The sequence below is a fragment of the Pseudomonas sp. TH49 genome (genome assembly GCF_016650625.1).
Lineage (GTDB): Bacteria > Pseudomonadota > Gammaproteobacteria > Pseudomonadales > Pseudomonadaceae > Aquipseudomonas > Aquipseudomonas fluorescens_H.
Genome location: NZ_JAEKFL010000001.1, coordinates 3,665,001 through 3,722,671 on the forward strand (window position 1 = coordinate 3,665,001; position 57,671 = coordinate 3,722,671).

The following is a 57,671-nucleotide window of genomic DNA, read 5'->3' on the forward strand; positions in this document are numbered from 1 at the left end:
GGTTTCCTGCGCAACGTTAATCGACGCAGGGTTAGTCGGTCCCTAAGGCGAGGCTGAAAAGCGTAGTCGATGGAAAACAGGTTAATATTCCTGTACTTCTGGTTATTGCGATGGAGGGACGGAGAAGGCTAGGCCAGCTTGGCGTTGGTTGTCCAAGTTTAAGGTGGTAGGCTGAGATCTTAGGTAAATCCGGGATCTTAAGGCCGAGAGCTGATGACGAGTTACCCTTTGGGTGACGAAGTGGTTGATGCCATGCTTCCAAGAAAAGCTTCTAAGCTTCAGGTAACCAGGAACCGTACCCCAAACCGACACAGGTGGTTGGGTAGAGAATACCAAGGCGCTTGAGAGAACTCGGGTGAAGGAACTAGGCAAAATGGCACCGTAACTTCGGGAGAAGGTGCGCCGGTGAGGGTGAAGGACTTGCTCCGTAAGCTCATGCCGGTCGAAGATACCAGGCCGCTGCGACTGTTTATTAAAAACACAGCACTCTGCAAACACGAAAGTGGACGTATAGGGTGTGACGCCTGCCCGGTGCCGGAAGGTTAATTGATGGGGTTAGCTAACGCGAAGCTCTTGATCGAAGCCCCGGTAAACGGCGGCCGTAACTATAACGGTCCTAAGGTAGCGAAATTCCTTGTCGGGTAAGTTCCGACCTGCACGAATGGCGTAACGATGGCGGCGCTGTCTCCACCCGAGACTCAGTGAAATTGAAATCGCTGTGAAGATGCAGTGTATCCGCGGCTAGACGGAAAGACCCCGTGAACCTTTACTATAGCTTTGCACTGGACTTTGAATTTGCTTGTGTAGGATAGGTGGGAGGCTTTGAAGCGTGGACGCCAGTTCGCGTGGAGCCATCCTTGAAATACCACCCTGGCAACTTTGAGGTTCTAACTCAGGTCCGTTATCCGGATCGAGGACAGTGTATGGTGGGTAGTTTGACTGGGGCGGTCTCCTCCTAAAGAGTAACGGAGGAGTACGAAGGTGCGCTCAGACCGGTCGGAAATCGGTCGTAGAGTATAAAGGCAAAAGCGCGCTTGACTGCGAGACAGACACGTCGAGCAGGTACGAAAGTAGGTCTTAGTGATCCGGTGGTTCTGTATGGAAGGGCCATCGCTCAACGGATAAAAGGTACTCCGGGGATAACAGGCTGATACCGCCCAAGAGTTCATATCGACGGCGGTGTTTGGCACCTCGATGTCGGCTCATCACATCCTGGGGCTGAAGCCGGTCCCAAGGGTATGGCTGTTCGCCATTTAAAGTGGTACGCGAGCTGGGTTTAGAACGTCGTGAGACAGTTCGGTCCCTATCTGCCGTGGACGTTTGAGATTTGAGAGGGGCTGCTCCTAGTACGAGAGGACCGGAGTGGACGAACCTCTGGTGTTCCGGTTGTCACGCCAGTGGCATTGCCGGGTAGCTATGTTCGGGAAAGATAACCGCTGAAAGCATCTAAGCGGGAAACTTGCCTCAAGATGAGATCTCACTGGAACCTTGAGTTCCCTGAAGGGCCGTCGAAGACTACGACGTTGATAGGTTGGGTGTGTAAGCGCTGTGAGGCGTTGAGCTAACCAATACTAATTGCCCGTGAGGCTTGACCATATAACACCCAAGCAATTTGACTACTCGAAAGAGCATCAGATTGCGGTGTGTGAAGACGCAATGAACCGAAAGTTCGCTATGCTCACAAGACACCTGTATCACATACCCGATTTGCTGAAGCGAGGCCAACAGGTCACGAGTCAGTACCCGAATTTCTTGACGACCATAGAGCGTTGGAACCACCTGATCCCATCCCGAACTCAGAAGTGAAACGATGCATCGCCGATGGTAGTGTGGGGTTTCCCCATGTGAGAGTAGGTCATCGTCAAGATTAAATTCCGAAACCCCAATTGCGAAAGCAGTTGGGGTTTTGTTTTGCCCGCAGGAAAGTGGTTTGATCGTCAGAATCACACGATACGCGTGCTCCAGCCGTCGCTAGGACTGCCGTTGGGCAAAATCCTTCTGAAGTGACCACTCGGTTTTTGGTATGGTGCAGCTCGTTTTTTAACGGACTGATGTCATGCCCATGGATCGGCACTCAAATTATGTCAAAGAGTCGCTGTAGAAATGCCTGAACCCATCCCCATCAAGGATCACGAGAAAGAGAAGCGGTTGGTCAATAAACGGTTGATCGCCTGCGCTCTATTCGTCTTTGCTATCAGCTGCGCGCTGGTGGTGCGCCTGTACATCCTGCAAGTGGTTGAGTACGACTACCACTCGACCATCTCCGAAAACAACCGCGTGCACATTTTGCCGATCCCGCCGACACGAGGCTTGATCTACGACCGCAATGGCGTGCTGCTCGCTGATAACCGACCCAGTTACAACCTGGTGATCACCCGCGAACGCGCCACTGATGTCAATCAGGAACTGGACGAGGTGATCAATCTCCTGCATCTGCCCGCTGAAGATCGCACGGTTTTCGATAAGGCAATGAAGCAGTCCCGTCATCCATTTACCCCGGTGACACTGTTCTACGAACTGACGGAAGAACAGATCGCCGTGTTGGCAGTCAACGAGTTCCGTTTGCCGGGCCTCGATGTCGAGCCGCAGTTCGTGCGGCATTACCCGCTGGGGCCGCACTTCGCGCATTCGATCGGCTACGTTGGCCGGATCAACGAGAAAGAGTCCAAAACCCTCGACTCGGTGGAGTATCGCGGCACCCAATCCATCGGCAAAACCGGCATCGAACGCTTCTACGAAGCACAGCTGCACGGCCACGTAGGCTATGAAGAAGTTGAGACCAACGCCCAGGGCCGAGTGTTGCGGGTGCTCAAGCACACCGATCCGGTCCCTGGCAAAAACATCGTGCTCAGTCTCGACGTCAAGCTGCAGGAAGCTGCCGAAGCGGCACTGGGGGATCGTCGTGGTTCGGTGGTGGCGCTTGATCCGTCCACCGGTGAGGTACTGGCCATGGTCAGCAACCCGAGTTTCGACCCGAATCTGTTCGTCACCGGCATCAGCTCCAAGGAGTATTCGGCGCTACGCGACTCTATCGACCGACCGCTGTTCAACCGCGTGCTGCGCGGCCTGTATGCGCCGGGCTCGACCATCAAGCCGGAAGTGGCGATTGCCGGTCTCGATGCCGGCGTCGTGACCCCGCAGACCCGCGTTTTCGACCCGGGTTACTACCAACTCCCCGACTTTGATCACAAGTACCGCAACTGGAACCACAGCGGCGATGGCTGGGTGGACATGGACGCGGCGATCATGCGTTCCAACGACACCTACTTCTACGATCTGGCGCACAAGCTCGGCATCGATCGCCTGCACGATTACATGGCGATGTTTGGCCTTGGCGAAAAAGTCTCGCTGGATATGTTTGAAGAGTCGCCCGGTTTGATGCCGTCTCAGGCCTGGAAACGCGCAACACGCCGCCAGGCCTGGTTCCCGGGGGAAACGGTAATTCTCGGCATCGGTCAGGGCTACATGCAGGTCACGCCGCTGCAACTGGCTCAGGCCACCGCACTGATCGCCAACAAAGGCGTATGGAACCGACCGCACCTGGCGAAGACAGTCGATGGTGTGGCGCCGGTTGACGAGCATCCGATGCCCAACATCCTGCTGAAGAACCCGCGTGACTGGGATCAGGTCAACCACGGCATGCAGATGGTGATGCACGATGCCCGGGGGATCGCTCGTGCTGCAGCGGTGGGTGCGCAGTACCGTATTGCGGGCAAGAGTGGTACCGCGCAAGTGGTGGCGATCAAGCAGGGCGAGCGCTACAACCGTGAGAAAACCCTCGAACGCCATCGCGACAACGCCTTGTTCGTCGGCTTCGCTCCGGCGGAGCACCCGAAGATCGCCATCTCGGTAATGATCGAAAACGGCGAGGCTGGTGGTCGCGTCGCCGGTCCGGTGGTGCGGCAGATCATGGACGCCTGGCTATTGGATCAGGACGGCCACCTCAAGCCGCAATACGCTGCGCCTGCCAAGCCGCCGGGTGATCCGCACGTTTAACCTGAGACGTCTCCCGGCACAGGCTCGCGCACGCTGAGCAAAGCCGGGAGACGCCCACGGAAACGTACTACTTGCAGCGGTAACCCTCGGGCATCGTCACGGTGTAGTTGCGCTGCACGCGATCCTCGAAACTCAGGTTCTGCAGGCCTTGTTCCACCAGAAAGGTTTCGACCTTGGCGGCCTGGCAGTCGTCGTTATAGGACGAAGCCCGAAGCAGGTAGACGGTACGCTTGCTCACTTCATCCCGGGCGGTGGCAACGAATGTGCTGAGAGTGGTGTAACCGATTCGCTCCGAGGTACCCACCGGACCATATGTAGTGTTTGGGGTACTGGTGCAGGCCAGCCGATCGTCTTTCTTCTTGATGTTTTTGCACACCGTCGAAGTGCTGGTTACGACCTGCCCGTAATCGGTGGCGGTGTAACGGTAGGACACTTGCCGGCTGCCGATATCGAGGGTGATGGTCATTTTCACCGGAGCATGGTTTCTGGGCAGATCAGCGTCGGTATAAACCTCCTGGAATCCCCGATCCTTCAACGCATTCACCATATTGCGAAGATAGTAGCGAGCATTCAATGCATTTTCAGCAGTGGCGCTTGCCGAGGTCACAAGTACTGTTGCCTTGCGGTCGAACTGATAGTCCGGATCAGGTATCGCGTTGAGCGCTACGTCCAATTGTGTGGCGCAGCCGCTGAGTGACGCTGTCAGCAATAACAGCGCGCATGACAAATAACGGGACATGAAATAGCCGCCTTGAAACTAAGGATTGAATGAGAGTTAAACGATTGCGACTGGCGATAAACAACTCGCCGTCAGGGGAAAGTCCTAGTCTTTCTGATATTCCAGCAGATCGCCCGGTTGGCAATCGAGCGCCGCGCAGAGCTTGTCGAGGGTTGCCATTTTCACGCCTTTGACTTTGCCGTTTTTCAGCAATGACAGATTGGCCTCGGTGATCCCGAGCAGGGCGGCCAGCTCTTTCGAGCGAATTTTTTGCGTGGCCATAACAACATCAAGGCGGACGATAATGGTCATTATATTGTTCTATATGTATTGACTTTGCTCATCGCTGAGCACTTTTGCATCGCGCATGATAATTGAAAACGAACACAGCAATACGCCTTTGATAATTTCGTAGGCAGAAGAGGAGGACAGGCCGATAGAGAACTGAAAAATGCGATCCCCCGGCGGCAGATCTATCGACAAGGCAAGACCTTGCAGGGTCTCTACCAGCGGATAGGCGGCCGGAGAAACGATGCACAGTACCCCCACTCGCCACAGGACCCCGATATTGCGGTCGGTCCAGGTTTCGCCGCGCGACAAGCGCAGGAAAAATAACCCTGTCAGCCATAACGTGTACGCCGACAGGACAACGGGCAGGAAGTCCAGGACAACGATCAGCGCAGTGGCGAATGACGACAGCCAGGTGTCGGGATCGAGCAGTGCGCCTTCGACAAACGGGTCAAGCAATTGTGGTGAGCCTTCAGCGAACGCATAGAGCAGGCTTGCCAGCATTTCATCCTTTTTGAAGATCCAGATCGTAGTGTTGCCGCCGACCTCCGTTACACCCAGAACCCAGACAAGTATCGCTGCCAGCAGCCCGATCCAATGCATGCGCTGCAGCGCCAGTCCGTTGTTGTGAGTACTCATGAAAATTCCTGGTTGTTTCAGTTGGGTAGCGAATTTTCGATGAATAATTATCTAATTACAATAATTTATTTTGATTTATTTCTGCGGCTGCCTTTTCTGCGGTCAGCATCGCATTGCTGCTCGAAACGTTGATAAGAAGACGATCCGCCAGCCGCATACACCCAATCGCCCCGTGGTGCTTGCCATCGTCCTGACGAAAAGGTCAGGCCCCCGGCACCGGGCAACTCATGTCGCCTTCTTCACACTTCAAATACTGCTTCAACGCCTCGACCCGCACTTTGGTGACCCCCGTCAGGCAATTGCTGTAAATCAGCGGATAAACACTGCCGCCCGCGACTCCGGATGCCGAAAACTTGCACTCGGCATCGCGAAACCCGATCCACGCCCGCTGCGCACTCACCAACAGCTTTTTGGCGTCGGCGTTGTCTTTCAAACGGGCGGTGATTTGCTGATAAACCGCATTCAGTTCCTTGTCGGCAGCCTTGAATTCCTGCCCGGCACACTGGTTCATGGTGGCCTGATCGTTCGCGTTGGCACAGTCGACGGCGGCATGGGCGAGGGGCGTGAACAGAAAGGGCGTCAGGGCCAGCAGCAGGCGTGGGGACATGGGGGATCTCACTGTGTCAGATGGAAGTACCGAGCAGTTTAGCGGCTCTGGGGCTTCTATTCAGGTACGCGTAGCCGGGATGCTTCGAGCAGGCGATCTGCGGTGGCCGCAATCTCCTCGCCGTCATGGAGCATTTCCAGCCAGTGGGTGGGAATCGCCCGAACGCCGTAGTAAGCGCCGGCCACCTGACCAACGATAGCGGCAGTGGTGTCGGCGTCATCGCCAAGATTGGCGGCTTGCAGAATCGCCGATGAAAAACTGTCGGTGCGGTGAAAACACCACAGCGCCGCTTCCAGTGACTCGACACTGTAGCCGCTGCCACGGATTTCGCTCGCCGACTTCGCGAGGTAATCGCCTCGAGCGATGGCTGCGACTTTCGGTTGAGCGAAGGTTGAGTCCGGCAGTTTGCGCAACTCTGTTTTGGAGGCGCCAAGCAGGGCTTTGCTGATCAGTTCGGCAAACAACTGACAGCATTCGATGGCTTCGGGGGCTGCATGGGTTGTCCGCGAACTGTCGGTGGCGAACTGGCGGATCTGCCGGGCATCAGGAAAGTAAAACAGCACCACCGGCACCAGGCGCATCAGTGAACCGTTGCCGGCGGTAAACGGGTCGGTAGATCCCGCAAAGGGCTGACCGGTTTGCTGATACTGCGACAGCGCCTGGCTGACCGTCATGCCGATATCGAAACAATCACCGGTGGAGCTGAGATAGCCCCATTTCCACCAGTTCAGATAGCGCCCCATCTGGTCAGCCGCATCGAAGGTGTTTTTGCTCAGCAGACTTTCCGCCAGGCACAGCGCCATCGAAGTGTCATCCGTCCATTGCCCTGGCTTCAAGTGAAAGGGGCCGCCACCGACCATGTCCGTCAGTGGCTGGAATGAGCCCCGCGGCTTGAATTCCACCGTGGTCCCGACAGCATCGCCACAGGCAAGGCCGAGCAGAGCGCCGCGATAACGTTCGGAGAGGGATGGCTGCATGGTTCGTCCTTGTTTGTTTCCATTTCGCAGGAAAAGGTAACAGGTTCATCGGCGGAGAGCGCTCGATTCAACCAGCGGAAATGCCGCCGAATGTTTCCCCATGCTGCACAGTTGCACTGCTTTGATACAACTTCAGGTTGGACATGTGGTCATACAAGCCTACTGTTCAGAACAGGAGGTGACTTATGAAACCGGTACCCAATAGTTTCGAACGCAAAATCAAGCTGAAGGCGCCGCGTTCCTATGTCTGGCGCGCACTGGTCGATGCCGAGGCGTTTGGCCAGTGGTTTGGCGTGGCGCTGGAGGGCAGGCGGTTCATTGCCGGGGAATGGACGCAAGGGCAGGTCACCTATCCGGGTTATGAACATGTGTTGTGGAACGTGCTGGTCGAGCGGGTCGAGCCGCAGCAGCTGTTTTCATTTCGCTGGCACCCCTACGCGGTCAACCCGAGCATCGACTATTCCCAGGAACCGACGACGCTGGTCAAGTTCGACCTGCAGGATTACGAGGACGGTACCTTGCTCAAGGTGTCTGAGTCCGGTTTTGCGCATATTCCCGACGTGCGCCAAAAGGAGGCGTACTACATGGACAGCCGCGGCTGGGAGGAACAACTGAACCGACTTGAACAGTTTCTCGCCGAAAGCGCCAAGACTCGCGAGCGTGACGGTGACTGACTGCGCAATCTTCGCACCCTGGTTGCAATGCTGGGCGCTGGTACCGGACGGTGAACCGATCATTACCCCGGGCAGCCGCCTGTTACCGGTACGTTTCGGCGACACGCCGGCGATGCTCAAGGTTGCGCTGGATACAGACGAGCAATTCGGCAATCAGCTGATGACCTGGTGGGGCGGTGACGGCGCCGCGCGAGTGCTGGCCCATCACGAGGAAGGTTTGTTGCTGGAACGGGCCATGGGCCGGCGTTCGCTGATGCACATGGCGCTCAACGGTGAAGACGACGAGGCCACGCGGATCATGTGCGCGATACTGGCGCGCTTGCATGCGCCGCGTTCAACGCCGCCACCGCCGCTGGTAGAGCTGACGCCGTGGTTCGCCTCGCTGCGGGAGGCCGCCGCCGAACAGGGCGGGACCTATGCCCTGAGCCTGCAAACGGCTGAAGCCTTGCTCGCTGACCCGCAGGACGTAGTGGTGCTGCACGGTGATATGCACCACGACAACGTTCTCGATTTCGGTGCACACGGCTGGCTGGCGATTGATCCCAAACGGGTCCGTGGCGAGCGTGGTTATGACTACGCGAACCTGATCTGCAATCCGGATCTGCCGACGGCTGGCGAGCCGCAGCGTTTGCGCCGTCAGCTCGAAGTGATTGTCGAGGCTTCCGGGCTTGATCGCCGACGCTTGCTGCAGTGGGTGCTGGCGTTCGCCGGGTTGTCCGCGGCGTGGTTTCTCGAAGACGACGCGCAGCAGCAGGCCGCCGGGCAGCTAGAGATCGCGCGAATCGCGGCTTGCCTGCTGGATGCCTGAAGGGGGTAAGGGTTTTCGGAAGTGCCTGTATAGCGAATGTCTTACACGCGTTGGTAGCTTTTGCGACTATTGCCGATTGGATCCACGGCGTAATCTACACCCATCAACTGAGACACAGGGAGTGTTTCAGGATCACGGATGATCGACCATTAGCAAGGATCGCTGCCGACAGGGAGTCGATAATGGTCTTGGGAAAAACCCGCTTCGGCGGGTTTTTTTTCGCCTGGAGAAAAGTGCTGAAGGCTTGTGTCGGGCACCTGTAGCGAGGGGATTTATCCCCGATGGGTAGCGAAGCGACCCCAAAAAAGGGCCTGCTGCGCAGTCCATCAGGGATGAATCCCCTCACCACAGGAGTCAAGCAATCAAGAGGCAATCAGCTGCCGCAGCACGTAGTGCAGGATGCCGCCCGATTTGAAGTACTCCACCTCATTCAATGTATCGATGCGGCACAGTACTTCGATTTTCTCCTGCCGCCCGTCTTCACGGGTGATCACCAACGTAAGGTTCATGCGGGGCGTCAGCTCGACGCCGGTCAGGCCCTGAATATCCAGGGTTTCCTTGCCGGTGAGGTTAAGGCTCTTGCGGTTCTGATCGAGCTTGAACTGCAGCGGCAACACGCCCATGCCCACCAGGTTGGAACGGTGGATGCGCTCGAAGCTTTCAGCGATAACCGCTTTGACTCCCAGCAGGTTGGTGCCTTTTGCTGCCCAGTCACGGCTGGAGCCAGTGCCGTACTCCTGACCGGCGATCACCACCAGCGGCGTGCCCGAGGCCTGATACAGCATGGCCGCATCGTAAATCGGCATTTTCTCGCCGCTCGGGATGTAGATCGTGTTGCCACCTTCTTCGCCGCCAAGCATCTCGTTACGAATGCGGATGTTGGCGAACGTGCCGCGCATCATCACTTCGTGGTTGCCGCGCCGTGAGCCGTAGGAGTTGAAGTCCCGCGGTTCCACGCCTTTCTCGCGCAGATAGCGCCCGGCCGGGCTATCAGCCTTGATGTTGCCGGCAGGTGAGATGTGGTCGGTGGTCACCGAATCGCCCAGCAGCGCCAGAACCCGAGCGCCTTTGACATCCGTGATCACCGGCAACGGGCCGGAAATGTCGTCGAAAAACGGTGGATGCTGGATGTAGGTCGAATCGTCCTGCCACACATAGGTGGCGGCTTGCGGCACCTCGATCGCCTGCCATTGCTCGTCGCCGGCAAACACTTCGGCGTATTCCTTGTGGAACATCGCGGTGTTGACCTGACTGACCGCGTCGGCGATTTCCTTGCTGCTCGGCCAGAGATCCCGCAGGTACACCGGATTGCCTTGTTGGTCGTTACCCAGCGGCTCGCTGCTGATGTCGGTGCGTACGCTGCCGGCCAGGGCGTAGGCGACCACCAGCGGTGGCGAGGCCAGCCAATTGGTCTTGACCAGCGGATGCACCCGGCCTTCGAAGTTGCGGTTGCCGGACAGCACCGACGCCACGGTGAGGTCGGCTTTCTGAATGGCTTTTTCGATCGGCTCCGGCAACGGCCCGGAGTTGCCGATACAGGTGGTGCAGCCATAACCGACCAGCGAGAACCCGAGTTGATCAAGGTATTGCGTCAGCCCCGCAGCCTTGTAGTAGTCGGTGACCACTTTCGAGCCGGGTGCCAGCGAACTCTTCACCCACGGCTTGCGGGTCAGGCCTTTCTCCACGGCTTTTTTCGCCAGCAGACCGGCCGCCATCATCACGCTCGGGTTCGAGGTGTTGGTGCACGAGGTGATCGCGGCGATCACCACTGCGCCGTTTTTCAAGCGGTAGGTGTGGCCTTCGTATTCGTACTCGGTTTCGCCGACCAGATCGGCGTTACCCACGGCCACGCCACCACCACCCTCGCTTTCCAGGCGACCTTCTTCCTTGCTGGTGGGCTTGAATTGCAGGTCCATGAAATCACTGAAGGCCTGCGCCACATTCGGCAGGGAGACCCGGTCCTGTGGGCGTTTCGGCCCGGCGAGGCTGGCTTCGACGCTGCCCATGTCCAGCGCCAGGCTGTCGGTGAACACCGGTTCCTGGCCGGGCAGGCGCCACAGGCCCTGAGCCTTGGTGTAGGCCTCGACCAGTTTCACCACTTCGGTCGGGCGACCGGACAGGCGCAGGTATTCCAGAGTGACGTCATCGACCGGGAAGAAGCCGCAGGTCGCGCCGTATTCCGGGGCCATGTTGGCGATAGTCGCGCGGTCGGCCAGTGGCAGATCGGCGAGGCCATCACCGTAGAATTCGACGAATTTGCCGACCACACCTTTCTTGCGCAGCATCTGCGTGACGGTCAGCACCAGATCGGTGGCGGTGATGCCTTCCTTGAGCTTGCCGGTGAGTTTGAAACCGATCACTTCCGGAATCAGCATCGACACCGGTTGGCCGAGCATCGCGGCTTCCGCCTCGATCCCGCCAACGCCCCAGCCGAGTACGCCGAGGCCATTGATCATGGTGGTGTGGGAGTCGGTGCCGACCAGGGTGTCGGGGAACGCGTAGGTGCGGCCGTCCTCATCCTTGGTCCACACCGTGCGCCCGAGGTATTCGAGGTTGACCTGGTGGCAGATCCCGGTGCCCGGCGGCACCACGCTGAAGTTGTCGAAGGCACTCTGGCCCCAACGCAGAAAGGCGTAGCGTTCGCCGTTACGCTGCATCTCGATGTCGACGTTCTGTTCGAAGGCGCTCGGGGTGGCGAATTTGTCGACCATCACCGAGTGGTCGATCACCAGATCCACCGGCGACAACGGGTTGATCCGCTGCGGGTCGCCGCCGGCCTTGGCCATCGCCGCGCGCATGGCGGCGAGGTCGACCACGGCGGGTACGCCGGTAAAGTCTTGCATCAATACCCGGGCCGGGCGGTACTGGATTTCCCGGTCGGAGCGTCGCTCCTTGAGCCACGCGGCAATGGCCTTGAGGTCGGCACCGGTGACAGTTTTTTCATCTTCCCAGCGCAGCAGGTTTTCCAGCAGGACTTTCAGCGACATCGGCAACTGGTCGATATTGCCCAGGCTTTTCGCGGCATCCGGCAGGCTGAAATAGTGGTAGGTTTTTTCGTCTACTTTCAGGGTTTTAAGGGTTTTCAGGCTATCGAGGGACGGCATTACGATCACTCCTTTGAGTCCGCACGGCTACGGACTGAGGGGACGGGCAGAGCTATCAACGTAGCCCTGTTTTCAGTAGCTGGCTAATAACTGGACTCTATTGACGGAACCAAGGTTCCGACATCGGCTATCATGCGCCGGTTTTCGTGACAGGCTTTGCTTCACCGCAAGGCTTGAGCAGCGCGCAGGGGCCGAATGTCCGCCCTCTGCCCAGGAGTAAGAATGAACACCCTATTCATGCATTGCCGGCCAGGCTTCGAAGGCGAAGTCTGTTCGGAGATTTCCGACCTCGCCGCCCACCTCAACGTGGCCGGTTACGCCAAGGCCAAACCGGCCACCGCTTACGCCGAGTTTGTCTGCACCGAAGAAGACGGTGCCGAGCGTCTGATGCGCGGCCAACGTTTCGCCGAGCTGATTTTCCCGCGGCAATGGGCGCGTGGCGTCTTCATCGACCTGCCGGAAACCGACCGCATCAGTGTGATCCTCGAGCACATGGCGGACTTCCCGGTCTGCGGCAGCCTGTGGCTGGAAGTGGTCGACACCAACGACGGTAAAGAGCTGTCGAACTTCTGCAAGAAATTCGAAGGCCCGCTGCGCAAGGCACTGACCGGCGCCGGCAAATTGGTGGACGACGCGAACAAACCGCGCCTGCTGCTGACCTTCAAGAGTGGTCGCGAAGTGTTTCTCGGCATGGCCGATGCCGGCAACTCGGCGATGTGGCCGATGGGCATTCCGCGCCTGAAGTTTCCGCGCGAGGCACCAAGCCGTTCGACGTTGAAGCTGGAAGAGGCCTGGCACCACTTCATCCCGCGTGATCAGTGGGACGAGCGCCTGCACAGCGACATGACCGGCGTCGACCTCGGCGCCGCTCCGGGTGGCTGGACCTGGCAACTGGTCAACCGCGGCATGCTGGTCACCGCGATCGACAACGGCCCGATGGCCGAGAGCCTGATGGACACCGGGCTGGTACAGCACTTGATGGCCGACGGCTTCACCTTCAAGCCCAAGCAACCGGTGGACTGGATGGTCTGCGACATCGTCGAGAAGCCGGCGCGTAACGCGGCGATGCTCGAAGAGTGGATCGGCGAGGGGCATTGCCGCGAAGCGGTGGTCAACCTCAAGTTGCCGATGAAACAGCGCTATGCCGAAGTGAAGCGCCTGCTCGAGCGCATCGCCGATGGCTTCAAGGCGCGCGGGATCAAGGTCGATATTGGCTGCAAGCAGCTGTATCACGACCGTGAAGAGGTCACGTGCCACCTGCGCCGGCATGACGTGAAGAAAAACAAATCCCGCTAAGTCACCAATAAACCCTGTGGGAATGATCTCTGCGGTGAGGGGATTTATCCCCGATGGGATGTAGCGCATTCCCAGTCTTTGGGGCCGCTTCGCGTCCCATCGGGGATAAATCCCCTCGCTACAGATGACTGAGCACCCGGCATGCGCGACAATGCCGGCCAGTTTCAGGAGTGAATCATGAGTGAAATGATCGACACGCCGGTCGACGGCACCCTCGACGCCACCGGTCTCAATTGCCCGGAACCGGTGATGATGCTGCACCAGCACATCCGTGACCTGGTGCCTGGCGGCCTGCTCAAGGTGATCGCCACCGATCCCTCGACCCGTCGCGACATTCCCAAGTTCTGCGTGTTCCTCGACCACGAACTGGTGGGCCAGCACGAAGAGGCTGGTACTTATCTGTACTGGATCCGCAAGAAACAAGCCTGATCCTCAGGCAAACGCAAAACCCAATGTGGGAGCGGGCTTGCTCGCGAAAGCGGTGTGTCAGTCACTGTAAATGTCGACTGAAACACTGCTTTCGCGAGCAAGCCCGCTCCCACTTTTTTGTACTGTGTTATTGGTTTAACCCGCGCTGCGACTCATCCGGATACGCTTGCGCGCACTGCGCGTCAGGCGAATCGACAGCATGAACGCCGCGCAGCTCAGACCAACGATCAAACCCTGCCACAAGCCGCTCGGGCCACGCGGCTCGCCGAGCCAGTCGGTCAGGCCGAGGGCGTAACCCACCGGCAGGCCGATGCCCCAGTAGGCGAACAGCGTCAGGATCATCGTCACCCGGGTGTCCTGATAACCGCGCAGGGCGCCGGCAGCCGTCACCTGGATTGCGTCGGAAAACTGGAACAGCGCCGAATACACAATCAGCATCGCCGCGATATGAATCACCGTCGGGTCGGCGGTGTAGATCGCCGCAATCGGCTCGCGCAGCAACAGCATCATGCTCGCCGACAGACAGGCGTAGGCCAACGCAGTGCCCATGCCGACGCCGGCGGCGAAGCGTGCCTCACGCGGTTCTTCACGGCCCAGTGCCTGGCCGACACGCACGGTGACCGCCATGCCCAGCGAATACGGAATCATGAACACCAGCGAGCTGACGTTCAGCGCAATCTGGTGCCCGGCCACCACCGTCGCGCCGAGGCTGCCGATCAGCAGGGCGATCACGGCGAAGATGCTCGACTCGGCAAACACCGCGATGCCAATCGGCAGACCGATCGCCAGCAGACGCTTGATCACCGCCCATTGTGGCCAGTCGAAACGGCTGAAGATCTCGCTCGAACGATAAGCTGGCGCCCAGCGCTCGTAACCGGCCAGACCCAGCGCCATGACCCACATCACGATCGCCGTGGCCCAGCCGCAGCCGACGCCGCCCATGGCCGGTACGCCGAAGTGGCCATAGATGAAGATGTAGTTCAGCGGAATGTTCAGCGCCAGACCGCACAGGCCCAGCACCATCGCCGGACGGGTGCGGCCGATGCCGTCACTGGTGCAGCGCAGCACATGATAGAACGCCACCGCCGGCAGGCCGCTGGCAATGCCGTGCAGGTATTGCATGCACGGGCCGATCAGCTCGGGATCGACTTTCATCAGGTGCAGCACCGGTTCGGCGGCGACCAGCATGCAAGTCGCGATCAACCCCACCACCAGCGCCAGCCACAACGCCTGACGGACGATCGGGCCGATTTCACTGTGGGTGCCGGCGCCGAAACGCTGGGCGACTTTCGGTGTGGTGGCCAGCAGGGTGCCGGTCATCAACAGAAAAACCGGGACCCAGATCGAGTTGCCCAGCGCCACCGCCGCCAGATCACGTGGCCCGACGCGGCCGGCCATCACGGCATCGACGAAGCCCATGGCGGTGGTCGCCAGTTGCGCGATGATGATCGGCAACGCCAGGGCGAGCAGGTTCCTGAACTCCAGGCGAATTCGCGCGGGGCGGGTGAGTGAGGCAGCGAGAGGTTGATCAGTAACAGAATTCACAGGCAAAGCGTCCACAGGTGTTGATGCGCAAGGCGCCGCATTCTACGCCGCTGACGTGACAGTCAGGAAAAATCCTCTGTTGCGGATTTGTAATCATCAAGGCCATCCACTGTGGCGAGGCAGCTTGCTCCCGCCGGGAAGCGAAGCGCCCTCGCCACCGTGCAGTCTGCGCTGGCTCAACGGTGGATCAGCACCTAAACTGCCGATCCCCCCAAGGAGCCCGCCATGCTGATTGTTGCCGACGAAAATATCCCGCTGCTCGATGCCTTTTTTGCCGGTTTCGGCGAGATCCGCCGGGTCCCGGGCCGCTCCATCGACCGTGCGACGGTCGAGCAGGCCGACGTGCTGCTGGTGCGCTCGGTGACCAACGTCAATCGCGCGCTGCTCGAAGGCAGCAAGGTGCGTTTCGTCGGCACGTGCACTATCGGCACCGATCATCTGGATCTCGATTATTTCAACGAGGCCGGCATCACCTGGTCCAGCGCACCCGGTTGCAATGCGCGGGGCGTGGTCGATTACGTACTCGGCAGCCTCATGACTTTGGCGGAAATTGAAGGCGTCGATCTGCCACAACGTACTTACGGCGTCATCGGTGCCGGTGAAGTCGGCGGCCGGTTGATCAAGGTCCTCAAGGGCCTGGGCTGGAATGTCAAAGTCTGCGACCCGCCGCGTCAGGCGGCCGAGGGCGGCGATTACGTCAGCCTCGAGAAGATCATCGAGCAGTGCGACGTGATCAGCCTGCACACGCCGCTGACCCGTACCGGCGAAGGCGCGACCTGGCACCTGTTTGATGAGCAGCGTTTGCAACAGCTCAAATCCGGTACCTGGCTGATCAACGCCGCCCGTGGTCCGGTGGTGGATAATGCCGCGCTGCGCAAAGTGCTGCTGGCGCGCGAAGACCTGCAAGCAGTGCTCGACGTTTGGGAAGCCGAGCCTGAAGTCGATGTGGCCCTCGCCGAACTCTGCGTGCTGGCCACGCCGCACATTGCCGGCTACAGCCTTGATGGCAAGCAGCGCGGTACGGCGCAGATCTATCAGGCTTATTGCGAGTTTATCGGTCAGCCGCCGAGCATCCAGCTCAGTGACCTGTTGCCGGCACCGTGGCTGTCAGAAGTGACCCTGCACGCCGACAGCGATCCGGCCTGGGCGCTGGCGATGTTGTGCCGCGGGGTGTACGACCCACGTCGCGATGACGCGGATTTTCGCCGTAGTCTTGTAGGCAATGTCGGTGAGCAGCGTGCGGCGTTCGATGTGTTGCGCAAGCAGTATCCGGTGCGACGCGAGATTGAAGGGCTGAAGGTGCGGGTCAACGGGAATTCGCCGCAGTTGCAAAAGATTGTGGCGGCGCTGGGGGCGGTGGCTGTCTGAAGATCCTGTAGGAGCTGCCGGAGGCTGCGATCTTTTGATCTTGCCTTTGAAAAACAAAGTCAAAAGATCGCAGCCTTCGGCAGCTCCTACACAGAACAGCAGAGAACGGCAGGCAGAAAAAACCCGGCCAAACAGGGGCCGGGTCAGGAAGACGGTGGCTATATCACTTTTGTTCGGCAGGCTTGACCAATCGTTTCTCCAGTTCGCGGCATGCTTGCTGGATCATGTCTTCAGTGATCGGTACTTCACGCCCGTCCTTATCAATAATCGAGCAACCCAGAGGTTGGCCGGGCTTGGTGCGGATCACTTGAATCTTGTCATCGCTGCGGTGTTGCAAGGACATGGCCTGTCTCCTCATCAGGTTGTGCACGTAGATTAAAACCGCCACGTGACCAGGCTGTGACAACACCTTTGGGTCTGTCAAAAGCGGCATCTCCACTCCAACAGAAATGACCGCTCGTCTCAACCGGGACATTAGACCAATAGCAACTATGGCCTAGTCTTTGGGGGCATATTTAACCTGACTCATTGTGATTTACAGAGTTCCGCCCCATAGAAGGTTTAGGCTAGCCCTTTCACCAACACGGATGTGTACCTGAATGATCTCGAAGCTTTCTTCCCGGCACCGTCGCGCGCTGAGTCTGACCAGCCGATTTCTGGCGCCTTATCGTTGGCAAGTCTGCGCTGCGCTGCTGGCGTTGATCGTCACCGCGGCCGTCACTTTGTCGATGGGGCAGGGGATCAAATTGCTGGTCGATCGGGGCTTCATGACCCAGTCGCCGCACCAGTTGAATCAGAGCATTGGGATCTTCATGCTGATGGTACTGGGCCTGGCGATCGGCACGTTTGCGCGGTTTTACTGGGTATCGTGGATCGGCGAGCGCTGTGTGGCGGATATCCGGCGCGAGGTGTTCAACCATCTGGTGTATCTGCATCCCGGTTTTTACGAGAACAACCGCAGTTCGGAGATTCAGTCACGGCTGACTGCCGACACCACATTGCTGCAATCGGTGATCGGCTCGTCACTGTCGATGTTTCTGCGCAACCTGTTGATGGTGATCGGCGGGGTGGTCCTGCTGTTCGTCACCAACCCGAAACTCACCAGCATCGTGGTGATTGCCTTGCCGTTCGTAGTCGCCCCGATCCTGATTTTCGGTCGGCGCGTGCGCAATCTGTCGCGGCTGAGCCAGGACCGGGTCGCCGACATCGGCAGCTATGTCTCCGAGACCCTCGGCCAGATCAAGACCGTGCAGGCCTACAACCATCAGGTGCAGGACGAGCGGCGTTTCGCCACGACGGTCGAGGACGCATTCGACACGGCGCGCAAACGGATTTTTCAGCGTTCCTGGATGATCACTGTGGTGATCGTGCTGGTGCTGGGCGCGGTGGCGGTGATGTTGTGGTTCGGTGGCATGGACGTGATTGCCGGGCGCATTACCGGTGGCGAACTGGCGGCTTTCGTCTTCTACAGCCTGATCGTCGGCAGTGCGATCGGCACGTTGAGCGAGGTGATCGGTGAGCTGCAACGTGCGGCGGGTGCCGCCGAGCGGATCGCTGAATTGCTCAGTTCAAAAAACATCATCCAGCCACCGACCATCGGGCTGGTGACGTTGCCAGAACGGATCAAGGGCGAACTGCAATTGCAGAATGTGCACTTTTCCTACCCGTCGCGTCCGGACAGCTACGCCGTCAACGGCTTGAGCCTGACCATCAGGGCCGGCGAGACCCTGGCCCTTGTCGGGCCATCCGGTGCAGGCAAGTCCACGGTGTATGACTTGCTGTTGCGCTTCTACGACCCGATTGAGGGCCGGATCCTGATCGACGGCGTACCGCTGACCAGTCTCGACCCGCTGGACCTGCGCCGCAATTTCGCCCTGGTCTCGCAATCGCCCGCGCTGTTTTTCGGCAGCGTCGAAGAGAATATTCGTTACGGCAATGCTGGCGCGACACTGGAGCAGGTCAAGGAAGCGGCAAGAATTGCCCATGCCCATGACTTCATCGAGAAGATGCCCAACGGCTATCAGACCCATCTGGGGGACGCCGGCCTCGGCCTTTCCGGCGGCCAGCGTCAACGCCTGGCGATTGCCCGCGCGCTGCTGGTGGATGCGCCGATTCTGCTGCTGGACGAAGCTACCAGCGCCCTCGATGCGCAAAGCGAACATCTGATTCAGGAAGCCTTGCCCAGCCTGATGCAAAACCGCACCACGCTGGTGATCGCACATCGACTGGCCACGGTGAAAAACGCCGACCGGATCGCCGTTATGGATCAGGGCCAGTTGGTAGCGATCGGTACCCACCAGGAGCTGATCGTGAGCAATCCGCTGTATGCGCGGTTGGCGGCGCTGCAGTTCAATGATGGGCACGCCGTGGCGGTTTAGAACTGGCGCAGGCCTTTGCTGACGACAAAAAAATGCCCGCATCGATTGATGCGGGCATTTTTCATTTCAGGTAATCAGCACCGGTCATTGGTCGTCGAAATACCGCTCATGCCAATCCACCAGCGGCTGCGGTGAATTGAGTTTCTGGCCGTAGATCACCGAGTACGACAGCACGTTCTGCACGTACTGGCGGGTTTCGTCGAACGGGATGCTTTCCACCCAGACGTCGAAGCTCAGGTGATCGGCGCCGCGCAGCCACTGACGCACGCGGCCGGGGCCGGCGTTGTAGGCGGCGGAGGCGAGCACGCGGTTGCCGTTGAACTGGCTGTGCACCTGACTCAGGTAAGCGGCGCCGAGCTGGATGTTTTTATCAGGATCAAGCACTTGCTGTGGCGAGGCCAGCGGGATGCTGAACTTGCGTGCGGTTTCCTTGGCGGTGCCGGGCATCAACTGCATCAGACCGCTGGCGCCGACGCCGGAGCGGGCATCGTCCATGAAGGCGCTTTCCTGGCGGGTGATGGCGAACACCCAGCTCGAATGCAACCCGCGAACCTTGGCTTCACGCACCAGCGTGTCGCGGTGGGCCATCGGGAAGCGGATGTCCAGGTCGTCCCAGTACTGCGCCTGGCTGATGGTGCGGATCGCCGGGAAGTACCATTTCAGGTCGTAGGCCAGTTTGGCCTGGGCGACCATTTCGTCACGATTGAAATGGCGGCTTACGTGATACCACTCGCGACGCCCGTCGACGATCTGCCCACGGGCATGGAATTCCAGAGCACGGCGTATGCCCGGTGTATTGCGCACCTTGTTGATGGTGGCCTGGCTGAGCACAAGCGGCTTGTTCATTAGCGAATAAGGCGATTGCGAACGGTCGGCGGCGAGGAAACCGTAGAAATCGCGTTCCTTGGCCAGATTCTTGTACAGGGTCTGCGCTTCCGGGTTCTGCGGTTGCGCCAGTTCCAGGCTGCGTGCCTGCCAGTAGCGCCAGCGGTTGGTGGTCGCCAGATCCTGTGGCAGGCGACGGGTCAATTGATAGGCATCGTCCCAGCGTGCCAGGCGCAACAGTAGACGCAGGCGCCATTCGGAAACGGTGTTGTCACGCAGCTCGGGATCGTATTGAGTCATCACGTCCAGCCCGCGGCTGTCGAAACGCCGGGCCAGGGTCAGGCCGATTTCCCGGGCAATCGCGACCTTCTCGTCACGGGAGAAATGCATGCTGCTGGCGTAACCGTCGAGCAGGGCCATGGCCCTGTCCGGATCCTGACGGGCGAGGCGACGCAGGCCGAGGCTGACAATGTCGGACATCGGCTCGTCGTTCGGGGTGAAGCGCGAAGGCTGATTGAGCAGTTCAGGTTTTTGCGCCACATCGACCAGCAGACGGCCGCGCGGCGCGAGGGTGGTCAGGCCGTTGACCAGGCTGTTCGCCAATGGATAGTTGCGCGCCTGAGCGGCGAGTTTGGTGCGCTCCCAGCGTTTCTGTTCGGTCAACTGGCCATCGGCAGCCCAGATCCCGAACAGCCCGTCACAGGCGGCCGGTTGCGATTTACCAGTCAGCCACAGTTTGTCGGCGTTGGCGTAACCCTCGGCCTTGTGGCCGCTGCTGATCTGGTACTGCGCGTTGAGGCAGTCCAGTTCGGTGAAATTGAGTTTCGGGTCGTAATACTTGACGAAAGTCGCCCAATCGCCACGGTCGGCGAGCCAGCGCAACCAGCGCAATTTCATCCAGTTGGCCTGTGGCAGGTCACCGTGTTCGGCGAGGAACTTCTCGATTTCCTCGTTACTGGCGGTCTTCAGGCGCGCGGTCAGTTCGTCGTAGGCCAGGTACGGTTCCAGCGGATAATCGGCCAGGGCCTGGCTGTAGCGGAAGTATGGGCCGGTATCGCCCTTGGCCAGTGCGCGCTTGGCTTCATCGTAATACTGGCGTTGGGTGGACAGATCCACCGCCTGGGCGGATTGAGCGGCAGCGGCGGTGAGTAGCAAACAGGACAAGACACTGAAAAGGCGACTGCGCATGAGACATCCGGGCAGAGAAATCATGACAAGTGCCGACCTCGATCAGCACTGAATTGTCTGTAGCTTAGCCTTTTGCCAGCGAGCGGCGAAAGCTTTGCGGGTCTCGCAGCACAAGTTCGCAACAAATGTTGTGCAGAGTGCTTCAGCAGACAAATTGCCGGCCTGCTGAGGGCCTAACTCAGGTAGAATGCGCGCCCGGTTTTTGGAGAAGCTCATGACCCTGCTCAAATTCAGCGATGTGTCCCTTGCATTCGGCGCGATGCCGTTGTTGGACAAGGTGTCCTGGCAGATCGCCCGTGGTGAGCGGGTGTGCATCATCGGCCGCAACGGCACTGGCAAGTCCAGCATGATGAAACTGGTCAAGGGCGACCAGAAGCCCGATGACGGCTCGGTGTGGCGTGCCCCCGGTCTGAAAATCGGCGAATTGCCGCAAGAATTGCCGGTGGCCGACGAGCGGACCGTATTCGACGTGGTTGCCGAAGGCCTCGACGGCGTTGGCGCCTTGCTCGCCGAATACCATCACCTGAGCCAGAACATCGTCACCGACGCCGATCTGGACAAGCTGATGCACGTTCAGCACGACCTTGAAGCCCGTGACGGCTGGCGCTTGCAGACCCTGGTCGACAGCACCCTGAGCCGCCTGCAACTGCCGGCCGACAAGACCCTCGCCGAGTTGTCCGGCGGCTGGCGCCGTCGCGTGCTGCTGGCGCAGGCGCTGGTCTCGGAACCGGATCTGCTGCTGCTCGACGAACCGACCAACCACCTGGACATCGGTGCGATTGCCTGGCTTGAAGAAGCGCTGAAGGATTTCCAGGGCGCCGTGCTGTTCATCACGCACGACCGTTCTTTCCTGCAGAACCTCGCCACGCGCATCCTCGAACTGGATCGCGGCGGCCTGATCGACTGGAACGGCGACTACGCCAGCTTCCTCGTGCACAAAGAAGCTGCGCTGGCCGCGGAAGAAACTGCCAACGCGCTGTTCGACAAGCGTCTGGCTCAGGAAGAAGTGTGGATCCGTCAGGGCATCAAGGCCCGTCGTACCCGTAACGAAGGTCGCGTTCGCGCGCTGAAAGCCCTGCGTGTTGAGCGCAGCGAGCGTCGCGAGCGTACCGGCAAGGCGAACATCCAGCTGGAAACCGCCGACAAGTCCGGCAAGCAAGTGATGGTGTTGGAAAATGTCAGCTTCCATCACCCGGACGGTCCGTACCTGATCAAGGACTTCTCGATGGTCCTGCAACGCGGCGACCGGATCGGCCTGCTCGGTGCCAACGGTACCGGCAAGACCACCTTGCTCAAACTGATGCTCAACGGTCTGCAACCGACCAGCGGCAAAGTGGAAGAGGGTACGCGCATCGACGTGGCCTACTTCGACCAGTTGCGCCATCAGCTGGATCTGGAAAAGACCGTGATCGACAACGTCGCCGAAGGTCGCGACTTCATCGATATCGACGGCCAGAGCCGCCACGTCCTGAGCTACCTCGGCGACTTCCTGTTCAGTCCGCAGCGTGCCCGCACGCCGGTCAAGGCGCTGTCCGGTGGCGAGCGTGCGCGCTTGCTGCTGGCCAAACTGTTCAGCAAACCGGCGAACCTGCTGGTACTCGACGAACCGACCAACGACCTCGACGTGGAAACCCTCGAACTGCTCGAAGAAGTGCTGCTGACCTTCAACGGCACTGTGCTGATGGTCAGTCACGACCGGGCATTCCTCGACAACGTGGTCACCAGCACCCTGGTCTTCGAAGGTGAAGGCAAGGTGCGTGAATACGTCGGTGGCTATCAGGACTGGATCCGTCAGGGCGGTTCGCCGCGCCTGCTGGGCGTGACCGAGAGCAAGTCGGGCAAGGCTGACCTCAACTCGGCGGTGGTCACCGCTGAGCCTGCACCGGTGGCCGTACCTGCTGCGGCACCGGCGGCCAAGAAAAAGCTGAGCTACAAGCTGCAGCGCGAGCTGGAAGCATTGCCGGGCGACATCGATGCCAAGGAGCAGCAGATCGCGGCCGTCGAAGCCGAAATGGCCGAAGCCGGCTTCTATCAGCGTCCGCCGGCAGAAACGGCCAAGGTGATTGCTTCGCTGGAGCAGTTGCAGGCTGAGCTGGATGCACTGGTGGAGCGTTGGGCCGAGCTGGATGCCTGATTGATCCGGCCATGAAAAAGCCCGGCGTTCAGTGATGAGCGCCGGGCTTTTCATATACGGGTGGAGACCTAATGTGGGAGCGAGCCTGCTCGCGAATGCGGTGTGTCAGGCGGCATTAATGCTGAATGTTCCGACGCCTTCGCGAGCAGGCTCGCTCCCACACTGATCAGTGTTTCAGCGTTTGACCAGATGCACTGCGAGCACATCGCAGGGCGCGCCGTGCAGCACGTCGTTGGCGGTGGAGCCGAGCAGCAGCGCCAGACCATGGCGGCCATGGCTGCCGACCACGATCAGGTCGCACAGTTGCTCCTTGGCGAAGTGATGGATTTCCTGGCGTGGCTGGCCGTAGGTCAGGTGGCAATTGGCGCCTTCCAGCTCGGGGTATTTGTGCTTGAGCGTATCAAGGCGTTGCTTGGCCTGATCGAACTGCTGCTGTTGCAGTTGTGACAGATCCATCGGCACATCGCCGCCGAATGCCATCGCCATTGGTTCGACGATATGCACCAGCGACAGCTTGGCGCCATTGCTCGCCGACAGCTCGCGGGCGCGGTGAATCACAGGGTCGCACTCTTCGGTCAGGTCTACGGCGACCAGGATATGGTGGTAGGGCATGAGGTGCTCCTCGTGACGGATCAATATTGTTAAGTATGGCTGGTTTCAAGCGCATTGGTTCCAAAGTGACGCAATGCGCTCACCTATAAGTCGGGAGTAGAGATATGACGGTCTGGTTGGTGGTGTCAATCCTGCTGGTGGTTCTGAGTCCACTGGCATGGTTGCGCCCATCGCGCGTGCAGAGCGGCCGGATGGCCCTGCGCATGGAGGCTCGGCGCATCGGACTGGCCATGCAGTTAGCGCCTCAGGAGTGGCCGCACTGGCTGTCTCAGGAGCCGCCCAACCCGTGTGCGCAATATCACCGGCCACGGCGTGGCAGTCAGCCGGCGTGCTGGACCTACTGGCAGAAATCGCCGGGCGTGTGGGTCAATCAGTGGCAGGAAGTCTGCGAAGACCGGTTGTTGCTCAATCATTTCGAAAAGTTGCCGAGCAACGTGTTCAAGGTCGAGGCCGACAAGCAGATGATCGCCTTGTACTGGGGCGAGAAGGGCGAAGCCACGGTTCTGCAGGATATCGATGCGACTCTGAAAGCACTGGCATGACTCGCGGACTTTTCCCACTGCAAGGGTGGGGAGCGTCCGGCAGACGAGCAATAAAAAGCCCGACATGATTCATCGGGCGGGGTGGCCAGGCAGGCCGGTAACTGTTTTTGTCGCTGATTCGTCTTTTTGCAGTCAGCGGATATCCCTGTAGTCCAGCCAGCGTAGCCTTTTAAACAGGGCTCGTTGCGAATTAGGGCGACTTTTCTAACTATTGATTCTATGAATGGCTTTGCATGCAGAGGCGTATTGCAGCTCTGCGTGCGACGGAAGTGACCGCAAAGTCGCATTTCCACCCGTATTTTGGGCGATTGACAATTGTTGGAAATTCCGTGAAGGTGACGTACCCAAATCAAACGGGCGTATGAATTGAGCGTTTGTCTTACAGACTGCTCCTACAGAATCCCGACTATCGCGTTGGCGGGTGTGCCGGGTGGATTGGTGTCAGCATCGACGAAAAAGCGTCCTGCCGAGCCATTTACCTGCGTCCGACGTGTACTGTTCAGCTTCCATATCGTGGAGATCAGTTGATGATTTACGAAGGTAAAGCCATCACGGTTAAAGCTCTTGAAAGTGGCATCGTCGAATTGAAATTCGACCTCAAGGGTGAGTCCGTCAACAAGTTCAACCGTCTTACCCTGAACGAACTGCGTCAGGCCGTGGACACCATCAAGGCAGATGCTTCGATCAAGGGCGTGATCGTCAGCAGTGGCAAGGACGTGTTCATCGTCGGCGCCGACATCACCGAATTTGTCGACAACTTCAAGCTGCCGGATGCCGAGCTGGTTGCTGGCAATCTCGAAGCCAACAAGATCTTCAGCGATTTCGAAGACCTCAACGTTCCGACCGTGGCCGCGATCAACGGCATCGCTCTGGGTGGCGGTCTGGAAATGTGCCTGGCTGCGGACTACCGCGTCATGTCGACCAAGGCCAAGATCGGTCTGCCGGAAGTCAAACTGGGCATCTACCCGGGCTTCGGCGGTACCGTGCGTCTGCCACGTCTGATCGGCGTCGATAACGCCATCGAGTGGATTGCCGCCGGCAAGGAAAACCGTCCTGAAGACGCGCTGAAAGTCAGCGCCGTCGACGCCGTGGTTGCTCCAGAGAAGCTGCAGGAAGCTGCCCTTGAACTGATCAAGCGTGCCATCTCCGGCGAGTTCGATTACAAGGCCAAGCGTCAGCCGAAGCTGGAAAAGCTCAAGCTCAACGCCATTGAACAAATGATGGCTTTCGAAACCGCCAAAGGTTTCGTGGCCGGTCAGGCTGGCCCGAACTACCCGGCGCCGGTCGAAGCGATCAAGACTATCCAGAAAGCCGCGAACTTCGGTCGTGACAAGGCGCTGGAAGTCGAAGCAGCAGGTTTCGTCAAACTGGCCAAGACCTCTGCCGCGCAGAGCTTGATCGGTCTGTTCCTGAACGATCAGGAGCTGAAGAAAAAGGCCAAGGCCTACGACGAAATCGCCAAGGACGTGAAGCAGGCTGCCGTACTGGGCGCCGGCATCATGGGTGGCGGCATCGCCTATCAGTCGGCCTCCAAAGGTACGCCGATCCTGATGAAGGACATCAACGAGCACGGTATCGAGCAGGGTCTGGCCGAAGCCGCCAAACTGCTGGTTGGCCGCGTTGATAAAGGCCGCATGACTGCTGCGAAAATGGCTGAAGTGCTCAACGGCATTCGTCCGACCCTGTCTTACGGCGACTTCGGTCACGTCGACCTGGTTGTAGAGGCTGTGGTCGAGAACCCGAAGGTCAAGCAAGCGGTACTGGCTGAAGTCGAAGACAAAGTCAAAGAGGACACCATCCTCGCGTCCAACACCTCGACCATTTCCATCAGCCTGCTGGCCAAGGCCCTCAAGCGTCCGGAAAACTTCGTCGGCATGCACTTCTTCAACCCGGTGCACATGATGCCGCTGGTGGAAGTGATCCGTGGCGAGAAGTCCAGCGAGCTGGCGATTGCCACCACCGTTGCCTACGCCAAGAAAATGGGCAAGAACCCGATCGTCGTCAACGACTGCCCGGGCTTCCTGGTCAACCGCGTTCTGTTCCCGTACTTCGGCGGCTTCGCCAAACTGGTCAGCGCCGGCGTGGACTTCGTCCGCATCGACAAGGTCATGGAAAAATTCGGCTGGCCAATGGGCCCGGCGTACCTGATGGACGTGGTCGGCATCGACACCGGTCACCACGGTCGTGACGTGATGGCTGAAGGTTTTCCGGATCGCATGAAGGATGACCGTCGTTCGGCCATCGACGTGCTGTACGAAGCCAAACGCCTGGGGCAGAAGAACGGCAAGGGCTTCTACGCCTACGAGGCCGACAAGAAAGGCAAGCAGAAGAAAGTCGCCGATCCGTCGGTACTCGAAGTGCTCAAGCCGATCGTTTATGAGCAGCGCGAAGTCACTGACGAAGACATCATCAACTGGATGATGATCCCGCTGTGCCTGGAAACCGTGCGCTGCCTGGAAGATGGCATCGTTGAAACTGCCGCCGAAGCCGACATGGGTCTGGTCTACGGTATCGGTTTCCCTCCATTCCGTGGCGGTGCGCTGCGCTACATCGATTCGATCGGTGTTGCCGAGTTCGTTGCCCTGGCTGACCAGTACGCTGATTTGGGCGCGCTGTACCACCCGACCGCGAAGCTGCGCGAAATGGCCAAAAACGGCCAGAGCTTCTTCGGTTAAGCGCCCCCAACTAGAGTGAGAGTGAACTTATGAGCTTGAATCCTAGAGACGTCGTGATTGTCGACTTCGGTCGTACGCCGATGGGCCGCTCCAAGGGCGGCATGCACCGCAACACCCGTGCCGAAGACATGTCGGCACACCTGATCAGCAAACTGCTGGAACGCAACGCCAAGGTCGATCCTGCTGAAGTCGAGGACGTGATCTGGGGCTGTGTAAACCAGACCCTGGAGCAGGGCTGGAACATCGCACGCATGGCGTCGCTGATGACCCAGATCCCGCACACCTCGGCCGGCCAGACCGTCAGCCGTCTGTGCGGCTCGTCGATGAGTGCTCTGCACACGGCGGCGCAAGCGATCATGACCGGCAACGGTGACGTATTCGTGGTTGGTGGCGTCGAGCATATGGGCCACGTGAGCATGATGCACGGTGTTGATCCGAACCCGCATATGTCGCTGTACGCGGCGAAAGCCTCGGGCATGATGGGTCTGACTGCAGAAATGCTCGGCAAGATGCATGGCATCACCCGTGAGCAGCAGGACGCCTTTGGCGTGCGCTCCCACCAGCTCGCCCATAAAGCGACTGTGGAAGGCAAGTTCAAAGACGAAATCATCCCGATGCAGGGCTACGACGAAAACGGCTTCCTGAAGCTGTACGACTACGACGAAACCATTCGTCCGGAAACCACCCTGGAAAGTCTGGCGGCCCTCAAGCCTGCCTTCAATCCAAAGGGCGGCACCGTGACTGCCGGTACTTCGTCGCAGATCACCGATGGTGCTTCGTGCATGATCGTGATGTCGGCGCAGCGTGCGCAGGATCTGGGGATCCAGCCGATGGCCGTGATCCGTTCGATGGCGGTGGCGGGTGTGGATCCGGCGATCATGGGCTATGGTCCAGTTCCGGCTACACAAAAAGCTCTGAAGCGTGCGGGCCTTGGCATCAACGATATCGACTTCTTTGAGCTCAACGAAGCTTTCGCTGCACAGGCCCTGCCAGTGCTGAAAGATCTGAAAGTGCTCGACAAGATGAACGAGAAGGTTAACCTGCACGGCGGCGCGATCGCCCTGGGTCACCCGTTCGGTTGCTCCGGTGCCCGTATTTCCGGCACCTTGCTGAACGTGATGAAGCAGAATGGCGGCACCTTCGGGGTGGCTACCATGTGCATTGGTCTCGGCCAAGGCATCTCCACCGTCTTCGAACGCGTTTAAGCGTCTCGTCGATGGAAGCCGGGGCCAAGTGCCCCGGTTTTTGTTTTTGTGGATTTATTTTGTATTTATTTTGAAAAAATTTGAGTGAGGGCCGAAGCATGCCGATACAACCTGGGCTCTACCAACATTACAAGGGTCCGCAGTACCGCGTATTCAGTGTTGCGCGGCATTCCGAGACCGAAGAAGAAGTGGTGTTTTACCAAGCCCTGTATGGCGAATACGGCTTTTGGGTGCGCCCCTTGAGCATGTTTCTGGAGTCGGTCGAGGTTGACGGCGAGCAGGTGCCACGCTTTGCTTTGGTGCAAGCCGAACCGAGCCTTTTTTCCAAGGTATGAGACGAGTGCGTGCAGAACCCTGCGCTTGACCTCACCTTGTATCAACTATATATAGCGGTGCCGCGTCAGGCGCCAACCGCCTTTCACTTCTAGAATTCAGGAATTTTCTGATCCATGGGCAAATCGCTGGTCATTGTGGAATCCCCGGCTAAGGCCAAGACCATCAACAAGTATCTGGGTAACCAATACGTGGTGAAGTCGAGTATCGGCCATATCCGAGACCTGCCCACCAGCGGTTCGGCTAGCGCCAGCAAAGAACCAGCCGCCAAGCGCGGCAAGGCTGCCGCAGGTGAAGGGCCGGTGCTCACGCCGAAAGAGAAGGCGCGCAAACAGCTGGTCTCGCGTATGGGTGTCGATCCGGAACACGGCTGGAAAGCCAAGTACGAGATCCTCCCGGGCAAGGAAAAGGTCATCGAAGAGCTGCGCCGGCTCGCCAAGGATGCTGACACCATCTATCTCGCAACCGACTTGGATCGCGAGGGGGAAGCCATTGCCTGGCACCTGCGCGAAGCCATCGGTGGTGATGACAGCCGCTACAAGCGCGTGGTGTTCAACGAAATCACCAAGAAGGCGATTCAGGAAGCCTTCTCCGAGCCGGGCGAGCTGGACATCGATCGTGTAAATGCCCAGCAGGCGCGTCGTTTCCTCGACCGCGTTGTGGGTTACATGGTCTCGCCGCTGCTATGGGCCAAAATCGCCCGTGGTCTGTCGGCCGGTCGCGTGCAATCGGTTGCCGTGAAGCTGGTGGTCGAGCGTGAGCGCGAGATTCGTGCATTCAACCCGGAAGAATACTGGGAAGTGCACGCTGATCTCGGCACCGCCAAAGGCTCGACCGTACGCTTCGAAGTGGCTCGCGAGAAGGGCGAAGCCTTCAAGCCGCTCAACGAAGCCCAGGCCACGGCCGCGCTGGAGAAGCTCAAGTCTTCCAGCTACAGCATCGTCAAGCGCGAAGATAAACCGACCAGCAGCAAGCCGTCGGCGCCGTTCATCACGTCAACCCTGCAGCAGGCGGCGAGCAACCGCCTGGGCTTCGGCGTGAAGAAAACCATGATGATGGCCCAGCGCTTGTATGAAGCCGGCTACATCACTTATATGCGTACCGATTCGACCAATCTTTCGGCTGATGCCGTGGCGATGGCGCGCACTTACATCGAAGAAGAGTTCGGCAAGAAGTACCTGCCGGAAACGCCGAACGTCTACAGCAGCAAGGAAGGCGCACAAGAGGCTCACGAAGCGATTCGTCCGTCTGACGCCAACACCACGCCGAGCAAACTTGCGGGCATGGAGCGTGACGCAGAGCGCCTCTACGAACTGATCTGGCGCCAGTTCCTCGCTTGCCAGATGCTGCCGGCGCAGTACCTGTCGACCACCGTCAGTGTCGCCGCTGGGGATTTCGAGCTGCGCGCCAAGGGCCGCATTCTCAAGTTCGACGGCTACACCCGCGTCATGCCGCAGATCGCCAAGCCTGGCGATGACGATGTTCTGCCCGATATGGCGCAGGGCGACGTGATGAAGCTGATCAAGCTTGATCCATCGCAGCACTTCACCAAGCCGCCGGCCCGTTACTCGGAAGCCAGTCTGGTGAAAGAAATGGAAAAACGCGGCATCGGTCGTCCTTCGACCTACGCGGCGATCATTTCGACCATTCAGGATCGCGGCTACGTGACCCTGCACAACCGTCGTTTCTATTCGGAAAAGATGGGCGACATCGTCACCGAGCGTCTGTCGGAGAGCTTCTCGAATCTCATGGACTACGGCTTCACCGCCGGCATGGAAGAGAACCTCGATGACGTGGCTCAGGGCGAGCGCGACTGGAAAAACGTGCTGGACGAGTTCTACGGCGACTTCAAGAAAAAGCTCGAAGTGGCCGAAAACCCGGACAACGGCATGCGTGCCAACCAGCCGGTCATGACTGATATTCCGTGCACCACGTGCGGTCGTCCGATGCAGATTCGTACCGCATCGACTGGCGTGTTCCTCGGTTGCTCGGGTTACAGCCTGCCACCGAAAGAGCGCTGCAAGGCCACCGTCAACCTGGTTCCGGGCGACGAGATTGCGGCGGACGACGAGGGTGAATCGGAGTCGCTGGTGCTGCGCGGCAAGCATCGCTGCCCGATCTGCAGCACGGCGATGGACGCTTACCTGCTAGACGAGAAGCGCAAGCTGCACATCTGCGGTAACAACCCGGATTGCGCCGGTTACGAAATCGAAGAGGGCAACTACCGTATCAAGGGCTACGAAGGTCCGAGCCTGGAATGCGACAAGTGCGGCAGCGAGATGCAGCTCAAGACCGGCCGCTTCGGCAAGTTCTTCGGTTGCACCAATCCGACCTGCAAGAACACCCGCAAACTGCTCAAGAGCGGTGATGCGGCGCCGCCGAAGATGGATCCGGTGAAGATGCCTGAGCTGAAATGCGAAAAGGTCAACGACACCTACATCCTGCGCGACGGTGCTTCCGGTCTGTTCCTGGCGGCCAGCCAGTTCCCGAAAAACCGCGAGACTCGTGCTCCGCTGGTGATCGAGATTCTGCCACACAAGGACGAGATCGATCCGAAGTACCATTTCCTCTGCGAAGCACCGCAGAAGGATCCTGATGGTCTGCCAGCGGTCATCCGTTACAGCCGCAAGACCAAGGAGCAATACGTGCAGACCGAGGTCGACGGCAAGCCTACCGGCTGGAAGGCTTATTACGACGGTGGCAAGTGGACTGTTGAAGACAAGCGCACGAAAGCCAAGGCCGAGTAAGCGTTAGCCTGATACACAAAAGGCCGCATGATGACCCTCGGGTTTTCATGCGGCCTTTTTGTTTTGTGCTTGCGGTCGGATCCGTTGATCCATGACACTGTCGGGTCTGTGTGACGCAATTATTTCGCTGTGGAGACTGCCGGCATGGCGCACGAACTCTATACCCGCACCAATCAGAAGATCTATTTCGCCGGCCTGTCGCTGGACGCTCTGGCTCGCGCCGAAGAGGGGCGGGCGATGAATTCGTTGGCGTTGATTCAGGCTGGGCGTGAATCGGCGTTGTTTCACCTCTATGGCGCGCTTCTGGGGCTGTGCCATGAGATCGCCGGTTTCTACCGTCTGCCTCAGGCCAATGCGTCGCGAGCGGAAGCGTTGCTGACTCGCGAAGTCCTGGAATCGATTGCGATCCCTGAGCTGGCCGAGATGATCGAGTTGGCAGGCAATCCTGAAACCTGGCTGGCGAAACTGCTGGCGGCGCACTCGGCGTTGTTTCAGCCGCCACGGGTGCCACACAAGCCCAAGGGTGATGTGACGCAGCCATTGATTCAGGCCGTTAATCTGGATGAAGAAGAAACGCCGCAAGAGTTGAGTCGCGAAGAGCTGGAGAGCTGGCGGCAGAATCTCAAAGGCCTGGCCATCCGCTTTCGCGAAGGCCTGAACGAATGCTGAGGACAATTGACACGGTGGCAATCTGAAACATGCTGCTGGTCAAGATACCGAGCGAAGCCTGAATGATGTCTATATAATCCCTGCCTTTCGTGGAGAACAGACCTATATGCCAACGTCCTTTCTAGAAATTGTCGAGTTACCTGACGGCCGAATCGAACTGCGCAGGGCTGAGGACGAGGGGTCTCTGGTGACGCTGGATTTCTCCGAGGATGCCAAGGCGTTCCTGCAAGGCCAGCACGTGGAAATCGCCAAGGCGATGTTGAGCGTCGGCGTGCAGATGGCCGGTCGTATGGTTGAAGGCGAATTTGATAAGGAAGAAGGGCCGCGGGTTCTTCACTGAGCCCCGCCTGTCGGCGTTTGCTGTTACCGCATCAGATCGGCTTCTCTGTCCTTGGAGAAGCCATGCGCTTCACACAGCGCGTGTCACAAGTGAATCAACCCAATCGAATATTCAGGCTCTGAGCGTCGCCCGTGCGCGCAGCGCTGATCAACTGCTGCCGTGAGCTTGTGTTCAGCGGGTTGAGCCAGGTCACCACCGTGTGGCTACGACCCAGACGCAGTGCTTCGCAGGCCAGTTGCTGGGCGCTCTGCGCGCCACGTGGTTGCAGCAGCAGAATGCGTTCACGGTTCAGGCCGGCCTCGCGCAGCCAGGTCTGGGTCAGGCTGGCAGGAGGGGCAATCAGCGTCAGCCAGCGCGCGTCCTGATCTTCGCTCAGTTCGCGCAGGATCGGGGCTAGCAGGTTCAGGCAGTTCCCGGCTGCACCGCGCAGTGACAGCTCGCTGAATACTTCCGGTTCGGCAATCCATGGGCGCTCGACCACATCTTTCAGGATCGGCGCCATCGGTTGTGCCAGAAACGCTTCGAATAACGGCAGTTGTGTTTGCTGAGGTGTGTGTGGGAACTGCATAAAGCCTCCTTTAGCGGCGGATTACGCCGACACTCAAGCCTTCGATCACCAGTTCCTGATCTTTGAGGTCGACTTCGATAGGGGCGAACTCGGGGTTTTCGGCAATCAGCCAGACTTTGCTGCCTTCGCGCTTGAAGCGTTTGACGGTGACTTCGTCGCCGATTCGCGCAACCACGACCTGACCATTGCGTGCTTCGCGGGTGGTGTGAACCGCCAGCAGGTCACCGTCGAAAATACCGATGTCCTTCATGCTCATGCCGTGTACGCGCAGCAGGTAATCAGCGCGAGGGTGGAAGAACGCGGGGTTGATATTGCAGGACTCTTCGATGTGCTGCTGGGCAAGGATCGGTGCACCAGCGGCGACCCGGCCAATGATCGGCAGGGTAGAGTCGTCAGCCTTGGCTTCAAACCCGGGAATGCGAATGCCGCGGGAGGCGCCCGGGGTCATCTCGATCGCACCCTTGCGGGCCAGGGCCTTGAGGTGTTCTTCCGCCGCGTTGGGCGACTTGAACCCCAGTTCCTGAGCGATTTCCGCGCGGGTTGGCGGGTAGCCGTTGTCTTCGAGGCAGCGTTTGATAAAGGCCAGAATCTCGGCTTGGCGTGGCGTCAGCTTTAGCATATTGATCGCTCTGTCTTTTTATACAGTGACTGGGATTATATACAGTGAAGCGGTCTTGGCAATGCCCGTTTTTTTGCAGGCCGCCGGACGGTCGGCAGCCGTGCTTATTAAAGGAGCGGTCCAGTGTGGTTAAATAGCTGACCGACCATTCCCAAAACGGACTGGCAGGCTTGACAAGGCACAGGCTGAAACGTATGTTTCAAACAAGTGTTTGTCAGGCGGAGTAGCCATGGCCCAGTCGGAAACCGTTGAACGCATTCTTGATGCTGCCGAGCAGTTGTTCGCGGAGAAAGGTTTCGCCGAAACCTCATTGCGTTTGATCACCAGCAAAGCCGGAGTAAACCTGGCGGCGGTGAACTATCATTTCGGCTCCAAGAAAGCGCTGATCCAGGCGGTTTTCTCGCGCTTCCTCGGGCCGTTCTGCATCAGCCTCGATAAGGAGCTGGAGCGTCGCCAGGCCAAGCCTGAAAACAAGCCGACCCTTGAAGAACTGCTGGAAATCCTCGTCGAACAGGCGCTCGTGGTGCAGCCACGCAGCGGTAACGATCTGTCGATCTTCATGCGTTTGCTCGGCCTGGCGTTCAGCCAGAGTCAAGGCCACTTGCGTCGCTATCTGGAAGACATGTACGGCAAGGTGTTCCGCCGCTACATGCTGCTGGTCAATGAAGCAGCTCCACGCATTCCACCTATCGAACTGTTCTGGCGCGTGCACTTCATGCTCGGCGCTGCGGCGTTCAGCATGTCCGGGATCAAGGCCTTGCGTGCGATTGCCGAGACCGATTTCGGCGTCAACACCTCGATTGAACAGGTGATGCGTCTGATGGTGCCGTTCCTTGCCGCCGGCATGCGTGCCGAAACCGGTGTCACCGACCCGGCCATGGCGACTGCGCAACTTCGTCCGCGCAGCAAATCGACCCCGGTAGCCGCCAAGGTTTAACCGCACACGGGTGGGCGCGGCAGTTTACATCCGCTAAGCTAGCCGCCCATGCCGACTCTCGTTCTGAACCCGTTTCCTATCGACATCGCCAACCTGCCGGGCACCGCTCTCGGTGGCGATGTCGTGCGAATCGGGTTTTTCGTTTTCAAGGAATCTCTATGACTGCTGGCCTGCAAGGCTCGTTGATGGTGGACGTCGCCGGTACCTGGCTGACGGCCGAGGATCGCCAATTGTTGCGTCAGCCCGAAGTGGGCGGCCTGATCATTTTTGCCCGCAACATCGAGCATCCGCGCCAAGTGCGTGAGTTGAGCGCCGCCATCCGCGCCATTCGCCCGGATCTGCTGCTGGCGGTCGACCAGGAGGGCGGTCGCGTGCAGCGTCTGCGTCAGGGCTTCGTGCGCCTGCCGGCGATGCGCGCCATTGCCGACAACCCGAACGCCGAATACCTCGCCGAACAATGCGGCTGGATCATGGCCACCGAAGTGCTGGCGGTCGGCCTCGACCTGAGTTTCGCCCCGGTGCTGGATCTGGATTACCAGCGCAGCGCCGTGGTTGGCACGCGTTCGTTCGAAGGGGATCCCGAGCGCGCAGCGTTGCTCGCCGGGGCCTTCATCCGCGGCATGAACAGCGCGGGCATGGCGGCTACCGGCAAGCATTTCCCCGGTCACGGTTGGGCCGAAGCCGACTCCCACGTCGCGATCCCGAATGACGAGCGCAGTCTCGACGAGATTCGTGCCAACGACCTCGTACCGTTCGCCAGACTCAGCAAGCAATTGGCAGCGGTGATGCCGGCGCACGTCATCTATCCGCAAGTCGATTCGCAGCCGGCCGGGTTCTCCCGCCGTTGGTTGCAGGACATCCTGCGCGGCGAGTTGCAGTTCGACGGCGTGATCTTCAGCGACGACCTGTCGATGGCCGGCGCCCATGTGGTCGGCGACGCCGCCAGTCGCATTGAAGCCGCGCTCAGCGCCGGTTGCGACATGGGCCTGGTGTGCAACGACCGCGCTGCGGCCGAACTGGCCCTGAGTGCTGCGCAACGGATGAAGGTCAAGCCGTCCGCACGCATTGCGCGGATGCGCGGGCAGGCGTTCGCCAGCACCGACTACCGTCAGGATCCGCGCTGGCTCACCGCCATCGGCGCGCTAAAAGACGCTCAATTGATCGATTAAGGACTCTTCGTTATGACGGTTTACGCAATCATCGGTGGCACCGGCCTGACCCAGCTCGAAGGCTTGAGCATTCGTCAGTCGTTGGCGGTGGACACCCCTTACGGTGCGCCTTCGGCCGAGGTGCAAATCGGCGAGTACGCCGGCAAGGAAGTGTTGTTCCTCGCCCGTCACGGCCATCCGCACCGTTTCCCGCCGCACAAGGTCAACTACCGCGCCAACCTGTGGGCGCTGAAGCAGGCCGGCGCCGAGGCGATCATCGCGGTCAATGCGGTGGGCGGGATTCATCCGGCGATGGGCACCGGCCATTTCTGCGTGCCGCATCAGATCGTTGATTACACCAGTGGCCGCGAACACACGTTTTTCGCCGATGATCTGGAGCACGTCACCCATATCGATTTCAGCTTCCCTTACAGTGAGCCGCTGCGTCAGCAATTGATCGCCGCGCTGGCTGCCGAAGGCTGCGAATACAGCGATCAGGGCGTGTACGCCTGCACCCAGGGCCCGCGTCTGGAAACCGTGGCGGAGATCGTGCGTCTGGAGCGTGACGGTTGCGACATCGTCGGCATGACCGGCATGCCGGAAGCGGCATTGGCCCGTGAGCTGGATCTGGATTACGCCTGCCTGTCGCTGGTGGTGAACCCGGCGGCGGGCAAGACCACGGCGGTGATTACCATGGCCGAAATCGAGCAGGCGCTGCATGACGGGATGGGCAAGGTGAAATCGACGTTGGCGCGGGTGTTGGCCAGCTAAGGACTGTCCATGAGCATTTTCATCGAGCGGCTTAAAGGGCTGGCATGGACTGACGCATTCAGTAGCAAGGCGTTGGCCAAGGCCCGCGCTTATGCTGCCGATGATCGGGTAGAGATCATCGAGATCGATGACAGGAAAATCGAGGCGTTCTGCGTCGGTTCGGAAACTCAGGCATATGAACAAAGCATCTACCTGTCCGAAGATCGCCTGGGATCGGTTAATTTGCGTTGCTTGTGCACCTGCCCCGTCGTGATTGATTGCAAGCACTGCGCGGCGGTGCTCTATCACCTGCAGGGCATTGACGACGATACGTCCGAAAGTGACGCACAGATCCCCTTGGGTCGGGCGCTCGAGCATTGGCTTTCGACAGTCCCCGTCCCGGCCAGGCCCGTCGACGAAGGCGCGCAAACCGCGGGCACGCGCCTGTTTTACAAACTCAAAACCACGTCTGCGAACGGCAAGTGGCTGCTCGATATTTTCAAAGTCTATCAGCTCAAGAGCGGCGAGTTACGCGAAGTAAAACCGATGTATTCGCTGTCGGACATGCTCATGCGCCAGCCCGGTTACCTGTCCGAACTGGATCTGCGCGTCGCCAGGCTGTTGGTCGCCATGCATTCCCATCACGCCTATTACAGCGGCTATCCGCTGGAAGGCAGCAGTGGCGCGGAACTGCTGGAAATGCTCCTGCGCACCTCGCGCCTGTTCCTCGACTTCGAAAACTTGCAGCCACTGACGCCGGGCGCGAAACGCATGGGTCTGTTCTCTTGGGCCGAGCAGGCCGACGGTGGGTTCCGCGCCCAGTGGAGCAGTGCCGAGGCTGCGCAGGAAACCGTGCTGGCGCTGGAGCCGCTTTATTACCTCGATCGTGAGCAGCGACAGGTGGGCCCTCTGTTCAGTGAGCTGGAAGAAAAACTGGCCTGCCATTTGACCCTCGCCCCAGACATCCCCGCGCGTCAGGCGATGCAGTTCAGCCATCGCATGAGCGCGATGACCAAAATCCCGCCGCCGCACAAACTCACCGAACGAATCCTCGATGACGTGCTTCCGCAGCCGCAACTGACCTTGGTCAGCGGCCGGGAGCGTTCGCGCTGGGAATACGTTCTGGAGCACCGCGCCGCTCTGGTGTTTACCTACAACGGTCATCCGGCGGTGGATCGTAATCCGGAAGTGATGATCCTCAATGGCACTGAAACCCAGCGTATTCGGCGCCAGCCTGCGATGGAAAAGAAGCTGCGCCAGAGCCTACAAAAGCACGGCTTTAAAAAAGCCACGCGCAAGAGCGCTATGGATCGCGCCGGCGAGATGTTCACTTTGCCGGATGATTCCGCCTGGCTCGGATTCATGCACGAAGGGCTTGCCACACTGCGCGCCGCGGACTGGGAAATCGAAATCAGTCCCGGCTTCCATTTCGATGTGCAGCCGGTTGAACACTGGTACGCGGAGGTCGAAGAAGAGGCCGGGCATCAATGGTTTGATCTGCAACTGGGCATCGTCGTCAATGGCGAGCGCTACAGCTTGTTGCCGATCCTTCTGCATCTGTTGCGTACCCAGCCACGTTTGCTCGACCCGGTGAATCTGGCGCAACGCAGCGACGACGAAAAACTCCTGATCGAACTCAAGCCCAGCGGTTTTGGCGACCCGGCAGGCGCCAAGGTGGCGTTGCCGCTGAGTCGGGTCAAACCGCTGATGGCGACGCTGGGCGAGCTGTACCTGGGCGGACATCAGGGCGATGCGCTGCGCTTGACTGCTCCAGACGCCGCGCGCCTGAGTATGCTCGATGGCGTGCCACTGGAATGGCAGGGCGGCGAACGCCTGCGGACTTTTGCCAAGCGGCTGCACAATTCCAGTCACACCCACATTGCTGCGCCGGCCGGCCTTAATGCGCAACTGCGCCCGTATCAGCTCGAAGGCCTTGGCTGGATGCAGACTCTGCGGGAGCTGGAGGTCGGCGGCATTCTTGGCGATGACATGGGCTTGGGCAAAACCCTGCAGACCCTGGCGCATCTGCTCACGGAAAAGCACGCCGGGCGCCTCGATTGCCCGGCACTGGCGGTGATGCCGACGAGCCTGATTCCCAACTGGCTCGACGAGGCCCAGCGCTTCACGCCTCAGTTGAAGGTTTTGGCGCTGCATGGGGCCGGGCGGCAAAAAGACTTCGCCAATCTCGCCGAATACGACTTGGTGCTGACCACTTACGCCTTGCTGCCCAGGGATCTTGAAACGTTGCGGCCGCAGTCGTGGAGCGTACTGATTCTCGACGAAGCGCAGAACATCAAGAACCCGCTGAGCAAAGCGGCGCAGGCCGCACGTGACTTGCAGGCCCGTCAGCGCTTGTGTCTGAGCGGCACGCCACTGGAAAACCATCTCGGCGAGCTGTGGTCGCAGTTTCATTTCCTCATGCCTGGCTGGCTGGGCGACAGCAAATCCTTCAACCGCGATTACCGCACACCGATCGAGAAGCATGGCAATGTCCAGCGCATGCAGCACCTGACGGCGCGCATCAAGCCGTTTCTGCTGCGTCGCAAGAAAGATCAGGTCGCCACTGAGCTGCCGCCGAAAACCGAAATCATCCATTGGGTTGAACTCAGCGACGGCCAGCGCGACGTCTATGAAACGGTGCGCGTGGCGATGGACAAAAAAGTGCGCGACGAAATTGCCCGCAGTGGTGTGGCGCGCAGTCAGATCATCATTCTTGATGCCTTGCTCAAGCTGCGTCAGGTCTGCTGCGATCTGCGCTTGATCAACATGCCGCTCACAGCGAAGGCATTGCGCTCGGGCAGCGGCAAGCTGATCAGCCTGATGGAGATGCTTGAAGAGTTGCTCGGCGAAGGTCGGCGCATCCTGCTGTTCTCCCAGTTCACCTCGATGCTGGCGTTGATCGAGCAGGAGTTGCAGCAGCGCGCTATCGATTATTCGTTGCTGACTGGCGACACCACCGACCGGCGCACGCCAGTCAAGAATTTCCAGGGCGGCAAGGTGCCGTTGTTCCTCATCAGCCTCAAGGCTGGCGGTACCGGTCTGAACCTGACGGCTGCGGACACGGTGATCCACTTCGACCCGTGGTGGAACCCGGCGGTGGAGAGTCAGGCAACTGATCGCGCTTATCGTATCGGGCAGAACAATCCGGTGTTTGTTTACAAGTTGATTGCCAAAGGTACCGTGGAGGAAAAATCCAGGCGCTGCAGCAGGAGAAGGCTGCGCTGGCCGGGGCGGTGCTGGAAGGGGGTACGACAGGTGGGTTCAAGCTGGAGCAGAGTGACATCGAGGCGCTGTTTGCGCCGCTGCCGGTTTCCAAGGGTTGACTGTCCAGGTCAGAGTTCGACATCTGATGGCCCCATCGCTGGCAAGCCAGCTCCCACAGGTTTTGTATTGTTCACAAAATAGTGCTCTACGCAAAGCACCGTGGGAGCTGGCTGGCCAGCGATGGCAATTTATCGGAAAAAACACATCTCAACGCTTGTCGAACTTGTCCGGTAACGGCGCAAACAGCGCTTCAATATCATCGCTCTGCAGTTTCCAGTCCCCGGCCTTGCGCCCATCCAGTACGCCCGCTGCCAGGTCAGACTTTTCCTTCTGCAGGTGCTGAATCTTCTCTTCCACTGTGCCCCGGGCGATCATCTTGTAGACGAACACCGGTTTCTCCTGGCCGATTCGATACGCGCGGTCAGTCGCCTGGTTCTCGGTGGCAGGGTTCCACCACGGATCGTAATGGATCACCGTATCCGCTTCGGTCAGGTTCAAGCCGACGCCGCCGGCCTTCAGGCTGATCAGAAAGATCTGACGCTTGCCGCTCTGGAATTCCTTCACCGGCGTGCGCCGATCGCGGGTCTGGCCCGTCAATAAGGCGTAGGCCACGTTGCGTTTTTTCAGTTCGTCTTCGATCAGTGAAAGCATCGAGGTGAACTGCGAGAACAACAGAATCCGCCGACCTTCTTCGAACAGCTCTTCGAGCATTTCCATCAGGCTGTCGAGTTTGCCCGAGGTGCTGCCACGGGCGGGCAGGGTGGCGTCGTTGACCAGGCGCAGATCGCAGCAGACCTGACGCAGTTTGAGCAGGGCTTCAAGAATGATGATCTGGCTACGCGCCACGCCTTTGCGAGTGATCTCGTCGCGGACTTTCTTGTCCATCGCCAGGCGCATGGTTTCGTAAACGTCGCGCTGCGCCTCATTGAGATCGACCCAGTGGATGATCTCGGTTTTGGGCGGCAGTTCGGTGGCCACCTGTTCCTTGGTGCGGCGCAGCAGAAACGGTTTTATCCGCCCATTGAGGTGCTGCAGCCTGACTTCGCTGGCGCGTTTTTCGATCGGCACGCGGTAGTCGGCATTGAAGCTTTTGACATCGCCCAACCAGCCCGGCAGCAGAAAGTGGAACAACGACCACAACTCGCCGAGGTGGTTTTCCAGCGGTGTGCCACTCAGGCACAGGCGCTGGCGCGCGTTGAGTTCGCGAGCGGCCTGCGCGGCCTTGCTGTTGGGGTTCTTGATGTACTGGGCTTCGTCGAGCACCAGAACGTGCAAGGGCTGTTGTGCCAGCCGTTCGACGTCCTTGGGCAGCAGCGCGTATGTGGTGAGGATCAGGTCGAAGTCGGCCAGATGATCGAAATGCTTTTTGCGGCCGGCACCGTACAGCGCGACCACTTTCAATTGCGGCGTGAAGTGCGCGGCTTCGTCGAGCCAGTTCGGGATCAGGCTGGTGGGCATCACCACCATGCACGGTCGATCCAGGCGTCCGGCGTTTTTCTCACTGAGAATATGCGCAAGGGTCTGTAGGGTTTTGCCCAGGCCCATGTCGTCCGCCAGAATCCCGCCCACCTCAAGCTGACGCAGCGACTGCATCCAGCTCAAGCCTTCGAGCTGATAAGGACGCAACGTCGCGTTCAAGCCCTTCGGCGCTTTGGCCGTGTAATCGCGAATGTCGCGCAGGCGTTGGGCGAAACTGCGGATCTGCTCGCCGCCTTCCCACAGCAGGGGAATGCCTTCCAGCGAATTGAGGCGCGTGGCGTCGGCCTTGCTCAGGCGCAGGGTGGTTTCGCCCGGCTCCTGCAAGTAGAACTCGCCCAGCGTTGCCAGTACCGGTTTTAGTCGGCCAAGGGGCAGCGCCACTTGCAACGGCCCGTGCTCACTGTTGCGTTGCGGCACATTGACCAGAATCAGCTCGTCATCGCGGCGCCGCGCCAGGCGTTCCGGGTTGAGGATTTCCGTGTGCGAACGCATCAGGTTGAGCAGGATCGGCAGCAGGCTCAGGCGTTCACCATTGACGATGATCCCCAGTTCCAGATCGAACCAGTCGCGCTCCGGCGCCTGTTCGACGGTGGCGTACCAGTCGTCGACGGCGGTCAGGTCGAAACCGAACTCGTCGTCGATCTGCAATTCCCAGCCTTGGGTGCGCAGCTTCGGCAGTTCGTTGAGGGTAAACGTCAGCCAGGCGCTGTCGTTGACCATCTCGTACAGCTCGCCGGCGCTTTCCGGCAGCGCTTTGCTCTGGCGCGTGGCGATACGGAAGCCGAGGATTCTTAACTGTTCGCGGTAGGACTGTTCCACTTCCGGATGGCGTTTTATCCGCAGGGTCTGGTTTTCCTGACGAATCAGAATGTCGCTGTTTTTCTGTCCGCTGACGTATTCATCCAGATAGCTGAACGACAGCGCCGCTCGATGCTGAATGTAACGCTGCATTTTGCCGTTGCGCGGCTCGAACGCGCTGAACTCGACACTCGCCAGCCACAGGCGCGGCAGCGGTTGCACGTTGTCCACCAGCACTTGCGGCGGCGCCTTGGGGCTGCGGTTTTCCAAAACTGCCTGGAGCTTTTCCAGCAGCTCGGCGTCTTTCGCAGCGGCAGGGTATTCGAGGGTTTCCTGCACTTGCAGCAGCACCGCGGCGCAGTGTTTGCAGTTGTTGCGCACCGGGCAGGTGCAGGTGGCGTCAACCAGCAACAGGGTGTCTTTGGCTGACTCGCGCAGGTGAATGGTCTGACGGTAGACGTTCCCGCCAGAGCCTTCGCAACTGGCGGTAATGGTCGCATCGCCGACCTGTGCGATGCGTACCCGGTTCTCCAGGGCGTAGCGGCGGCCACGCTCCAGGCTCTGTTCCTTGAATCGGCTGACCCAGGAGGGTGCCAACGGTTTACTCAGGGGCGGGGACATAAGGACTTCGATCAGTCCGGAATCGCTTCAGGGGCTTGCCGAGGGGCGGGCGCCGTCAGGGAGGTGATCTTGATCAGCAGCGCCAGGTGGCCGTTATCGAGATAGTTAAGTTGGCCGTTCTTGGTGTGGCTGTCCTGTTTCAGGCGTTCGCTGGCGGTGACCATGCCGTTGGCGTCGATCTGGTTGACCCAGAAGTCGGCGTTCACGTCGGTGAAGCGCCCGAGTTTCAATTCCAGGGTGCCCTCGATCGGGAACTGGCCGAACTGTTCCTTGCCGTCGCTGACGGCCACCTTGGTCGGCGCTTCGCCGAGGGTCTGCTGCCAGGCCTTGTGCATCAGCACGCTGTAATCACCGCTGGCGCTGAGTTTGCTGGCAACGTCGCCGAGCGCGGGTGTGCGCAGGCTGTCATCACACAGGCGTTGAGCGCCGGCGGCCCAGTCTTCCGGGGCGGCACGGCTGACAATCGCTGGCACGGCGTTCTGGCGCACCAGAATCATTTCGACCTGATACAGGTCATCGGCAAAAACCGAAGGGGCTACCAAGGCAAGTAGCAAAGTCAGTGAGCGAAACAGGCGCATGCGGCGTCCTTCAAACAGTTTTCGGGAGGAGGCGCTCGAACAGCGCCTCTACAGTATTAAAGCGCTCTTCCGGGCGTTCCATCGGCACCTGGAACTTGAACATCGTGGCGCCTTCGAATTTGTAGCGTTTTGGCTGAGTCTGGATCAGTTTGATCAGGGTCATCGGGTCGACCGGCGTCTGCGCGGCGAACTCGATACGTCCACCCTGCGGCCCACCGTCGACCTTCTTGATGCCCAACTGCTCGGCCTGCAACTTCAGTGCGGTAATGCGCACCAGGTTCTTGGTCGGCTCAGGCAGCAGGCCGAAACGGTCGATCATCTCCACTTGCAGATCCTTCAGGCCTTCCTCGTCGGTGGCCGAAGCGATGCGCTTGTACAGAATCAGACGGGCGTGAACATCCGGCAGATAGTCTTCCGGAATCAGCGCGGGCACCCGCAGGTTGACCTCCGGGCCTCCGCCGAGCGGTTGATCGAGGTTCGGCTGTTCGCCCTTGCGGATCGACTTCACTGCGCGCTCGAGCATTTCCATGTACAGGGTGAAACCGACTGCCTGAATCTGCCCGCTCTGGCCATCGCCCAGCAATTCGCCGGCGCCACGGATTTCCAGATCGTTGGTCGCCAGCACGAAACCAGCGCCAAGATCCTGGGTATTGGCGATCGCTTCCAGACGCTTTTCCGCATCAGACGTGATTTGTTGGCGCGGCGGCGTCAGCAGGTAGGCATAGGCCTGGTGGTGACTGCGCCCGACGCGTCCACGCAACTGGTGCAATTGCGCCAGGCCGAACTTGTCGGCGCGCTCGATGATGATGGTGTTGGCGCTTGGCACGTCGATGCCGGTCTCGATGATGGTCGAGGCGATCAGCACGTTGAAGCGCTTGTGATAGAAGTCGCTCATCACCTGTTCGAGTTCGCGTTCGCGCATCTGCCCGTGGCCGATACCGATCCGCGCTTCCGGCACCAGTTCGGCGAGATCCGCCGCGCATTTCTCGATGGTCTTCACGTCGTTGTGCAGGTAGTAAACCTGACCGCCACGCAGCAGTTCACGCAGCAGGGCCTCTTTGACCGTGCTCTTGTTCTGCTCCATGACGAAGGTGCGCACCGACAGGCGTCGCGCCGGCGGCGTGGCGATGATCGACAGGTCGCGCATGCCCGACACCGCCATGTTCAGCGTGCGCGGAATCGGCGTGGCGGTCAGCGTGAGAATGTCGACTTCGCTGCGCAGGGCCTTGAGCTGTTCTTTCTGCCGCACACCAAAGCGGTGTTCTTCATCGATGATCACTAGACCGAGGTTTTTGATCTTCACGTCGTCGGACAGCAGCTTGTGCGTGCCGATGACGATATCGATCTTGCCTTCCGCGAGATCGGCGATCGCCGCGTTGACTTCCTTGGCCGATTTGAAGCGGCTCATCACTTCCACGGTCACTGGCCAGTCGGCGAAGCGGTCGCGGAAGCTGTTGTAGTGCTGCTGGGCGAGCAGGGTGGTCGGCACCAGAATCGCTACCTGGCGTCCGCCGTGCACGGCGATGAACGCGGCGCGCATTGCCACTTCGGTCTTGCCGAAACCCACGTCGCCGCAGACCAGACGGTCCATCGGCTTTGGCGCGAGCATGTCTTCGCGCACGGCTTCGATGGTCGCTTGCTGGTCCGGCGTTTCTTCGAACGGGAAACCGGCGCTGAACGTCGCGTAATCGGCTTTCGGGTCGGCAAACGCGTAGCCTTCGCGGGCGGCACGACGGGCATAGATGTCGAGCAGCTCAGCGGCGACATCGCGCACCTGTTCGGCGGCTTTGCGCTTGGCTTTCTGCCAGGTCTCGGAGCCGAGGCGGTGCAACGGCGCCAGCGCGTCATCGCTGCCGGTGTAGCGGGCGATCAGATGCAGGTTGGCCACCGGCACGTAGAGCTTGGCGTTCTCCGCGTATTCCAGGGTGAGGAATTCCGCCGCCTGATTGTCGATCTCCAGAATCGTCAGGCCGAGATAACGTCCGACGCCGTGGTCGATGTGCACCACCGGTGCGCCTTCGCGCAGCTCGGTGAGGTTCTTGATCACCGCATCGTTGTTGGCGTCGGCGCGCTTTTCGCGACGGCGGCGCTGCATGACTCGCTGACCGAACAGCGGGCTCTCGGCCACCAGCGCCAGCGCCGGGTCATCGAGCATCAAGCCTTCGTCGAGCGGCGCAATGGTGATCGCCAGACGATCCTTGCTCGAAACGAAGTCCGGCCAGCCGTCGACGGTTTTCGGCCGCAGCTTCAGACGTTCCAGCAGTTCCAGCAGGACTTCACGACGGCCCGCGGACTCGGCGGTGAACAGCACACGCCCGGGGAATTCATCGAGGAACGCCGAGAGCGCCGCCAGCGGTTGCGTGGCCTTGGCTTCGATCGCCAGGTTTGGCAGTGCCTGCGCCGGGAAGCGCTCGCGGCCGGCACCGGATTCGACGTCCTGCTGACTGGCGACGACCCGTGGCCAGCTCTTGAGGCGGGCGAAGCAGTCTTCCACCGGCAGGAACAATTCCGCAGGCGGCAATAGAGGGCGCGATGGATCGACGCGGCGCTCTTCGTAGCGATTGCGCACGTCGTTCCAGAAGTTTTCTGCTGCTTGTTCGATGCCCGGCAGCGAGAACACTTGAGTGTCCTGCGGCAGGTAATCGAACAGCGTCGAGGTTTCGTCGAAGAACAGCGGCAGGTAGTACTCGATACCGGCTGGGGTGATGCCGCTGCTCAAGTCCTGGAAGATCGGGCAGCGTCGGAAGTCGACATCGAAACGCTCGCGAAAGCGCGCCTTGAAGCGCGTGACTGCATCTTTCTGCAGCGGGAACTCGCGGGCCGGCAGCAGCTTGACCGAATCGACCTTGTCGATGGAACGCTGGTTTTCCGGATCGAAGGTGCGCAGGGTTTCGATTTCGTCGTCGAACAGGTCGATGCGATAGGGCAGTTTGCTGCCCATCGGGAACAGGTCGATCAGCGCACCGCGTACGGTGAACTCGCCGTGCTCGTAAACCGTATCGACGTAGCGATAGCCGCTGGCTTCCAGGCGCGAGCGCATCTGTTCGACATCGAGCTTCTGGCCGACATCCAGCACCAGACTGCTGCCGAGCAGGAATTTGGTTGGCGCCAGGCGGTGCAGGGCGGTGGTGATCGGGACCACCAGCACGCCGTGCGCCAGTTCCGGCAACCTGTATAGGCTGGCGATGCGCTGGGAAATGATGTCCTGGTGCGGCGAGAACAGATCGTACGGCAGGGTTTCCCAGTCGGGAAAATGCAGAACCGGCAAATCCGGGGCGAAGAAGCTCAGCTCCTGCTCCAGCCGTTCGGCACTCTGGCTGTCGGCGGTCAGTAGCAGCGTGAAGCGCTTGGCTGCGCTGGCAGCCTCGGCAATCGCCAGGCTGAGGGCGGCACCGGGCAAGTTGCCCCAATGCTGTTTACCTGCCGCGGCAGGGAGAAGCGGTAGACGCAGAACAGGCACGGAAGGTTGAGCTCCAGGCGTTGCGACAAAGTCGGTAATTGTAGCGGCGTCCGGTGCCGCCTGTCAGTTGCAGACTGCGTCTATCTTCGCGGTTTGCGCGAAATGTAGTGGTAACCATAAAAACGAGCACTTTTTTAGTGGTTATGTAGTGCCGAAATCGACTGGTGTTACGGAGGGTTACAGACATCGTCTAACAGTCGTCGAAAAATTGACTGCGCTGAAAGCCCCGGTTTTACTGGGCTGGCGCGGGGCGTAATTTTTTTGAACGGTATTTTGTTACCGATTGCGCGACAAGCGCGCATTGCTACAAGAGGTTCTCGGCGGCATAATGTAGCCCCTTTTTTCTGCCCCTACATGTGGAAGGTTCCCGTGACTCAGAAGCCCGACCAGTGTCTTGGTGAATGGATCGACCGTGAAGCACTCGCAGAAGCGATGATTCCGCTTATCGGTCAGCTCTACCGCAATAACAACGTGGTGAGCTCGATCTATGGCCGCAGCCTGATCAACCAGTCTGTCATCGCGATTCTCAAAGCTCACCGCTTTGCTCGCCACCGTTCCTCCGACGATAGCGAACTCTCCGTCCACGAAACATTCCCTCTGCTTAAAGCCATGAGCGAGCTCAAGCTCGGCGCGGCTTCGGTAGACCTGGGCAAGTTGGCGTTCAAATTCCGCAGCGAAGGCAATGGCCGCAGCGCCGAGCAGTTCGTTCGTGAAGAACTGGCTGACGTGGTTGGTCAGCAAAACGCTTCGGCCCGTAAAGGCACTGACGTTGTGCTGTACGGCTTCGGTCGTATCGGCCGTCTGCTGGCGCGCATCCTGATCGAGAAAACCGGTGGTGGCGACGGTCTGCGTCTGCGTGCCATCGTCGTGCGCAAGGGCGCTGAAAACGACCTGACCAAGCGCGCCAGCCTGCTGCGTCGCGATTCGGTACACGGCCCGTTCAACGGCACCATCGTCATCGACGAAGAAAACAACACCATCACCGCCAACGGTAACCTGATCCAGGTGATCTACGCGAAGAACCCGACCGAGGTGGATTACACCCAGTACGGCATCAAAGACGCGCTGCTGGTGGACAACACCGGTGTATGGCGTGACGCCGATGGCCTGGGTCAGCACCTGCAATGCCCGGGTGTTGCTCGCGTTGTTCTGACCGCGCCTGGCAAAGGCAAGCTGAAGAACATCGTTCACGGTATCAACCACAACGAAATCACCGCTGACGACAAGATCGTGTCCGCCGCTTCCTGCACCACCAACGCCATCGTGCCGGTGCTGAAGGCTGTGAATGACAAGTTCGGCATCATCAACGGTCACGTCGAAACCGTTCACTCGTACACCAACGACCAGAACCTGATCGACAACTTCCACAAGGGCGATCGCCGTGGCCGTTCCGCCGCGCTGAACATGGTGATCACCGAGACCGGTGCTGCCACCGCTGCTGCCAAGGCCCTGCCTGAGCTGGCTGGCAAGCTGACCGGTAACGCGATCCGCGTTCCGACGCCAAACGTGTCGATGGCCATTCTCAACCTGAACCTTGAGAAAGCCGCCAGCCGTGAAGAGATGAACGAGTACCTGCGCTACATGGCGCTGCACTCCGATCTGCACAAGCAAATCGACTTCGTCAACTCGCAGGAAGTGGTGTCCACTGACTTCGTGGGTTCGCGTCACGCCGGTGTGGTCGATGCTGAAGCAACCATCGTTCAGGACAACCGCGTTGTTCTGTACGTCTGGTACGACAACGAGTTCGGCTACAGCTGCCAGGTGGTTCGCGTGATGGAAGACATGGCCGGTGTAAACCCGCCAGCGTTCCCGCGCTAAGCCTTAGCTGCAAATGAAAACGCCCCGACTTTGGTCGGGGCGTTTTTTTATGCCTGCTGAATCTCTATTGCCTGTACCGGCCTCTTCGGGAGCAAGCCCCCTCCCACAGGTTTGGCGGTGTTCACATCATCGTGTTGGCACCACCGGACACTGTGGGAGGGGGCTTGCTCCCGAAGGCGTCCTATCGGGCGCCACCGACTATCGAGGCCTGCGCAGTCCGCAGCTCATGCTTGTTGCCACGGAACAGCACCAGCGTCGCAATCAGCCCCAGCACCGCCGCACCGCTGAGCCAGATCCCCGGCGCAGCCTTGTTGTCCAGCACATGGATCAGGTAAGTACAGGCCGCTGGCGTAAAGCCGCCAAAGGTCGCCGTCGCCAGGCTATAGGCCAGCGAGAACCCGGTCGTGCGCACTTCCACCGGCATGATTTCGGTCAGCGCCACCACCATCGCCCCGTTGTACGAGCCGTACAGGAACGACAGCCACAGTTCGACGATCAGCAAATGACTGAAGCTCGGGTTCGCCACCAGCCACGACAATGCAGGATAAGCGGTCAGGATTGCCAGAATGGTCGCCGCCAGCAGTAGGGGTTTGCGACCGATCTTGTCAGATACCGAGCCCATCACTGGCAGCCAGAAGAAGTTCGACAGGCCGATGCACACGGTCACCAGCAGCGCGTCGAAGTCCGACAGATGCAGTTCGGCCTTGCCGAAGGTCGGGGTGTAGGCGGTGATCAGGTAGAACGAAACCGTGGTCATCACCACCAGCGCCATGCCGGCGATGACGATGCCAAAGTTCTGACCGATCGAACGGACGATTTCGCGCAGGGTAGGGCGATGTTTACGCGCCTGGAATTCCGGCGTTTCTTCCAGCGAGCGACGAATCACGAAGATCACCGGAACGATCATGCAGCCGATCAGGAACGGCACGCGCCAGCCCCAGTCACCCATCTGTTCCGGGCTCAGCCAGTGGTTGAGACCCACCCCGAGCAGGCCGGCAAAGACCACCGCTGCTTGCTGGCTTGCCGACTGCCAACTGACGAAAAAGCCCTTGCGGCCCGGTGTGGCGATTTCCGCCAGGTACACCGAAACACCGCCCAGCTCGACGCCGGCCGAGAAGCCTTGCAGCAAACGACCGAATAGCACGATCAGCGGGGCGGCGACGCCGAGGGTGGCGTAGCCGGGGACACAGGCAATCAGCACCGTACCGGCAGCCATCAGCGCCAACGTAATGATCAGACCCTGGCGACGGCCATGGCGGTCGATATAGGCACCGAGGAAAATCGCTCCCAGCGGACGCATCAGGAAGCCGGCACCGAACGTCGCCAGGGAGAGCATCAGGGAAGCGAAGGCGCTGTCGGCCGGGAAGAAGGTTTTGGCAATGGCCGTGGCGTAGAAGCCGTAGACCATAAAGTCGAACATCTCGAGAAAATTGCCGCTGACAACGCGAAAAATCGCTTTGCCTTTGCCCGTGGTGGAGGACATTGGTTCGTACTCTCTGTTGGCTGTCTTATTGGAAATCCCTGAACTAGACACGTCCTCGCCGTCACGCGGCAAACTCAGGCAGTACCCGTGAACAGTTTTGTAACCATATGTGTATAAAGAACGTTAGGCAACAATTGGTTAGGGCACTGCTTAAACGATATAGCCATTAGCAGGGGCGTTTGGTGCCTGACTGGCGAATGAAGAACTCATGTAGGAGCTGCGGAACGCTGCGATCTTTTGATCTTGATTTAAAAGGTCAGGATCAAAAGATCGCAGCCTCGTTTCACTCGGCAGCTCCTACAGGTTCTGGCGCATAATCTTCAGCTTTGTGTGGGGAGTAGGGGATTTGTCTATAGGGAGGCTGATTGGCCTTTTGCTGCTGGTGGGCACTTTGTCCGGCTGCGGCAACGGCGATTCCATGGAAAGCTTCGGCGGCCCGACCATGGGCAGCACCTATTCAATCAAGTATGTGCGCCACGCCGGTCTTCCCGAGGTCGCGCAGGTCCAGCTTGAAGTGGAAAAAATCCTCACCGACGTCGATCAGCAGATGTCGACCTATCGCAGTGACTCAGACATCGAGCGCTTCAATGCTTTGCCGGCGAACAGCTGTCAGACCATGCCGGCTGCCGTGCTCGAATTGGTCCGTGTCGGCGAACAGCTGTCAGAGCAAAGCGAAGGTTCCTACGACCTGACCGTCGAGCCGCTGATGAACCTGTGGGGGTTCGGCCCGCAAGGGCGTGAAGAGAAAGTCCCCAGTCCCGCCGCACTGTCCGAAACCCTTGAGCGGGTCGGCTACCACCATTTGCATATCGACGGCGACCGCTTGTGCAAGGATGCGCCGGTCGAAGTCGACTTCAACAGCATCGCCGCCGGTTACGCCGTCGACACCATCGCAGCCAGGCTCGAGTCGATGGGGATCCATGACTATCTCGCCGAAGCCACCGGTGAGCTAAAGGCCAAGGGCAAGAAGCTTGATGGCTCCTCCTGGCGTATTGCGCTGGAAGAACCGCGAGACGATCAACAGGTGGCCGAACGGATCATTCGGGTCGACGGCTACGGCGTTTCCACCTCCGGTGATTACCGCAACTATTTCCTGCAGGATGGCCGGCGCTATTCCCACACCTTCGATGCGCGTAGCGGGGCGCCGGTCCTACACAACCTGGCGTCGGTCACGGTGATTCATCCTTCAGCGTTGATGGCCGATGGACTATCGACGCTGTTGCTGATTCTCGGGCCTGAAAGGGCTTGGGACTATGCCGAAAAACATGACATTGGTGCATTCTTCGTCATTCGTGCCGATACAGGTTTCGTTATCCGCACCAGTACGGCTTTCGAGCGCCTCAATCACGCAAAAGTTGACTGAAAACAGTACGAAAGCTGGCGTTGTAGTGCAGGCAAAAGTAGCCTACGACGCGACCAAGGGTTAATGTGCGCGGCGTTGACGCTTCTATAGACTGTGTCCGGGTTCTTTACTGACCCCCAATTGTTCCTTCGCGCCGCGATTCGGCGTGATTTAGCCGCCGGTGCTGCTGGCACCGCGGCCTGTTCTGAGGAGTACGCATGGCTGTCTACAACTACGACGTGGTGGTGTTGGGTTCCGGCCCAGCGGGAGAAGGTGCGGCAATGAACGCCGCCAAAGCAGGGCGCAAGGTGGCGATGGTCGATAGCCGTCGTCAGGTCGGCGGTAACTGCACCCACCTGGGAACCATCCCGTCCAAGGCCCTGCGTCACTCGGTCCGGCAGATCATGCAGTTCAACACCAACCCGATGTTCCGGGCGATCGGCGAGCCGCGCTGGTTCTCCTTCCCGGACGTGTTGAAAAGCGCCGAGAAAGTCATTTCCAAACAAGTCGCTTCGCGTACCGGCTACTACGCCCGTAACCGCGTCGACGTGTTCTTCGGCACCGGCAGCTTCGCTGACGAGCAAACCATCGAAGTGGTCTGCGCCAACGGTGTGGTCGAGAAGCTGGTGGCCAAGCACATCATCATCGCCACCGGTTCGCGCCCGTATCGTCCGGCGGACATCGATTTCAATCACCCGCGTATCTACGATAGCGACACCATCCTCAGCCTCGGCCACACCCCGCGCAAACTGATCGTTTACGGCGCCGGCGTGATCGGTTGCGAATACGCCTCGATCTTCAGCGGTCTGGGGGTACTGGTTGAGCTGGTGGACAACCGTGGTCAGTTGCTGAGCTTCCTCGACTCGGAAATCTCCCAGGCGTTGAGCTACCACTTCAGCAACAACAACATCACTGTGCGCCACAACGAGGACTACGATCGCGTTGAAGGTGTGGACAACGGTGTGATCCTGCACCTGAAGTCCGGCAAGAAGATCAAGGCCGACGCCTTGCTCTGGTGCAACGGCCGTACTGGCAACACCGACCAGCTCGGTCTGGAAAACATCGGCGTCAAGGTCAACAGCCGTGGCCAGATCGAAGTCGACGAGGCCTACCGCACTTGCGTGCCGAACATCTACGGCGCCGGCGACGTGATCGGCTGGCCGAGCCTGGCCAGTGCGGCCCACGACCAGGGTCGTTCGGCTGCCGGCAGCATCGTTGATAACGGTAGCTGGCGCTTTGTGAACGATGTGCCGACCGGCATCTACACCATTCCGGAGATCAGCTCGATCGGCAAGAACGAGCAGGAGCTGACCCAGGCCAAGGTGCCGTATGAAGTCGGCAAGGCGTTCTTCAAGAGCATGGCGCGTGCACAGATCGCCGGCGAGCCGCAAGGCATGCTGAAGATCCTGTTCCACCGTGAAACCCTGGAAGTGCTGGGCGTTCACTGCTTCGGTTATCAGGCGTCGGAGATCGTGCACATCGGTCAGGCGATCATGAGCCAGCCGGGCGAGTTGAACACCCTGAAGTACTTCGTCAACACCACGTTCAACTACCCGACCATGGCCGAAGCCTATCGGGTAGCGGCGTACGACGGCCTCAACCGGCTTTTTTGACGGGCTCCGGCCGGTGGCCTGAGCCGGCCGGGGAGACCGATTTCAGCAATTCTCGAGGGTGGCAGTGGCCAAACCGGGAAAGTCTGTAATCAGGCTGTCAACGCCGAAGTCGGCGAGTCTGCGCATCAGCGCAGGCTCGTTGACGGTCCACACCGAGACATGCAGCCCCTGACGCTGCGCCTTCTGCAGGCGTTCCGGCGTACACAGCGTCCAGTTCAGAGCCAGAATCTCACAGCCATAGCTGGCCGCGACCTTTAGCGGGTCGAGCCAGGCGTATTCGGCCACCAGCCCCCGCGACACGTCCGGCACCAGATCCAGCGCCGCCTTCAGCACTTCCCGCGAACTCGAAGTAATGGTGACCTTGTCCAGCAAACCATGACGCTGGGCCATCTCGCGAATCGCCAGCACGGTGGTCGCCGCGCGGGTGCGCGATGCACTTTTGACTTCCAGCTGCCAGTGCTCGAAATCACACTTCTCGAACAATTCTTCCAGTGTTGGAATCGGGCACGGCTTGATCCAGCCCGGGCCGCCCTTGCGCGCGTCGTAGGTCACCAGTTCGGCGGCGGTGTGCTCGACCACCTTGCCGCGCCGGTCGGTGGTGCGCTTGAGGGTCGGGTCGTGGATCACCATCAGCTCGCCGTCCTTCGACAGGTGCAGATCCAGTTCGCAACGGCGTACGCCGTGCTTGAGACATTCCTGAAAACTGGTCAGGGTGTTTTCCGGTGCTTCGCCCTTGGCGCCGCGGTGGCCGTAGATGAGGGTCACGGTGCTTCCTTAATTTAAATGCCTGATTCGTTCTGTTCACGGGCCAGGCGTCGTTCCTGGGCCTGTTTCTGCAAGATATAGCGGGCGAGCAACTGGCGCTGGGCGTCGGTCAAGTGTTCGAACTCGGTGCCGACGTCGTAGCCATCGCCCTTGCGGTCGCAATGGGTGACGCGGGCGCGCAGCAGCAGGCCCAGCGCCTGCGGCATCAGCACCAGTTTCACCGACAGGTGTGCGCCAGTGGCCAGCGCGGTCGGGTGCTGAAAATCGATCCCGCCTTCGGAGATGATCACCGGTTGCGGCTCGCCGATATGGCCGAGCACGGTCAGGGCGACCACCTGGCTGAGCAGGTCGATACGTTTGTTCTGGGATTTGAGGAACGCGGCGATGGCCCGGTCGCGCTCGCTGATCTGGCGCAACAGGTGCTGCGACTCGAATTCGCTCAGGTGCAGTTCGCTGAGCAGGTTGAACAGCGGGGAAGCATCCTGCAACACTTCCTGGCCAGCGGCTTCGGGAGCGGACAGGGGCCGAATTTCCAGTGCGATCGTGTCCTCGATACGGTAGTATTCGCGGCGATCTTCTTCATCTAATGTCGACATGGCGAACCCATGGTAGCGGCGGTGGTCTGAGTGTAAAGCTGGTTATCGACCCCCGCCACAAGGACGTTCCTTTTCCCTCCGAACAAGCCCCGACATGTTCAGACCTCTCTTCGTATTTATCGGCACGCGTTATACCCGTGCAAAGCGTCGCAATCATTTTGTGTCATTCATTTCCCTGACTTCGATGATCGGGCTCGCCCTTGGCGTGGTCGTGATGATCGTGGTGCTATCGGTGATGAACGGCTTCGATCATGAGATGCGCACCCGCGTGTTGGGCATGGTGCCCCACGCGACTCTTGAAACCGGCGAACCGATCAACGATTGGCAAAGCCTCGCCGCCAAGGTCAAGCGCAACCCGGAGGTGACGGCTGTCGCGCCGTTCACTCAGATGCAGGGTTTGCTGACCAACAACGGCCAGGTGTCCAAGGTGTTGCTCAACGCCATCGACCCCGCGCTCGAGCGCAATGTGTCGATCATCGACAACTTCATGAAGCAGGGCAAACTCGACGACCTGACGCCGGGCAGCTTCGGCATCGTCATCGGCGACAAGGCTGCGACCAAGCTCGGCGTGGGCCTCGGTGACAAGGTCACCTTCGTCGCGCCGGAGGTCAGCGTGACCCCGGCCGGGATGTTCCCGCGCATGAAGCGTTTCACCGTGGTCGGCATTTTTCATGTCGGCGCCGGTGAGCTGGACGGCTATCTGGGCGTCACCAACCTGCAGGATCTGGCGAAGATGCACCGCTGGAAACCTGATCAGGTGCAGGGCATCCGGTTGAAGTTCGATGATCTGTTCCAGGCGCCGCGCGTGGCCTGGACCATCGCCCAGCAACTGGGCGAAGACCATTACTACGCCCGCGACTGGACCCGCACCCACGGCAATCTGTATCAGGCGATCCGCATGGAAAAAGCCATGATCGGGCTGCTGTTGCTGCTGATCGTCGCGGTGGCTGCGTTCAACATCATTTCCACGCTGGTGATGGTGGTGAACGACAAGAAGAGCGACATCGCCATTCTGCGCACCCTCGGCGCTACGCCGGGGACGATCATGCGCACGTTCATGGTGCAGGGCACCGTGATCGGCGTGGTCGGCACCGCCATCGGCGCGGTGGTCGGGATTCTCGCGGCGTTGAACGTCAGCGCGGCGATTTCCGCCCTCGAAGGGCTGATCGGCCACAAGTTCCTCAACGCCGATGTGTATTTCATTGATTACCTGCCGTCGCAGGTGCAGAGCCAGGACGTGGTCATGGTCTGCGCGGCTGCGTTGGTCCTGAGTTTCCTCGCCACCCTGTATCCCGCCTGGCGTGCCGCGCGCACCCAGCCGGCGGAGGCGCTACGTTATGAGTGAGTCGGGCATGAGTGATAAAGCAATCTTGAGCTGCCGCAACCTCGGCAAATCCTACGAGGAAGGCCCGGAGTCGGTGCAAGTGTTGGCCGGTCTGCAACTGGAGTTGCACCCGGGCGAGCGTGTCGCGATCGTCGGCAAGTCCGGCTCGGGCAAGAGCACCTTGCTCAACCTGCTGGGCGGTCTCGATACGCCGACCGAGGGCAGCGTCTGGCTCGACGGTGAAGAACTGTCGGCCCTGAGCGAGAAGAAGCGTGGCCTGCTGCGTAACCGCGCCCTTGGGTTCGTGTACCAGTTCCACCACTTGCTGCCGGAATTCACCGCGCTGGAAAACGTCTGCATGCCGTTGCTGATCGGCAAGACTGCGATCCCGGAAGCACGTCAGCGCGCTACGGCGTTGCTCGAGCGCGTAGGTCTGGGTCATCGTCTGGAACACAAACCGGCCGAGCTGTCCGGTGGTGAGCGCCAGCGTGTGGCCATCGCCCGTGCACTGGTGAACAATCCAGGCCTGGTGATGCTCGACGAACCGACCGGTAACCTCGATTCGCACACCGCCGAAGGCATTCAGGACTTGATGCTGGAACTCAGCACTTCGATGCGCACCGCGTTCCTGGTGGTGACTCACGACATGAACCTGGCCCGCCAGATGGACCGCGTCCTGCAATTGCAGGAAGGCTGCTTGACCACCATCTGACCGACCGAAACCCGGTGCCTGAAAAGGCATCGGGTCTTTTATTTTTATACGGTGCCCCAGCGAATGTTCAGACCGTTATCGATCTTTATCGGCACGCGCTATACCCGCGCCAAACGCCGCAATCGCTTTGTTTCGTTCATCTCGATGACTTCGATGATCGGGCTCGCCCTCGGCGTGCTGGCGATGATCGTGGTGCTGTCGGTGATGAACGGTTTTCAGCGTGAGATGAGCTCGCGCATCCTCGGCATGGTGCCGCACGCGACCATCGTTGGCGTCAAGCCGATCGATGACTGGCAGCCAGTGGCCGCTGCCGCGCTGAAAAATCCCGAAGTGACCGCCGCCGTGCCGTTCACCGAGATGGAAGGCATGCTGTCCTACAAGGGCTCGATGCAGCCAATCCAGATCAGCGGTGTCGATCCGGCCCAGGAAGGCAAGGTGTCGATCGTGGCCCAGCACATCGTGCAGGGTCGTCTTGATGATCTGAAACCCGGCGAGTTCGGTGTGGTGATCGGTGAAATCACCGCGCGGCGCTTCCGTCTCAATGTCGGCGACAAGATCACCCTGATCGTCCCGGAAGTCAGCACCGCACCGGGGGGGATCACCCCACGCATGCAGCGCTTGAACGTGGTCGGTGTGTTCAAGGTCGGCGCCGAGCTGGACGGTTCGATGGGCCTGATCCACGTGGCCGATGCCGCGACCATGCAGCACTGGCAGCCGAATCAGGTGCAGAGCGTGCGCCTGGCGGTGAAGGACCTGTACGCCGCGCCGAAAGTCTCCTCGGACATCGCCGCGGGCCTCGGTGCCGACTTCAAGGCGGATGACTGGACCCACACCCAGGGCAGCCTGTTCAGCGCGATGAAAATGGAAAAAACCTTGATCGGCCTGCTGTTGCTGATGATCGTCGCCGTGGCGGCGTTCAACATCATCGCCACGCTGATCATGGTGGTGAACGACAAGGGCGCGGACATCGCGATCCTGCGCACCATCGGCGCCACGCCACGGCAGATCATGGCGATCTTCATGGTGCAGGGCACGGTGATCGGCATTGTCGGCACACTGATTGGCGGCGTGCTCGGGGTGATCGCGGCGCTCAACGTCAGTGAAATGGTTGGCTGGGTCGAGCGTGTCACCGGCCAGCACATCTTCAGTTCCGATGTGTACTTCGTCAGCAACCTGCCTTCGGAATTGCAGGGCGGGGATGTGCTGTTGATCTGCTCGGCAGGCTTTATTCTGAGCTTCCTGGCGACGGTGTACCCGGCGTTGCGGGCGGCGAAGATCGAGCCGGCTCACGCGTTGAGATATTCGTAAGCGCCAATACCGCCTTCGCGAGCAAGCCCGCTCCCACAGGGGATTTGTGTACGACGCAGATCCAATGTGGGAGCGGGCTTGCTCGCGAAGGGGCCGGACCTGCTGGCCTCAGACTCCCTTGGGCAACTCAATCACAAACCGCGTCCACCCCGCAGCCGATTCGCAATGAATCTGCCCTCCATGCGCGCGGACTATCGATTGGGTAATCGCCAACCCCAACCCAGCATGTTCACTGCTGCCTTCCTGCCGCGCCGGATCCGCCCGATAAAACCGGTCAAACAGCCGTGGCAACAGTTCTGCTGAAATGCCTTCGCCACTGTTCTCCACCGACACCTGCACCCTGTGCGGCTGATCGACGATGGACAAGCGCACGCTGCCCGTCGCCGGAGTA

At 59.7% G+C, this 57,671-nt stretch carries 43 protein-coding genes, 2 rRNA genes and 1 pseudogene (2 of these 46 cut by a window edge); 27 read left to right on the top strand and 19 right to left on the bottom strand.

Features of this window, described 5'->3' with window-relative positions; translation table 11 throughout:
* The 3 genes from JFU48_RS16660 to mrdA all read left to right on the top strand — a co-directional run.
* Positions 1-1,596, top strand: a 23S ribosomal RNA gene (locus tag JFU48_RS16660); it begins 1,296 nt to the left of the window's first position.
* A 155-nt stretch (positions 1,597-1,751) separates the two neighbouring features.
* Positions 1,752-1,867 (top strand): 5S ribosomal RNA (gene rrf / locus JFU48_RS16665).
* 236 nt (positions 1,868-2,103) lie between these two features.
* Positions 2,104-3,996 (top strand): penicillin-binding protein 2, encoded by a 1,893-nt coding sequence (gene mrdA, locus JFU48_RS16670; protein ID WP_103486294.1) that lies wholly within the window; start codon positions 2,104-2,106, stop codon positions 3,994-3,996.
* Between the two features lie 67 nt (positions 3,997-4,063).
* On the opposite strand, the gene JFU48_RS16675 is transcribed toward mrdA, so the two are convergent.
* The 5 genes from JFU48_RS16675 to JFU48_RS16695 form a co-directional block, all read right to left on the bottom strand.
* A complete protein-coding gene (locus JFU48_RS16675; protein WP_103486293.1) occupies positions 4,064-4,735 on the bottom strand; it encodes a hypothetical protein in 672 nt (223 codons plus the stop codon).
* A gap of 84 nt (positions 4,736-4,819) precedes the next feature.
* Complete coding sequence (locus JFU48_RS16680; protein WP_003226632.1) at positions 4,820-5,026, bottom strand: helix-turn-helix domain-containing protein; 207 nt, start codon at positions 5,024-5,026, stop codon at positions 4,820-4,822.
* A gap of 9 nt (positions 5,027-5,035) precedes the next feature.
* A complete protein-coding gene (locus JFU48_RS16685; RefSeq protein WP_003226630.1) occupies positions 5,036-5,641 on the bottom strand; it encodes a hypothetical protein in 606 nt (201 codons plus the stop codon).
* A gap of 202 nt (positions 5,642-5,843) precedes the next feature.
* Positions 5,844-6,248, bottom strand: coding sequence for a lysozyme inhibitor LprI family protein (locus tag JFU48_RS16690; RefSeq protein WP_003226627.1), 405 nt, complete (start codon positions 6,246-6,248; stop codon positions 5,844-5,846).
* A gap of 56 nt (positions 6,249-6,304) precedes the next feature.
* Entirely contained in the window at positions 6,305-7,225 is a 921-nt protein-coding gene (locus JFU48_RS16695) for an ADP-ribosylglycohydrolase family protein (RefSeq protein WP_201136981.1), read from the bottom strand.
* 185 nt (positions 7,226-7,410) lie between these two features.
* Between JFU48_RS16695 and JFU48_RS16700 the strand changes: the two genes are divergently transcribed.
* Both JFU48_RS16700 and JFU48_RS16705 read left to right on the top strand, forming a co-directional pair.
* A complete protein-coding gene (locus tag JFU48_RS16700; RefSeq protein ID WP_201136982.1) occupies positions 7,411-7,899 on the top strand; it encodes an SRPBCC family protein in 489 nt (162 codons plus the stop codon).
* Positions 7,886-8,707 (top strand): aminoglycoside phosphotransferase family protein, encoded by an 822-nt coding sequence (locus JFU48_RS16705; RefSeq protein ID WP_201136983.1) that lies wholly within the window; start codon positions 7,886-7,888, stop codon positions 8,705-8,707. The genes JFU48_RS16700 and JFU48_RS16705 overlap by 14 nt, the downstream gene beginning before the upstream one ends.
* Positions 8,708-9,069: 362 nt before the next feature.
* On the opposite strand, the gene acnA is transcribed toward JFU48_RS16705, so the two are convergent.
* On the bottom strand, positions 9,070-11,811 hold the full coding sequence (acnA, locus tag JFU48_RS16710; protein WP_201136984.1) for an aconitate hydratase AcnA: 2,742 nt from the start codon (positions 11,809-11,811) through the stop codon (positions 9,070-9,072).
* A gap of 222 nt (positions 11,812-12,033) precedes the next feature.
* Between acnA and rlmM the strand changes: the two genes are divergently transcribed.
* Positions 12,034-13,107 carry a 23S rRNA (cytidine(2498)-2'-O)-methyltransferase RlmM gene (gene rlmM, locus JFU48_RS16715; protein WP_103486287.1) on the top strand — a complete coding sequence of 358 codons (1,074 nt, stop codon included), beginning with the start codon at positions 12,034-12,036 and terminating at the stop codon, positions 13,105-13,107.
* 177 nt (positions 13,108-13,284) lie between these two features.
* Positions 13,285-13,536 carry a sulfurtransferase TusA gene (gene tusA / locus JFU48_RS16720; RefSeq protein WP_003226616.1) on the top strand — a complete coding sequence of 84 codons (252 nt, stop codon included), beginning with the start codon at positions 13,285-13,287 and terminating at the stop codon, positions 13,534-13,536.
* A gap of 135 nt (positions 13,537-13,671) precedes the next feature.
* Here tusA and JFU48_RS16725 read toward each other — a convergent pair whose 3' ends face one another.
* A complete protein-coding gene (locus JFU48_RS16725; protein ID WP_003226614.1) occupies positions 13,672-15,081 on the bottom strand; it encodes an MATE family efflux transporter in 1,410 nt (469 codons plus the stop codon).
* Between the two features lie 225 nt (positions 15,082-15,306).
* Between JFU48_RS16725 and pdxB the strand changes: the two genes are divergently transcribed.
* A complete protein-coding gene (pdxB, locus tag JFU48_RS16730; RefSeq protein WP_201136985.1) occupies positions 15,307-16,449 on the top strand; it encodes a 4-phosphoerythronate dehydrogenase PdxB in 1,143 nt (380 codons plus the stop codon).
* 163 nt (positions 16,450-16,612) lie between these two features.
* On the opposite strand, the gene JFU48_RS16735 is transcribed toward pdxB, so the two are convergent.
* On the bottom strand, positions 16,613-16,792 hold the full coding sequence (locus JFU48_RS16735; RefSeq protein ID WP_045122558.1) for a PA1571 family protein: 180 nt from the start codon (positions 16,790-16,792) through the stop codon (positions 16,613-16,615).
* 256 nt (positions 16,793-17,048) lie between these two features.
* Between JFU48_RS16735 and JFU48_RS16740 the strand changes: the two genes are divergently transcribed.
* The gene (locus JFU48_RS16740) at positions 17,049-18,827 is read left to right on the top strand and encodes an ABC transporter transmembrane domain-containing protein (RefSeq protein ID WP_201136986.1); all 1,779 of its coding nucleotides are present in this window, start codon (positions 17,049-17,051) and stop codon (positions 18,825-18,827) included.
* Positions 18,828-18,911: 84 nt separating this feature from the next.
* Here the strand turns inward: JFU48_RS16740 and JFU48_RS16745 are convergent, their stop codons facing one another.
* A complete protein-coding gene (locus tag JFU48_RS16745) occupies positions 18,912-20,840 on the bottom strand; it encodes a transglycosylase SLT domain-containing protein (protein ID WP_201136987.1) in 1,929 nt (642 codons plus the stop codon).
* Positions 20,841-21,054: 214 nt separating this feature from the next.
* Here JFU48_RS16745 and JFU48_RS16750 point away from each other — a divergent pair, with 214 nt between their 5' ends.
* Positions 21,055-22,974, top strand: a complete 1,920-nt coding sequence (locus JFU48_RS16750) for an ATP-binding cassette domain-containing protein (protein ID WP_201136988.1) — start codon at positions 21,055-21,057, stop codon at positions 22,972-22,974.
* 174 nt (positions 22,975-23,148) lie between these two features.
* Here the strand turns inward: JFU48_RS16750 and JFU48_RS16755 are convergent, their stop codons facing one another.
* Complete coding sequence (locus JFU48_RS16755) at positions 23,149-23,586, bottom strand: universal stress protein (RefSeq protein WP_103485797.1); 438 nt, start codon at positions 23,584-23,586, stop codon at positions 23,149-23,151.
* 104 nt (positions 23,587-23,690) lie between these two features.
* Here JFU48_RS16755 and JFU48_RS16760 point away from each other — a divergent pair, with 104 nt between their 5' ends.
* The 7 genes from JFU48_RS16760 (at position 23,691) to JFU48_RS16790 (ending at position 32,097) form a co-directional block, all read left to right on the top strand.
* Entirely contained in the window at positions 23,691-24,128 is a 438-nt protein-coding gene (locus JFU48_RS16760; protein WP_201136989.1) for a hypothetical protein, read from the top strand.
* A gap of 527 nt (positions 24,129-24,655) precedes the next feature.
* On the top strand, positions 24,656-26,803 hold the full coding sequence (gene fadB / locus JFU48_RS16765; protein WP_024013640.1) for a fatty acid oxidation complex subunit alpha FadB: 2,148 nt from the start codon (positions 24,656-24,658) through the stop codon (positions 26,801-26,803).
* A gap of 29 nt (positions 26,804-26,832) precedes the next feature.
* Entirely contained in the window at positions 26,833-28,008 is a 1,176-nt protein-coding gene (gene fadA, locus JFU48_RS16770) for an acetyl-CoA C-acyltransferase FadA (protein WP_003226599.1), read from the top strand.
* A 98-nt stretch (positions 28,009-28,106) separates the two neighbouring features.
* Complete coding sequence (locus tag JFU48_RS16775; protein WP_003226597.1) at positions 28,107-28,343, top strand: DUF1653 domain-containing protein; 237 nt, start codon at positions 28,107-28,109, stop codon at positions 28,341-28,343.
* A gap of 114 nt (positions 28,344-28,457) precedes the next feature.
* Complete coding sequence (gene topA, locus JFU48_RS16780; protein ID WP_201136990.1) at positions 28,458-31,088, top strand: type I DNA topoisomerase; 2,631 nt, start codon at positions 28,458-28,460, stop codon at positions 31,086-31,088.
* A 144-nt stretch (positions 31,089-31,232) separates the two neighbouring features.
* Positions 31,233-31,757 carry a DUF6586 family protein gene (locus JFU48_RS16785; protein ID WP_003226593.1) on the top strand — a complete coding sequence of 175 codons (525 nt, stop codon included), beginning with the start codon at positions 31,233-31,235 and terminating at the stop codon, positions 31,755-31,757.
* Positions 31,758-31,863: 106 nt separating this feature from the next.
* The gene (locus JFU48_RS16790) at positions 31,864-32,097 is read left to right on the top strand and encodes a hypothetical protein (RefSeq protein ID WP_003226592.1); all 234 of its coding nucleotides are present in this window, start codon (positions 31,864-31,866) and stop codon (positions 32,095-32,097) included.
* Between the two features lie 94 nt (positions 32,098-32,191).
* Here JFU48_RS16790 and sulA read toward each other — a convergent pair whose 3' ends face one another.
* Both sulA and lexA read right to left on the bottom strand, forming a co-directional pair.
* Positions 32,192-32,665: an SOS-induced cell division inhibitor SulA gene (gene sulA, locus JFU48_RS16795; RefSeq protein ID WP_007961817.1), complete on the bottom strand. Its 474-nt coding sequence runs from the start codon at positions 32,663-32,665 to the stop codon at positions 32,192-32,194.
* A gap of 10 nt (positions 32,666-32,675) precedes the next feature.
* On the bottom strand, positions 32,676-33,284 hold the full coding sequence (gene lexA / locus JFU48_RS16800) for a transcriptional repressor LexA (RefSeq protein ID WP_003226590.1): 609 nt from the start codon (positions 33,282-33,284) through the stop codon (positions 32,676-32,678).
* Positions 33,285-33,513: 229 nt separating this feature from the next.
* On the opposite strand from lexA, the gene JFU48_RS16805 reads away from it, so the two are divergent.
* The 4 genes and pseudogenes from JFU48_RS16805 (at position 33,514) to JFU48_RS16820 (ending at position 39,442) form a co-directional block, all read left to right on the top strand.
* On the top strand, positions 33,514-34,221 hold the full coding sequence (locus JFU48_RS16805; protein WP_007961819.1) for a TetR/AcrR family transcriptional regulator: 708 nt from the start codon (positions 33,514-33,516) through the stop codon (positions 34,219-34,221).
* A 158-nt stretch (positions 34,222-34,379) separates the two neighbouring features.
* On the top strand, positions 34,380-35,390 hold the full coding sequence (gene nagZ / locus JFU48_RS16810; RefSeq protein WP_025111059.1) for a beta-N-acetylhexosaminidase: 1,011 nt from the start codon (positions 34,380-34,382) through the stop codon (positions 35,388-35,390).
* A 12-nt stretch (positions 35,391-35,402) separates the two neighbouring features.
* Positions 35,403-36,140, top strand: coding sequence for an S-methyl-5'-thioinosine phosphorylase (locus JFU48_RS16815; RefSeq protein WP_103485793.1), 738 nt, complete (start codon positions 35,403-35,405; stop codon positions 36,138-36,140).
* Positions 36,141-36,149: 9 nt separating this feature from the next.
* Positions 36,150-39,442 (top strand): annotated as a pseudogene (locus JFU48_RS16820) (DEAD/DEAH box helicase).
* 148 nt (positions 39,443-39,590) lie between these two features.
* Here the strand turns inward: JFU48_RS16820 and JFU48_RS16825 are convergent.
* From JFU48_RS16825 to mfd, 3 genes are read right to left on the bottom strand one after another with little or no spacing between them, the layout of a single operon-like run.
* Positions 39,591-42,281 (bottom strand): DEAD/DEAH box helicase, encoded by a 2,691-nt coding sequence (locus tag JFU48_RS16825; RefSeq protein WP_201136991.1) that lies wholly within the window; start codon positions 42,279-42,281, stop codon positions 39,591-39,593.
* 11 nt (positions 42,282-42,292) lie between these two features.
* Positions 42,293-42,859 carry a CsiV family protein gene (locus JFU48_RS16830; protein ID WP_201136992.1) on the bottom strand — a complete coding sequence of 189 codons (567 nt, stop codon included), beginning with the start codon at positions 42,857-42,859 and terminating at the stop codon, positions 42,293-42,295.
* A gap of 10 nt (positions 42,860-42,869) precedes the next feature.
* Positions 42,870-46,319 carry a transcription-repair coupling factor gene (mfd, locus tag JFU48_RS16835; protein ID WP_103485789.1) on the bottom strand — a complete coding sequence of 1,150 codons (3,450 nt, stop codon included), beginning with the start codon at positions 46,317-46,319 and terminating at the stop codon, positions 42,870-42,872.
* Positions 46,320-46,673: 354 nt separating this feature from the next.
* On the opposite strand from mfd, the gene JFU48_RS16840 reads away from it, so the two are divergent.
* Positions 46,674-48,137, top strand: coding sequence for a glyceraldehyde-3-phosphate dehydrogenase (locus tag JFU48_RS16840; RefSeq protein ID WP_003226583.1), 1,464 nt, complete (start codon positions 46,674-46,676; stop codon positions 48,135-48,137).
* A gap of 181 nt (positions 48,138-48,318) precedes the next feature.
* Here JFU48_RS16840 and tcuC read toward each other — a convergent pair whose 3' ends face one another.
* Positions 48,319-49,620, bottom strand: coding sequence for an MFS transporter (gene tcuC / locus JFU48_RS16845; RefSeq protein WP_003226582.1), 1,302 nt, complete (start codon positions 49,618-49,620; stop codon positions 48,319-48,321).
* Positions 49,621-49,966: 346 nt separating this feature from the next.
* Here tcuC and JFU48_RS16850 point away from each other — a divergent pair, with 346 nt between their 5' ends.
* Together JFU48_RS16850 and sthA are read left to right on the top strand one after the other, a co-directional pair.
* A complete protein-coding gene (locus JFU48_RS16850) occupies positions 49,967-50,983 on the top strand; it encodes an FAD:protein FMN transferase (RefSeq protein WP_201136993.1) in 1,017 nt (338 codons plus the stop codon).
* A gap of 197 nt (positions 50,984-51,180) precedes the next feature.
* Positions 51,181-52,575, top strand: a complete 1,395-nt coding sequence (gene sthA / locus JFU48_RS16855) for a Si-specific NAD(P)(+) transhydrogenase (RefSeq protein WP_003226580.1) — start codon at positions 51,181-51,183, stop codon at positions 52,573-52,575.
* A 42-nt stretch (positions 52,576-52,617) separates the two neighbouring features.
* On the opposite strand, the gene JFU48_RS16860 is transcribed toward sthA, so the two are convergent.
* Positions 52,618-53,340 carry a glycerophosphodiester phosphodiesterase gene (locus tag JFU48_RS16860; RefSeq protein ID WP_003226579.1) on the bottom strand — a complete coding sequence of 241 codons (723 nt, stop codon included), beginning with the start codon at positions 53,338-53,340 and terminating at the stop codon, positions 52,618-52,620.
* Positions 53,341-53,354: 14 nt separating this feature from the next.
* Positions 53,355-53,936, bottom strand: a complete 582-nt coding sequence (locus JFU48_RS16865) for a PilZ domain-containing protein (RefSeq protein WP_003226578.1) — start codon at positions 53,934-53,936, stop codon at positions 53,355-53,357.
* A 94-nt stretch (positions 53,937-54,030) separates the two neighbouring features.
* On the opposite strand from JFU48_RS16865, the gene JFU48_RS16870 reads away from it, so the two are divergent.
* The 3 genes from JFU48_RS16870 to JFU48_RS16880 all read left to right on the top strand — a co-directional run bounded on the left by JFU48_RS16870 (position 54,031) and on the right by JFU48_RS16880 (position 57,280).
* Positions 54,031-55,281 (top strand): lipoprotein-releasing ABC transporter permease subunit, encoded by a 1,251-nt coding sequence (locus tag JFU48_RS16870; RefSeq protein ID WP_003226577.1) that lies wholly within the window; start codon positions 54,031-54,033, stop codon positions 55,279-55,281.
* Positions 55,282-55,288: 7 nt separating this feature from the next.
* A complete protein-coding gene (gene lolD / locus JFU48_RS16875) occupies positions 55,289-55,972 on the top strand; it encodes a lipoprotein-releasing ABC transporter ATP-binding protein LolD (protein ID WP_177327499.1) in 684 nt (227 codons plus the stop codon).
* A 63-nt stretch (positions 55,973-56,035) separates the two neighbouring features.
* Positions 56,036-57,280 (top strand): lipoprotein-releasing ABC transporter permease subunit, encoded by a 1,245-nt coding sequence (locus tag JFU48_RS16880; protein WP_201136994.1) that lies wholly within the window; start codon positions 56,036-56,038, stop codon positions 57,278-57,280.
* Positions 57,281-57,388: 108 nt separating this feature from the next.
* Here the strand turns inward: JFU48_RS16880 and JFU48_RS16885 are convergent, their stop codons facing one another.
* Positions 57,389-57,671, bottom strand: partial view of a heavy metal sensor histidine kinase gene (locus JFU48_RS16885; protein ID WP_201136995.1) — the 3' portion only. The gene runs 1,067 nt beyond the window's last position; only the last 283 of its 1,350 coding nucleotides appear in the window; its start codon lies beyond the right edge, outside the window — the gene reads right to left on this strand; the stop codon is at positions 57,389-57,391.

Excerpts from the sequence above, each read along its gene's own strand:
- mrdA (WP_103486294.1), top strand. The coding sequence starts at position 2,104 with ATGCCTGAACCCATCCCCATCAAGGATCACGAGAAAGAGAAGCGGTTG.
- JFU48_RS16675 (WP_103486293.1), bottom strand. The coding sequence starts at position 4,735 with ATGTCCCGTTATTTGTCATGCGCGCTGTTATTGCTGACAGCGTCACTC.
- JFU48_RS16680 (WP_003226632.1), bottom strand. The coding sequence starts at position 5,026 with ATGACCATTATCGTCCGCCTTGATGTTGTTATGGCCACGCAAAAAATT.
- JFU48_RS16685 (WP_003226630.1), bottom strand. The coding sequence starts at position 5,641 with ATGAGTACTCACAACAACGGACTGGCGCTGCAGCGCATGCATTGGATC.
- JFU48_RS16690 (WP_003226627.1), bottom strand. The coding sequence starts at position 6,248 with ATGTCCCCACGCCTGCTGCTGGCCCTGACGCCCTTTCTGTTCACGCCC.
- JFU48_RS16695 (WP_201136981.1), bottom strand. The coding sequence starts at position 7,225 with ATGCAGCCATCCCTCTCCGAACGTTATCGCGGCGCTCTGCTCGGCCTT.
- JFU48_RS16700 (WP_201136982.1), top strand. The coding sequence starts at position 7,411 with ATGAAACCGGTACCCAATAGTTTCGAACGCAAAATCAAGCTGAAGGCG.
- acnA (WP_201136984.1), bottom strand. The coding sequence starts at position 11,811 with ATGCCGTCCCTCGATAGCCTGAAAACCCTTAAAACCCTGAAAGTAGAC.
- rlmM (WP_103486287.1), top strand. The coding sequence starts at position 12,034 with ATGAACACCCTATTCATGCATTGCCGGCCAGGCTTCGAAGGCGAAGTC.
- tusA (WP_003226616.1), top strand. The coding sequence starts at position 13,285 with ATGAGTGAAATGATCGACACGCCGGTCGACGGCACCCTCGACGCCACC.
- pdxB (WP_201136985.1), top strand. The coding sequence starts at position 15,307 with ATGCTGATTGTTGCCGACGAAAATATCCCGCTGCTCGATGCCTTTTTT.
- JFU48_RS16735 (WP_045122558.1), bottom strand. The coding sequence starts at position 16,792 with ATGTCCTTGCAACACCGCAGCGATGACAAGATTCAAGTGATCCGCACC.
- JFU48_RS16740 (WP_201136986.1), top strand. The coding sequence starts at position 17,049 with ATGATCTCGAAGCTTTCTTCCCGGCACCGTCGCGCGCTGAGTCTGACC.
- JFU48_RS16745 (WP_201136987.1), bottom strand. The coding sequence starts at position 20,840 with ATGCGCAGTCGCCTTTTCAGTGTCTTGTCCTGTTTGCTACTCACCGCC.
- JFU48_RS16750 (WP_201136988.1), top strand. The coding sequence starts at position 21,055 with ATGACCCTGCTCAAATTCAGCGATGTGTCCCTTGCATTCGGCGCGATG.
- JFU48_RS16755 (WP_103485797.1), bottom strand. The coding sequence starts at position 23,586 with ATGCCCTACCACCATATCCTGGTCGCCGTAGACCTGACCGAAGAGTGC.
- JFU48_RS16760 (WP_201136989.1), top strand. The coding sequence starts at position 23,691 with ATGACGGTCTGGTTGGTGGTGTCAATCCTGCTGGTGGTTCTGAGTCCA.
- fadB (WP_024013640.1), top strand. The coding sequence starts at position 24,656 with ATGATTTACGAAGGTAAAGCCATCACGGTTAAAGCTCTTGAAAGTGGC.
- fadA (WP_003226599.1), top strand. The coding sequence starts at position 26,833 with ATGAGCTTGAATCCTAGAGACGTCGTGATTGTCGACTTCGGTCGTACG.
- JFU48_RS16775 (WP_003226597.1), top strand. The coding sequence starts at position 28,107 with ATGCCGATACAACCTGGGCTCTACCAACATTACAAGGGTCCGCAGTAC.
- topA (WP_201136990.1), top strand. The coding sequence starts at position 28,458 with ATGGGCAAATCGCTGGTCATTGTGGAATCCCCGGCTAAGGCCAAGACC.
- JFU48_RS16785 (WP_003226593.1), top strand. The coding sequence starts at position 31,233 with ATGGCGCACGAACTCTATACCCGCACCAATCAGAAGATCTATTTCGCC.
- JFU48_RS16790 (WP_003226592.1), top strand. The coding sequence starts at position 31,864 with ATGCCAACGTCCTTTCTAGAAATTGTCGAGTTACCTGACGGCCGAATC.
- sulA (WP_007961817.1), bottom strand. The coding sequence starts at position 32,665 with ATGCAGTTCCCACACACACCTCAGCAAACACAACTGCCGTTATTCGAA.
- lexA (WP_003226590.1), bottom strand. The coding sequence starts at position 33,284 with ATGCTAAAGCTGACGCCACGCCAAGCCGAGATTCTGGCCTTTATCAAA.
- JFU48_RS16805 (WP_007961819.1), top strand. The coding sequence starts at position 33,514 with ATGGCCCAGTCGGAAACCGTTGAACGCATTCTTGATGCTGCCGAGCAG.
- nagZ (WP_025111059.1), top strand. The coding sequence starts at position 34,380 with ATGACTGCTGGCCTGCAAGGCTCGTTGATGGTGGACGTCGCCGGTACC.
- JFU48_RS16815 (WP_103485793.1), top strand. The coding sequence starts at position 35,403 with ATGACGGTTTACGCAATCATCGGTGGCACCGGCCTGACCCAGCTCGAA.
- JFU48_RS16825 (WP_201136991.1), bottom strand. The coding sequence starts at position 42,281 with ATGTCCCCGCCCCTGAGTAAACCGTTGGCACCCTCCTGGGTCAGCCGA.
- JFU48_RS16830 (WP_201136992.1), bottom strand. The coding sequence starts at position 42,859 with ATGCGCCTGTTTCGCTCACTGACTTTGCTACTTGCCTTGGTAGCCCCT.
- JFU48_RS16840 (WP_003226583.1), top strand. The coding sequence starts at position 46,674 with ATGTGGAAGGTTCCCGTGACTCAGAAGCCCGACCAGTGTCTTGGTGAA.
- tcuC (WP_003226582.1), bottom strand. The coding sequence starts at position 49,620 with ATGTCCTCCACCACGGGCAAAGGCAAAGCGATTTTTCGCGTTGTCAGC.
- sthA (WP_003226580.1), top strand. The coding sequence starts at position 51,181 with ATGGCTGTCTACAACTACGACGTGGTGGTGTTGGGTTCCGGCCCAGCG.
- JFU48_RS16865 (WP_003226578.1), bottom strand. The coding sequence starts at position 53,936 with ATGTCGACATTAGATGAAGAAGATCGCCGCGAATACTACCGTATCGAG.
- JFU48_RS16870 (WP_003226577.1), top strand. The coding sequence starts at position 54,031 with ATGTTCAGACCTCTCTTCGTATTTATCGGCACGCGTTATACCCGTGCA.
- lolD (WP_177327499.1), top strand. The coding sequence starts at position 55,289 with ATGAGTGATAAAGCAATCTTGAGCTGCCGCAACCTCGGCAAATCCTAC.
- JFU48_RS16880 (WP_201136994.1), top strand. The coding sequence starts at position 56,036 with ATGTTCAGACCGTTATCGATCTTTATCGGCACGCGCTATACCCGCGCC.